We start from the raw sequence: 57,246 nt of genomic DNA, 5'->3' as shown, positions 1-57,246 counted from the left end.
TTGACGCCCTCGAAATGCTCGAACCGGACGTCCCAGAGCCAGGACAGGTCTTCACCGTCGGGCACCTGGCCGTTGACCGCGATGACCAGTCCGTCGACGTCGTGGTCGATCATCGACAGGGCCTCCTGCCAGCCTGCCGGGTTCTTGGCCAGCAGCATCCGAAGCGTGTGCGCGCCGACCTGGACGGTGCTGTAGCGACCGGCGATCTCGCGGACCGCGGCGGCCGCGGCGACAGCCTCCTCCGCGCGCGCACCGAGGGCGACCGCCGCGGCGACGGCCTGGGCGGCGTTGCCGCGGTTCGCCTTTCCCGGCAGCGTCAGCGACATCGGGATCTTCGATCCGTCCGGGCCGTAGAGATGGTCGTCGTCGAGCCACCAGTCGGGGGTGGGCCGCTCGAAGGAGGTTCCTGTGCTGCGCCAGTGGTTATAGGCGATGCCCGTCGCGTCGCCGGTGCGCTCCTCCCAGACGATCGGCTCGCCGCTGCGCGGGCAGCTCACCGAGTCGCCCGCCCAGCCGCCGCCCGCCGCGACCCACACCACGTTGGGTGCGTCGTAGGCGGCGGAGGCGACGAGCACGTCATCGCAGTTGGCGATCACCACGGCGTCGGGATGCCTGGCCAGGCCCGCCCGCAGCTTGCGCTCGATCATGTTGATCTCGCCGACCCGGTCGAGCTGGTCGCGGCTGAGGTTGAGCAGCACGATCGCCTGCGGCTGCAGGGCGTCGCTGACGTGCGGGACGTGCAGCTCGTCGACCTCGATGGCGGCCAGCGACGCGTCCACGTGGGAGCTGAGCGCGGCCACGATGCCTGCGTCCATGTTCGCGCCGTCGGCCTGGGTCGCGACGTCGCCGATGGTGGCCAGCGCCGCCGCGGTCATCCGGGTGGTCGTCGACTTGCCGTTGGTCCCGGTGATCACAACGGTGCGCTTGCCGCGGCCGAGCTGGTTCATCAGGGAGGGGTCGATCTTGAGGGCGATCAGGCCGCCGATCATCGAGCCCTTGCCCCGGCCCGCCTTCTGCGAGGCCCAGGACGCCGCGGCCGCGGCGCGCAGCGCGAGGCGGCCGCGCACGGAGAATCGGGTGGCCGGGCGGGTCGCCCCGGAATTACCCGGGCGGGTGGCCCCATCATGACGTGTAGACACGGGCAGAGTTTTCCACACCCGCGGCCACGGTCAGATTCGTGCAGGTTCCGGGGTGGGCATCGTCACTGGACCGGCCGGGGCCGGGATCGTCGACGCGGGCCCACGCACGGCGGACGGAGTGGTCGCCCGTGCCATGCCGCCGAGGCAGCCGCCGACCACGACCACCGCGCCGACCAGGGACAGGACGCTGGGCCGCTCGCCGAGCACCAGCCAGGCGGCTCCGATCCCGACGACCGGGACCAGCAGCGAGAACGGTGCGACGACGCCCGCCGGGTAGCGGCTCATCAACGCGGACCACAGCCCGGAGCCCGCGATGGTGCCGAGTAGGACGATGTACGCGAGTCCGGCGAGGGCAGGCCAGCCGTCGGCGCTGAAGGAGTCGCCGAGGGCGGACCAGCCCACGGTGGGGCCCTCGACCGCGGCGGACAGCGCCAGCATGGGAAGCGGCGCCACCACGGTCATCCACAGCGTCAGCCGCAGCGGATTGTCCGCCCTGGCGAGCCGGTTGCCGAGGTTGCCGAAGGCCCAGCCGAGCGCGGCGAGGAGGGTGAGCAGGACCGGCAGCAGCGCCGCATGCTGGGCGCGGTCCCAGCCGATCATCGTCATCCCGCAGACCGCTACCGCGATCCCGAGCAACTGGCGTCGGCTCACGTGCTCGCGCATCAGCAGCGCGCCGAGTAGGACGGTGAACGGCGCCGAGGCCTGCAGCACCAGGGAGGCCAGCCCGGTCGGCATGCCGGTGTTCATCGCCCAGAACAGGAATCCGAACTGCGCAACGCCGAATCCGAACCCGTACAGCAGGAGCCAGCGTAGTGGCACGTTCGGCCGAGGCACGAAGAGCACAACGGGGATCGCGATCACCAGGAACCGCAATGCCGCGAAGAAGAACGGCGGGAAGTGATCGAGTCCCGCGCGGATCGCGAGGAAGTTCAGTCCCCACAGCAACGCGACGGTCAGTCCGAGGGCTCGATCACGGTTGGTCATGCCGTCAATCGTGAGCGAGCGAAAGTATCAGAACAATCGAATATAAATGGACGGTTGATGTAGTTCTTCTACATCAACCGTCCATGGAGGGTTGAGCCGTCGGCTATCGCGCGAGCGCCTGTTCGTGCACGCCCTGCACCGCGCGGCCGGACGGGTCGGCCATCGCGGCGAACTCCGGGTCCCACTCGAGTGCGGCGGGGGTGGAGCAGGCGATGGACTTGCCGCCGGGCACGGTGGCCGCGCAGGCCTCGCCCGGGAAGTGCTGGGCGAAGATCCGCCGGTAGAGGTAGGCCTCCTTGGTCTCCGGCGTGTTGTGCGGGAACTCGACCGCGGCGGACGCGAGCTCGGCATCGGTGACCACGGCCTCGGCGTGGTCCTTGAGCCCGTCGATCCAGCCATAGCCGACGCCGTCGCTGAACTGCTCCTTCTGCCGCCACAGGATCTGCTCGGGCAGCGCGCCGTCGAACGCCTCGCGGATCACGGCCTTCTCGATCCGGCCCCCGCCTGCCATCTTGTGGGCGGCGTCCATGCCCATCGCGGTGTCGAGGAACTCCAGGTCGAGGAACGGCACCCGCGCCTCCACACCCCAGGCCATCATCGACTTGTTCGCGCGCAGGCAGTCGTAGCTGTGCAGGGCATCGAGTTTGGCGACGGTCTCCTCGTGGAAGGCCTGCGCGGACGGTGCCTTGTGGAAGTACAGGTAGCCGCCGAACATCTCGTCGGCGCCCTCCCCGGAGAGCACCATCTTCACGCCCATCGCCTTGATCCGACGCGCCAGCAGGAACATCGGCGTCGAGGCCCGGATCGTGGTCACGTCGTACGTCTCGATGTGCCGGATCACCTCCGGCAGCGCGTCGAGGCCCTCGGCGAAGGTGTAGACGAAGCCGTGGTGCTCGGTGCCGAGGGCGTCGGCGGCGAGCTGGGCGGCCGCCAGGTCCGGCGAGCCCTCCAGCCCGATCGCGAACGAATGCAGGTGCGGCCACCAGGCCTCGCTGCGGTCGTCGTCCTCGACGCGGTCGCGCGCGAATCGGGCCGCGCACGCCGCCACCAGCGACGAGTCCAGGCCGCCGGAGAGCAGCACGCCGTAGGGGACGTCGGTCATCATCTGCCGGTGCACGGCCTGCTCGAACGCGTGCCGCAGCTCCTGCGGGCTGACCTCGGTGCCGACCGTAGCGGAGTGCTCACGCCACGGCTTGTCGTAGTACCGGCGCAGCTCACCGGTCGCGCTGTCGTAGATGTGGCCGGGCGGGAACGCGGTCACGTCATCGCACACCCCCACCAGCGCCTTCATCTCCGAGGCGACCAGGATGCGGCCCTGGGCGTCGTGGCCCCAGTACAGCGGGATCACCCCGATCGGGTCGCGGGCGATCAGGAAACGCTGCTGCTCGGCATCGAACAGCGCGAACGCGAAGATGCCGTTGAGCCGGTTGACGAAATCGGCGTCCCCGTCGCGGTAGAGGGCGCTGATCACCTCGCAGTCCGAGCCGGTGGTGAAGTCGTAACCACTGGCCGCGCGCAGCTCACGATGGTTGTAGATCTCCCCGTTGACGGCCAGCGCGAGGTGACCGTCCCGCGAGCGCAGCGGCTGCGATCCGCTGGCGGGGTCGACGATCGCCAGCCGCTCGTGCACCAGGATCGCGCCGTCGCCGACGAACACCCCGCTCCAGTCGGGCCCGCGGTGCCGTTGCCTACGCGACAGTTCCACGGCCTGAACGCGCAGCGCGGCCAGATCGTCGCCGGACTGCAGATCGAAAATGCCGAGGATCGAACACACGGGGCCGAACTCCTTTGGATCGTGGCAGGAGAGGCCGACCGATTTGCCTGCACCCGCTGGGTTGGTCGATGACGCAACACGGCGAGGGCCCAACCGTGGCGGGCCCTCGCCATGTGAATCTGTTGAAGGTTACTCGTTGTTACCGCGCATCCCGCTCTCATCATGGATTTGTGCCAACTGTCGGGACATCCGGGGGCCTTTCGGTCGTGTCACGCGGCGGCGATGTGCTCCTCGAGCAGATCGAGCGACTCGCCGTGGTCGTCGCCCACCTTGGCCAGCAGGCCGGTGGCCAGGAGCAGCCAGGACAGCAGCTGCGCCCCCGGCTTTCCCTTGAACGCCGGGCGGAAGCGAATGGTCTCGGTGACGATGTGGCCGCCATCCGCCGGTTCCATGGTGAGCACCACATCCTGCCGGATGCCCCGCTGCTTGCCGGAGAACTCGAACACCCTGTTCGGCACGTGCCGGGTGATGGTCCAGCGGACGATGTCGAAGTCGCACTCCTCGCCGTGCCTGCTGTCCCAGCCGTGCCCGGCGGCCATCGCGAAGTCCGGCAGGAGCACCGTCTCCGTCTTGTGCTCCTCGTACAGTCCGGTCTCCACCGGGTGGGTGAAGGCGTGCCAGATGACGTCCGGGTCCCCCTCCAGCAGTCGCCAGTTCGTGAAGGATGCGTAGCCCATGACTGCCCCCGGATGTGTGGCCCGGCCGCTACCGGCGAGGGTGTGCGGCGGGCGAAGTTCGTTGCCGGACAGAGTAGCTTTCCTGCATGGACGCCGAACGCCTCCGTGTGCTGCGTGAACTGGCCGACCGGGGCACGGTGTCGGCGACGGCGGCCGCACTCTCGATGACCCCGTCGGCGGTCTCCCAGCAACTCAAGATCCTTGCCCGCGAGGCGGGGGTCGCGATCCTCGAGCCGGACGGTCGTCGCCTGCGACTCACCGATGCCGGGCACGCGCTGGTCCTGCGCGCCGAGGACGTGCTGGCCGCACTGGACCGGGCGAGCGCGGAGATGGCCTCCTATCGAGGGTCGCCGCGGGGGCGGGTCCGGGTCGCGCTCTTCCCCTCCGGCGCCGCGTTGCTGCTGCCGGGGGTCCTCGCCCGGATCTCCGACCTCGGCGTCGAGATCGAGGCGCAGGACGTGGACGAGCCGGCCTCGGCGGTGCCGCAGCTACTGGCCGATTTCGATGTGGTCCTCACCCACCGCGACGAGCGTGCTCCCTCGCTGATCTCGCCCCGGGTGCGGACAGAGGCGCTGATGCGTGAGCCCATCGACCTGCTCCTCGGCCCGGGGCATCCGCTTGCCGACAGATCCGAGGTGGGGCTCGCCGAGCTGGCGGACGAGAGCTGGATCAGCGTGCGCGGCGGGTTCCCCGTCGACGACGTGCTGCAGTCGGTGGCCGCCGCCACCGGGGTCCAGCCACGGGTGGTCCAGCGCATCAACGACTTCCGGGTGATCGAGGAGTTGGTCGCGGCGGGCCACGGGGTGGCCCTGATGCCGCGTTATGCGCTCGCGCACCAGGGGCTGGTGTGCAAGCGCCTGGCCGGTGTCCGCGCGGCCCGAATCTACGAGTTGGCAACCCGGCCCGCCGCGACGGACCGACCCGCGGTGGGGGCGGTGCTCGCCGCCTTCCGGGAGGAAGCGGCGAACGTGAAGGGGTGAGGCACAGACGACGAAACTCCGGGCGCCGCAGGGGCGCCCGGAGTTTCGTCGGCAATGCGGGAGAAGGCTAGGAGAGCGCCTTGCCCTTGAGCGCCGTGAACTCGGCCTCGGTGATGGCGCCGCTGTCCAGCAGTGCCTTCGCGTCCGCGATCTGGTCCGCAGGGGACTTACCGCCCGCCACGTTCTTGATGTAGGCGTCCTGCTCGTCCTTGAGGTGCTGAGCTGCGGCGATGGACCGCTTGGTCATGCTGTCACCGCGGGCGATGAGGTAGATGAGTGCGGTGATGAACGGCAGGAAGATCAGGAAGAAGACCCACACCGCCTTCCACCAACCCGACAGCTTGTGGTCGCGGAAGAGGTCACCGATGATCGAGAAGAGCAGCATCAGGTACGCCACGAAGGCGAAGGTGATGATGATCAGCCACAGGAAATCCCAAAACGAGTTCACGTCGTTCATCAAAAGCTCCATTCACATAAGGATCTGACTGTTCGTCAAAGGATCGCAGAGTAGGGCGCGGCGGGCATCATCCTTTGCAGGTGAGTTGCGATTCATCCGTGTGGGGTGAGGCGACTCGAGACGGAGGGGAGCAGGCTGGGCGGCATGAGCGACTCATTGAACATCGGCCCGGTGGAGCTGGTGGTGCTGACCTTTCCAGGGGCTCAAGTGGATCCCGGAACCATCGCCGCGCTCCAGGATGTGGTCGAGCGGGGCTACGTCACGCTGCTCGACCTCGTCTACATCGCGAAGGACGCAGACGGCAACATCACCCAGGTGGACGTCGACGAGGATCTCGACGAGGTCGGCCTGGCCATTCTGTCGATCGAGGCCAAGGCGCTGATCAGCGACGAGGACCTCGACGTGGTGCGCGACTCGCTCGAGCCCGGTACCTCGGCCGCGATCATCGTCTACGAGGAGACGTGGGCGCGCCAGATCGCGTCGACCGTCCGCGGCGCGGGTGGCGAGGTCGCCCTGCACGTCCAGATCCCCCGCGACGCGGTCGTGGCGGCCGTCGCTGCCGCACTGTAGGAATCCCGCACCAGCACAGGAGAGTTTCATGGTTTTCAGAGCCGGCCGCATCGGCCGCCCCGGATTGCTCGGCACCGTTGCGCGCACCGCCGTGATCGCGGGCACCGCCCAGGCGACGTCCAACGCGATGAATCGCCGATCCCAGCAGAAGGCCGCGGAGCAGCAGGCCTACGCCGAACAGCAGGCGGCGCAGCAGCAGGCCGCGTACGCGCAGCAAGCCCAGGCCCAGGCCGCGTACGCGCAGCAGGCTCAGGCGCCGCAGGCCGCGCCCGCGGGCGACGACCTCATCGCCAAGCTGCAGCAGCTCGCCCAGTTGCACGAGTCGGGGGCGCTCTCCGACGAGGAGTTCGCCGCCGCGAAGGCAAAGCTGCTTGGATAGGCGGCTCCGCCGCCCGTGAGTGCTTGTGGCCCCCAGGCGGGCCGCAAGCACTCAGATTCCGTCTACACGCATCGACGAGAGGATCACCGGTTCCCATGACGACTTTCGAGGACGCGACCGAGACGGTCGCGGCGGCCAACGAGCGGGCGGCTCACACCCTCCCGTTCGCCGACGACACCGATCTGGCCGACGCCGAGCGGGGGTTCATCGCGGCCCTTGCCCCGGGGGTGGTGACCGGTTCCGACGGAAACGTGGTGTGGGACAACGACTCCTATGCCTTCCTTGAGGGACCTTGCCCGCCGACCGTGAACCCGAGCCTGTGGCGTCAGTCCGGATTGGTGGCCAAGCAGGGCCTGTTCGAGGTGAGCGAGCGGGTCTATCAGGTCCGCGGGCTGGACCTGTCCAATATGACTCTGATCGAGGGCGAGACCGGGGTCATCGTGATCGACCCGCTGATCTCGGCGGAGACCGCGGCCGCCGGGCTCGCGCTCTACCGCGAGCACCGCGGCGATCGCCCGGTCACTGCGGTGATCTACACCCACTCGCACATCGACCACTTCGGCGGCGTCAAGGGCGTCACCACGGCGGAGGACGTGGCCGCGGGGCGCTGCCCGATCCTCGCGCCGGTCGGTTTCGTGGAACACGCGGTCGAGGAGAACGTCTACGCAGGCACCGCGATGGCCCGACGAGCCGCCTACATGTACGGCGCCGCGCTGCCCCGCGGACCCAGGGGCGGGGTCGGCGCCGGGCTGGGCCAGACGACGTCCACCGGCACGCCGACGCTCATCATGCCGACCGTGTACGTGTCCTCGACCGGGCAGGCCGAGACCGTCGACGGGGTACGCATCGAGTTCCAGATGACGCCGGGCACCGAGGCGCCATCGGAGATGAACTTCTACTTCCCGGACCTGCGGGCGTTGTGCATGGCGGAGAACGCGACCCACACCCTGCACAACCTGCTGACCCTGCGCGGCGCACTGGTCCGCGATCCGCACGTGTGGTCCAAGTACCTCACCGAGTCGATCAACCTGTACGCCTCGAAGTCCGACGTGCTGTTCGCCTCGCATCACTGGCCGACCTGGGGCACCGAGCGCCTCACGGAGTTCCTGTCCCTGCAACGGGACCTGTACGGCTACCTGCACGATCAGACGTTGCGGCGGATCAACCAGGGCCACACCGGAATCGAGATCGCCGAGGAGATCGAGCTGCCGCCCGCGCTGGCGAATGCCTGGCACACCCGCGGCTACTACGGCTCGGTCAGCCACAACGTCAAGGCGATCTACCAGCGCTACATGGGCTGGTTCGACGGGAATCCCGCGCATCTCTGGGAGCACCCGCCGGTGGAGTCCGCGAAACGGCACGTCGAGTTCATGGGCGGCTCGGCCGAGGTGCTGCGCAGGGCAAGGGAGTCGTTTGCGGCCGGTGACTTCCGCTGGGTCGCGCAGGTGGTCAATTACGTGATCTTCGCCGAACCCGGCAACGCGGAGGCGAAGGCGTTGCAGGCCGACACGTTCGAGCAGCTCGGCTACGGCGCCGAGAACGGCACCTGGCGGAACTTCTACCTCACCGGGGCGTACGAGCTGCGGAACGGGCCGGTGGGCACGCCGACCACGTCCGCCGCCCCGGACATCGCGGCCGCGCTGACGGTGGAGCAGGTCTTCGACGCGGTGTCCCTGCGGATCGACGGACCGCGGGCCTGGTCGGCGCGCATCGTGATCGACTGGCGGGTCACCGATGAGGACCTGGTGCACCGGACGCAACTCAGCAACGGGCTGCTGGTCCACTTCGACCTCGACGGCGAATCCACCGGCGCGGACGCGACCTTCACCCTCACCCGACCCGTTCTCCTCGGGGTGTTGGTCGGCGGCGCGGACATCGCGAAGGCGATCGGAGACGGAACCATCGTCGCGGAGGGAGACGTCGCGAAGCTTGCCGAGCTCGCCGGGTACCTCGACGCGCCGGACCCCGACTTCGCCATCGTCACCCCGGACTGAGGTGACGCAGCCGAGACGGTGCGCAGCGAACTGTGCGCGCGTCGTACCCCCATCGGGGTACGACGCGCGCACAGGCGCGTAGCGCCTAGTAGGCGCGGTTGACCGCGGAGACCACGCCGCGCAGCGAGGCGGTGGTGATGGAGGTCGCGATGCCGACGCCCCACACCGTCTTGGTGACACCGTCGGGCCGGGTCACCGCGCACTCCACGTAGGCCGCGGCCTGCGCGTCGTCGCCCGCGGACATGGCGTGCTCGCTGTAGTCGAGCACCCGGACGTCGAAGCCGATCGTCCCGATCGCATCGACGAACGCCGCCAACGGTCCGTTGCCGGAGCCGGTGATCTCCTGTTCCTTGCCGTTCGCCTTCACGACCGCGGTGATGGCGTCCGTGCCGCCGTCCTCCTCGGACGCGGTCACCTTCTGGCGAATCCGTTCCAGGGGGCTGATCGGGGCCAGGTACTCCTCGTTGAAGACGTCCCACATCTCCTTGGGGGAGACCTCGCCGCCCTCGCCGTCGGTGATCTTCTGGACGGCGGAGGAGAACTCCATCTGCAGGCGGCGCGGCAGCACAAGGCCGTGGTCGGCCTTCATGATGTAGGCGACGCCGCCCTTGCCGGACTGCGAGTTCACCCGGATCACGGCCTCGTAGCTGCGGCCAACGTCCTTGGGGTCGATCGGCAGGTACGGGACCGCCCAGAGGATGTCGTCGACGTCGGCGTCCTGTGCGTCCGCCGAGATCTTCATCTGGTCGAGGCCCTTGTTGATCGCGTCCTGGTGGCTGCCGGAGAACGCCGTGTACACCAGGTCGCCGCCGTACGGGTGCCGCTCGGCGACGGGCAGCTGGTTGCAGTACTCGACCGTGCGGCGGATCTCGTCGATGCTGGAGAAGTCGATCTGCGGATCCACGCCGCGGGTGAACATGTTCAGGCCGAGGGTGACCAGGCAGACGTTGCCGGTGCGCTCGCCGTTGCCGAACAGGCAGCCCTCGATGCGATCCGCCCCGGCCTGGAAGCCGAGCTCCGCCGCCGCGACACCGGTGCCGCGGTCGTTGTGCGGGTGCAGCGACAGGATCACGGAGTCACGGCGGGCGAGGTTGCGGCTCATCCACTCGATGGAGTCGGCGTACACGTTCGGCGTCGCCATCTCGACGGTGGCGGGCAGGTTCAGGATGATCGGGTTCTCGGGCGTCGGCGCGATCACCTCGGTGACGGCGTCGCACACCTCCTTCGCGTACTCCAGCTCGGTGCCGGTGTACGACTCGGGGGAGTACTCGTACCGCCAGTTGGTGTCCGGGTACTTCGCCGCCTCCTCCAGGCACTTGCGTGCGCCAGCGGTGGCGATCTTCTTGATCGCGTCGCGCTCGGCCCGGAACACCACCCGGCGCTGCAGGATCGAGGTGGAGTTGTAGAAGTGCACGATGACGCTGCGGGCGCCGTCGCAGGCGGCGAACGTGCGCTCGATCAGCTCGTCGCGGCACTGGGTGAGGACCTGGATGGTCACGTCGTCGGGGATCGCCCCGTCCTCGATGATCTCGCGGACGAAGTCGTAGTCGGTCTGGCTGGCCGACGGGAAGCCGACCTCGATCTCCTTGTATCCCATCCGCACCAGCAGGTCGAACATGCGGCGCTTGCGGGCCGGGCTCATCGGGTCGATGAGGGCCTGATTGCCGTCACGCAGGTCGACGGCGCACCACAGCGGGGCGCGGTCGATGATCTTGTCCGGCCAGGTGCGGTCCGGGAGGGAGATGGGCTCGACCTCCTCGGCGAACGACCGGTACCGGTAGGTCGGCATGGAGGAGTTCTTCTGCTGGTTCCAGACGGGCTGGTCGGCAGGTGCGGGCTTCGACGGCGGCGTGATGGTGCGCGATCCGGAAGTAAAAGCGTCGGCGGATGACATTGACGATTCTCCGAGATGAAGGGACGGTTGGTCCGTGGTGTCGACCGGCGCGTCTGAACCCCGCGACGGGTGGCCAGTCTGGATCAGACCCCGTCGCGGCGGTGAAGAAGGAGCGCCCGCTGCATGAGGAAGAGTCTACCTGCCTCGGCAATCGCGCCGGATCTCACCCGTCGGGAGTGACGTGATGCTCATCGCTGACCGGGCCCCCGGACCTGGTCCGGAAGGGCAGGTCGGTAGCCCGGGAACCCGTCGGTCGCTTTGTTTCGCGAAACAGAAGGACGGGGCGGCCCCGTTCGTTTAATGTGTCCGCGTCGGGCTGTGATTTCGACCCGCTGGGGTCGTTCGGGAAGTGGGAAAATTCATGTCGGCTTTGAACAATGCTGTCCGTGGGCTGGGTATCGCGGCCCTCAGTACCGGAATCGCGATGGTGGGGTTGGCGGCGGTGGCGCCGACCGCGAGCGCCGACACGGTCCTCGGGACCTGCACTGTCGTCTCGAGCCCGAATCCCGAGCACGCCACCGACTGCCTCGGTGCGAACCTGGCCGGGGCGAACCTGACGGGCGTGAACCTGGCCGGGGCGAACCTGTCGGGCGCGAACCTGCTCGGTGCGAACCTGTCCGGAGCGAACCTGACCGGCGCGAACCTGAGCAGCGCGAACCTCGGGAACTCGCTCCTCGCGAACGCGAACCTGGGCGGCGCGAACCTGACCAACGCCTACCTGGTCAGCGCGAACCTCGTCGATGCGAACCTCGCCGGCGCGAACATGGCTGGGGCGAACCTGTCCGGCGCCAACGTGTTCGGCGCCAAGCTCAAGGACGCGCTCTCGGTGAACCTCGCCGGTGCCAACGAGAACGGCGCGCCGATCGGCGGGGGCAGCAGCTCGATGCCGAACGGGCAGCCGCTGTTCGGCTCTAGCGTGACCGGTTCGGCCAACACCAGCGGCATCGGCACTGGCACCGAGGGTGGAGCGAAGGAAGACCCGCTGCAGCCGCTGATCGGTTCCGCGGTGACCGGCTCGACGAACATCAGCGGTATGGGTGCCGGCGTCCCGGAGTAGATCTCCCCAGATGAAGCCGCGCCCCCGTCGGGGGTGCGGCTTTTTCGTTCCCTGACTCAGTCGGGGAGGCGTCGCATCTCGATGACCGTCAGACCCATCGTGTCGAAACGCGCGAGCATCCCGCGCAGCTGGACGTCGCCGTCGATCGGGCCGTACAGCGTCGTGTAGGCGTGCGGGGTGGGCGACACGCTCAGCTCCGGAAATGCGGCCAGCACGCGCTCGGACAGATCACCGCGTACGAGGAACTCGTAGCGGACCCGGGCGGATTGGGGGTGTGCCACCGACGGGCCTCCTCCTGAGTCGACTGGGCTGATCCGTGATCAGTAGACCTTCGACTTCCCAGTGTCCGCCGATGTGGGGCGCACGCCTCACCCGCGAGTGGTGAAATGCGCGGCCGCGGTCACAGCAACCCGCGCGCCCTGGCCTCGGTGATGGCGTCCCGCCTGGTCCGCACGTCCAGCTTCCGGTAGATGCCGCGCAGGTGGGTCTTGACGGTGTTGACGGAGACGAACAGGTCCGCGGCGATCTGTTCGGCGGTGTGCCATGAGGGCAGCTCGACGAGGAGTTCCATCTCACGGGGGGTGAGCAGGTCGGTCGCACCCTGTGCGGACTGCGGGATCACCGACCGCGCGCGCTCGGCGAACTTGTCGTACACCCCGAAACGGTCGCGGTGCCGGTCCAGCAGGTCCCTCAGCGGCTCGCCGCCGTCGTAGAACGGCCGCAGGATGCTCTCGGGTTCCGCGATCGTCATGGCCTCGACCAGCGCGGACCGCGCGGCGATCGACTCGTTCCTTGCGTCCGCGATGGTGGCCGCCATGAGCCAGGCGCGGATGAGGGTGACTTCCGACAGGCATTCGAGTTCACCGCCGAGGACCGGGGCGAGCTCGCGGCGCGCCGCGTCCAGCCGTCGGTGGTGCAGCGACATCGTGGCGTGCAGCACGGCGGCCTCGCCACCGTGCCCGAGTTCCGCCGCGGTCAGCTCCGCGATCTGGGCGGCCCAGACGGGCTCCCCGACCTGGAGGAACGCCCGTTGGGCGGACGCCGCGACGAGGGCGGTGGTGCCCGGCGGCAGTGGTTGATTTCGCGCAGGTGCGCAGTGGTCGCGGATCACCCTCGCCACCGCGTGCCGGTCGTCGGTGGACTCGAATTCGAGAACGGCCCCCAAGAGCACGGAGGCCCGCCCCAGCGCCGGGTTCTCGCAGTCCGCGAGGTGCGGGACGCACTGGCTCGCCAATTGCTGCGTCGCCTCGTCCTCGACCCTCAGGTAGTGGCCGAGGGCCCCGAACAGCTGGGCGACATGGAAGTGCCGGTGCTCGGTGAGGTGGTGGGCGCGGCCGTGGTCCGCGGCCTCCGATGCTCTGGCGGCCATGTCGTCGAGTCGGCACCGATAGGCCGCCAGCGCGGTCAGCGCGGCGAGGGCCTGCAGCACGACGGCGGGCAGTTCGGCGGCGCGGGCGGTGGCCAGCGCGTCTTCGAGGTGCCCGTCCGCGGGCTCGAGCCGGCCGAGATACATCTCGGCGATGCCCTCCTGCAGCAGTGCGAAGGAGTCGAGCTCCGGGTCACCTGCCGCGCCGACCGGGTCCGATTGCAGCGCCTCGAGAGCGTCTTCGATGCCGCCGGTCTGAACGGCGACCTGCACGCGGAGCCCGTCCCCGAGAATCTCGAGATCGGTGGGCAGTTCCGCGTGGTCCTGCGCCGATGCCCGGTCGAGCGCGCTGAGGGTGGAGGAGGCCGCGGCGGTGTTGCCCCTGGCGAGCTCGGCGGCGACCCTGAGCAGTCGGGTGGACGGATCGGTACGCACGGCAGGCGGCACCCGGTCGAGGACGCTGATCACGGCGTCCCAGCTGCCCGCGAGCACCAGCCGCAGGCCGCACTCCTGCAGCAGCGCCAGCAGTGCGTCGTCATCGCCTGCGTGCAGCGCGTGTTCGAGCGCGGGTACGTGATCGCCGCTGCGGGCGAACCACCCGGCCGCGACTCGCTCGAGGTCCCCGACCGCATGGCGTCCCAGCCGGCCGACCTCGGCGCGCAGATACTCGCGCAACAGCGGGTGATACCGGTACCAGCCCGGCGAGCCGGACACCCGCTCGACGAGAAAATTGGAGTGCTCGAGGGTGTCGAGGACATCGCGGCTCCCCGGGTTCCCGGTGAGTGCCTCGGCGAGTTCGACGGTGAAGGCGTCGGGGATCGACGTCTCGACGACGAACTCTCGCTCGTCCCCGGTGAGACCGTCCAGCACCTCGTTGACGAGATAGTCGGCGACCACCCTGCTGTCCCCGCTGAAATCGGTGATCATCGCGGTCGGGTCGGGGTGGCGCGCGAGGGAGATCGCGGCGAGCCGCAGACCGGCCGCCCAGCCCTCGGTGCGGCTGCGGATCTTGGCCAGGTCGCAGTCGCCGAGGCGGACCCCGTGCTCCGCGAACAGGATGGCCGCCTCGTCCTCGGTGAAGGCCAGTTCACGATGGGAGAGGTCGTACACCCTGCCCTCGAGTCGCATTCGATGAAGGGCGAGGGGCGGTTCGAAGCGTGCGGCCAGGACGGTGCGCAGGCACGGCGGTGCCCAGCGGAGGTATTGCCCCAGCGACTCGAGGGCCGTCGGTTCGTGCAGCAGGTGCGCGTCGTCGACGATCAGCCAGACCGGCTCGCCGACGGCCTCGAGCGCCTGGGCGAGGGCGGCGGGGAAGTGGTCCTCGGCGGTGGGCGGCAGCAGGCGAACCGCCTCGGAGACCGCTGGGCTGCAGGAGTTCTCCAGGGCCGCGCGAACCGCGGAACGGACCGCGCCCAGGTCGTTGTCCTGCTCCTCGATGGTGAGCCAGGCGATCGTCGGGGGGGTCGGCTGTGCGGAGACGGCGGCGGTCCAGTCCGAGAGCAGCATCGTCTTGCCCGCACCGACGGGCGCGATGAGCATGGCGATCGTGTTCGGGGAGTCCGGCGGCGAGGACATCGCGTCGGAGAGCGAATCCAGCAGTCGCTGACGGCGAATCACCGGGTGCGCATACTTCGGGATCCGATTTCGCGCCTGCTGTGTATCCCAATTCACCACGGACATCTGGCCTCTTCCCGACGGTCGATCCCGCCGAGGCCCGTTGCGTCGGCGTTCCCCCGTCACAGCACCGCGCGGGGGCCAGTAAAGGGATCGTAACGGCAGGACAGTCTATTTGGGTGTCGGACGCGTGACCAGTTGGTGTCCGGCGGGTTCGAGGCCCGCCGGACAGTTGGCTACTGCCGTACCAGTGGGGCGACCTTGGTGCCGAGCAGTTCGATGGTCCGCATGACCTTGTCGTGGGGGAGCGGGCCGACGCTGGGGTGCAGCATGAACCGTTCGATCCCGAGGGTCTCGCGCATGTCGACGATCTTCTCCGCGACCTGTTCCGGGTTGCCCAGTATCAGCGAGCCGCCAGGGCCACGCATGCCGTCGAAGCTCTCGGGAGTCATTGGTGCCCAGCCGCGTTCCCGGCCGAGCCCGGTCATCGCGGCAGCATAGCTCGGGTAGAACTCGGCCGCGGCCTGTTCCTCGGTGTCGGCGATGTACCCGTGTGCGTGCACCGCGATCGGCTGGGATTCGTGGCCGCCCTCCGTCACGGCGCGACGGTGCAGATCGGCCAGCGGGGCGAACCGTGCGGGACTACCGCCGATGATCGCGAGCGCCATCGGCAGGCCCAACAGTCCTGCCCTGGCGACGGATTCGGGGTTGCCGCCGACGCCGACCCAGATCGGGAGCGGGCGCTCGGGCCGGGGGTGGATCGACTGCCGGTCCAGCGGTGCCCGGTGGTTGCCCGACCAGGTCACGGTCTCGGAGTCGCGGATGGCCAGCAGCAGACCGAGCTTCTCGACGAACAGCTCGTCGTAGTCGGCGAGGTCGTAGCCGAACAGCGGGAACGATTCGGTGAACGAGCCGCGGCCTGCCATCACCTCGGCGCGGCCACCCGAGAGCAGGTCGAGGGTGGCGAACTCCTCGAACACGCGCACGGGATCGTCGGAACTCAGCACGGTGACCGCGCTGGTCAGCTTGATGGACTCGGTCCTGGCCGCGGCGGCGGCCAGGACGACGGCTGGGGCGGAGGCTGCGAAGTCCGCGCGGTGGTGCTCGCCCACTCCGTATACGTCGAGGCCGACCTGCTCCGCGAGAGCGACCTCTTCCATGAGGTTGCTCAGCCGCTCTCGCGGCGACACGCCCCCGTTCCGCCCGCCGGTGCCGACCTCCGCAAACGTCGTCAAGCCGAGTTCCATCGAGCCACCCTCCATCATGTAGTCAAAAGATCAACTACATGGGTAACCCGAAGCCGGCCCAGGAAATTCCGTCAGGCCTGCGAGTCCCGCACGGCCTGCCGTGCCTCGGGCGTCACCTGGTCGACCTCGGCCGCGAAGTCGTCGTGCTTCTCGAGATAGCCGGCGACGAAGGGGCAGATGGGGACGATGCGCTTGCCGTCGCGCACGGTCTCGGCGAGCGCATCGTGGATCAGCAGGCTCGCCAGGCCGCGCCCGCCGTACTGTTCCCCGATCTCGGTGTGGAAGAAGATCCGTTGGGTGTCCCGGTCCAGGTACTCGGTGAACCCGGCCAGCTCCGTGCCGAGGCGGACCTCGTAGCGGTGCAGCGCGGGGGAGTCCAGGACCGCGGGGGCCTGCTCGCCTGCGACATGTTCGTCTGTCATGGGCCCACTATGCCGCAGGGATACCCTGGATGCGGTCCGACGGTGGTTCGGGCGGAGTCCGTCGACGGTGCCGTAGCGCCCAGGATCGAGGAACGATGAGCAATCTCGACCCCGCTCCCGACGAGCTGGTCTGCGCAGGCGACGAGGGTCGCGACGGTGGCCCGCGGCTCCTGGATTTCCGCGATGTCCCCCTCGGCGGCCCGCGCGCGATGCCGGTGCGGCGCTCGCTCCCGCAACGCGCGCAGTCGTTCATCGGTGCCTGGTGCTTCCTCGATCACTACGGGCCCGACGATGTCTCGAAGAGCGGCGGCATGAAGGTCGCCGGTCACCCGCACACCGGACTGCAGACGGTGTCCTGGTTGTTCGCCGGCGAGATCGAGCACCGCGACACCACGGGAGTCCACGCGCTGGTCCGGCCTGGCGAGATCAACCTGATGACTGCAGGCTCGGGGATCGCCCATTCCGAGTTCTCGACACCGCAGACGTCCGTGCTGCACGGCGTCCAGCTGTGGGTGGCGCTGCCGGACGAACATCGGTTCACCGCACCCGCTTTCGAGCACTACGCGCCGCCTGTGGTCGATCACGACGGGGTGCGGGTGCTGGTGTTCCTCGGCGCGCTCCTCGGGCAGCGGTCCCCGGTGAAGACGTTCAGCGCGTTGCTCGGCGCCGAGCTGACCTTGCCGCCGGGCCGGTCCCTGCAGCTCGACCTCGAGCCCGGTTTCGAGCACGGCGTGCTGGTGGACACCGGTGGCGCGACGGTCGGCGGGGTGAGCGCGAAGCCGGGTCAACTGGTGTATCTGTCGCCGGGTGCCACCCGGATGGAGGTGCGGGCCTCCGACGACGAGCAGACGCGCATCCTGCTGCTCGGTGGTGAGCCGCTTGGCGAGGAGATCGTCATGTGGTGGAACTTCATCGGCCGCAGCCACGACGAGGTCGTGCAGTTCCGCGAGGACTGGCAGCGCGAACGGTCGGATCAGGCAGCGGCGACGGCTGGGCGGTACGGCCCGTTCCCCACGCAGTGGCGCGAGACCATCCCCGCACCGATCCTGCCGAACACCCGCCTCAAGCCGCGGAGCTAGCGCACTACTCGCGCTCGAACTGCGCCCGCCTGTGGTCGCCGAACGGCTCGTCGCGCTCGCGCACGGCCTCGCGGAACCCGGCCGTGGCGGAACGCAATTGGAAGGCGTAGCCCTCCCTGGTGTGTCGTGACACGCCGTCGAAGACGGTGCTCACCATCGTCGAGTTCGCGACACCCTGTGCGAGCAGGGTGCTGTTGAGTGCCAGCTTGACCATCATCAGCTGGTTGATCGGCATCGCGGCGATCCGGCCGACGAGGTCCTCGGTGCGCTCGTCGAGCTCGTCGGGCGGCGCCGATTCCACCGCCAGCCCCCAGTCGGCCGCCTGGCGGCCGCTGATGCAATCTCCCGTGAGCAGTAGGCGTTTGGCCCGCTGGTCGCCGAGGCGGTGCGCCCACATGCCTGCGGCCGGGACGCCCCACACCCGGGTCGGCGGATACCCGATCTTGGTGTCGTCCGCGGCGATGATCTGGTCGCAGTAGAGCGCGATGTCGGTGCCGCCCGCCACGCAGAATCCGTGGATCTTCGCGACGGTCGGCTTGTTCGCGTGCAGCAGGCTCGCGAAACCACGGTTGAAGCGGCTCATCATGGCGTAGTCGGCCATCGGGTCCCACTGTCCGAAGGGGTTGTGATTGCGGGCCTGCACGACCGGGTCGAGCATCGTGCCGACGGTGCGGTCCGGACCGTCGGCGGGGCCGCCACCCCGTTCGGCGAAGACGCCGAGGTCGTAGCCGCCGCAGAAGCCCTTGCCCCGCCCGGAGACCAGCATGACGTGCACGCGCGGGTCGAGGTCGGCGCGTTCCACGGCCGCGGCGAGTTCGAGAGGGGTGTCGGCGGTGATCGCGTTGCCGTGCTCCGGCCGGTCGAAGGTGATCCGTGCGACCCGGCCGGTCACCTCGTAGGTGAGGGTCTCGTACTCCACCTGCTGTGCGGCCGTGTCCATCTCACGACCGGCGAACAGCGAGTCGTCGCCCTCGTCCCAGCCCTCCCGCCACGCCGCCGGGCGGGTCCCGGCGTGGTCGGTCACGACCCGGCCTTCGGCGTGGCGCGGGCGATGATCGCCGCCGTGTCGACACCGTCGGGCAGGGTGCCGAACACGCTGCCCCAGTCGCCCGCGAGCCGGCTGGCGCAGAATGCATCGGCGACGGCGGGGTGGCCGAACCGGACCAGCAGCGAGCCCTGCAGCGCCAGCGCCATGTCGCCGACGACCCGGCGGGCTCGGTGCTGGAGAGTGCCGAAGTCGCCGAAGGCGCCCTTCAGTCGGCCGACGGCGGCGTCGAGCCGGGCGTCGGCCCCTGCGCTCGTGTCGAGCTCGTCGAAGAACGCCTGCAACGTCTCGGGCTGTTTCGCCATGGCCCGGAGGGTGTCGAGCGCGGCAACGTTGCCGGATCCCTCCCACACCGAGAGCAACGGTGCCTCACGGTAGAGCCGCGGCATCCGCGAGTCCTCCACGTATCCGTTGCCGCCCAGGCATTCCAGTGCCTCCGCGGCATGGATCGGACCGCGCTTGCAGACGAAGTACTTGCTGACCGCGAGAGCGATGCGCCGCAAGGTGGCGGCCTGCTCGTCGCCTGCGGTCGCCCGGTCGGTGAGCGCGGCCAGCCACATGGCGACCGTGGTGGAGGCCTCGGATTCGACGGCCAGGTCCGCGAGCACATTGCGCATCAGCGGCTGGTCGACCAGATGGGCACCGAAGGCGCTGCGATGGGTGGCGTGGTGCGCGGCCTGCGCCGTGCCCACGCGCATCCCGGTGGCCGTGCCGATCGTGCAGTCGAGCCGGGTCATGTTGACCATCTCGATGATGGTGGGCACGCCGCGGCCCTCCTCTCCCACCAGCCAGGCGACGGCCTCGTCGTACTCCACCTCGCTGCTCGCGTTCGAGTGGTTGCCGAGCTTGTCCTTCAGCCGCTGCAGGTGCATCCGGTTGCGGGTGCCGTCGGGCAGGATCCGCGGCAGCAAGAAGCACGACAACCCGCCCGGTGCCTGCGCGAGAACCAGGAACAGATCCGACATCGGCGCGGAGGTGAACCACTTGTGTCCGGTCAGCAGGTAGCTGCCGTCCGACTGTGGGACCGCCCGAGTGGTGCCGGCGCGGACGTCGGAGCCGCCCTGCTTCTCGGTCATGGACATGCCGGCGATCAGGCCGGTCTTGGTCAGCGGCGGCGCGGGCGCCGGGTCGTAGGCGCGCGCGGTGAGCAGCGGTTCGTACTGCGCCGCGAGCTCGGGATTGTGGCGCAGGGCGGGCACGACCGCGTAGGTCATCGAGATCGGGCAGCCGTGTCCGGCGTCGACCTGGCCCCAGACTGCCATCTTCGCGGCCCGGATCAGGTGTGCGTTGGGATTCGGGTCCGCCCATGGCGCACCGTGCAGCCCCATCTCGACGGCGGTGGTCATCAGCTGGTGGTAGGCGGGGTCGTACTCGACCTCGTCGATCCGGTGCCCGTAGCGGTCGTGCGTGTGCAGGATCGGCGGGTGGGCCTCGGCCAGGTCGCCCCAGCGCTGGGCGGTCGCGCCGCCCGCGAGCCGGCCGACCTCGTGCAGTTCGTCCAGTGCGTCGTGGGCGCCGGCGCGCTGGAGCGCCTCCAGGATCGGCTGCTGGTCGGCGGCGTCGTAGTCGACGAGCGGTGGCACCTGGTTGAGGACCTCGTGTGTGGCGCTCATGTGGGGCTCCCAAGGGATCGGAGGGTGAAGGCATGGAGGAGGGGGAGGATCGTCGGGTCGACGGCTCCCCGCGCGAGGGGGAGGACGAGCGCCTCTCCGATCGCGCCGACGATGCAGGCGGCGGTCACGGTGGCGTCCTGGCCGGGGATCTCGCCTGCCTCGATCGCGCCTGCGATCGCCACGGCGAGCGCATCGCGGAACGACTCACGGAAGAGCAGTCGTTCGGTGTCGACCTGGGGGTCGACGGGTTCGACGAGCAGGGCGTAGGCCAGGGTGGGCGCGCGCAGTGCTCGCTGCGCGAAGGTTCCGACGGCGGCCGAGACGGCCGCGACGCATCGTCCGTCCTCGGCGCGGGCGGCCTCGCCCGCGGTGACGGCCGCGTTGACCTCACGGCTGCAGACGATGCGGAACACCTCCGCGAACAGTTCACCCTTGCTCGTGAAGTGTCGGTAGACGGTTCCGGTGCCGACCCCCGCGTCGGCCGCGACCGCGGAGATGGAGCAACCGCCATAGCCGTGCACGGCGACCAATCCGGTCGCGGAATCGATCATCCTGGTCCGCAAGGCGTCCAGTCGTTCCTGGACGGCGGGGGTGCGCCGATAGGCCATACCCAAGGAGTGAACTCCGGTTCCGTTCTTAGGTCAAGGGGTTGACAGTGCGGCCGGACCTGCTGTTACGTTCGGCCCCACGATCACGCGGCTGACCCGGTCCCGAGGTGTCGGGGGTGCCCGCACCACGAAAGGCGGCCCATGACCAACGATGCGGTTCTCGTTCGACGGGACGGCCCGGTCACGACCATCAGCATCAACCGGCCTTCCGTGCGCAACGCCGTGGACCGGCCCACCGCGGAGGCGCTCGCCGCCGCCTTCCGCGAGTTCGACGACGACCAGGGCGCGGCTGTCGCCGTCCTGCACGGTGAGGGCGGAACCTTCTGTGCCGGAGCCGATCTGAAAGCGATCAGCTCCGGGGCGGGTAACCGGGTCGCGCTCGACGGTGACGGCCCGATGGGCATCTCGCGGATGCGGCTCTCCAAGCCGGTGATCGCCGCGATCGCCGGTCACGCGGTGGCGGGCGGGCTGGAGCTCGCCCTGTGGGCGGACCTGAGGGTGGCGGAGGAGGGCGCCGTCCTCGGGGTCTTCTGCAGACGCTGGGGGGTTCCGCTGATCGATGGCGGTACCGTCCGGCTGCCGCGGCTGATCGGCACGAGCCGCGCCATGGATCTGATCCTGACGGGCAGGCCGGTCGACGCGGACGAGGCGTACCGCATCGGGCTGGTGAACAGGAAGGTCCCGGCCGGCGAGGCGGTCGCTGCCGCCCAGCGCCTCGCGGCCGACCTGGCGGCGTTCCCGCAGACCTGCATACGCCAGGATCGGCTCTCCGTCCTCGAGCAGGAGGGGCTGACGGAGGACCAGGCGATGCTCGCCGAGCTGCGGCACGGCGTGATCTCGCTGGCGGACGGCACCCTCGAGGGCGCGACGCGCTTCGCTGAGGGCGCCGGGCGACACGGCACCTTCGGCTGACGGCGGGTGTGCGGGGGTCGGCGTCGAGGCGCGGCACCCTGCCCCGGGAATAAGATACGAAACGGTAGCGTATCTATATCCAAATGGAGGTCACCGTGTCATCGTCTGCCAAGTCCGGCCGTCCGCGCGACGCGGACCGCGACCGGGCGCTGCTGGTCGCGACCCAGGACCTGCTCGCGGAGGTCGGATTCGATCGGCTGTCGATCGACGCCGTGGCGGCGCGGTGCGGGGCAGGCAAGACGACCGTCTACCGGCGGTGGGCCGGCAAGCCGGAGCTCGTCGCCGATGCGGTCGCGTTGCTCCACGAGAGCGCCCCGGCGCCCGACACCGGAGACCTCCGGACCGATCTGGTGCTCATGGCCAGGGCCTGGCACGACCCGGACTCGCGGCGTGACGCGGTGGTCGGCGGCCTGCTCACCGGAATGGTGCACGACAGTGGACTGCGTGCGGCGGTCAACCAGGCCATCTCGGTGCCGTACAAGGAGCTGTTCGCCCAGGTCGTCTCGAGGGCGGTCGAACGGGGGGAGGTGCCAGGAGACCGGGACATCGATCTGATCGGCACGATCTTCCCCGCGATCACCTTCCACCGGCTGTCGGTGATGGCGGAGCCGATCGATCTGGCCTTCATCGAGCGAGTCGTCGACGGCGTCGTGGTGCCGGCACTGACCTCGGGTGGCTCGCCGGCGGCAGGCGACGCAACCTCCCGCTGAGGGGGACGGATGCGGATGACGGCGCGGAGGAGGGGCTTTCATGGACGACGTGATCACGTACGGTGACGGTCGCGGCGACCCGGCACCCGTCCGCGACGATCCCGGCGAGACCTATCCCTGGATCAGGGGGCGGAGCGGGAGCCGTCGACTACGGGGCGATGGTGTCACCGCGCAGTTCGTCCGATTCGTCCTCGTCGGCGGATCGAGCAATATCGTGTACGCGCTGGTGTTCCTCCTGCTCCATGCCCGGGGCACGTTCGCGGCCAACGTCGCGGGGGTGGTGGTCAGCACGGCCATGGCCAACGAACTCCACCGCAGGCTGACCTTCCACGCGTCCGCGCGGGTCAGCTGGTTCCCGGCGCAATGGGAGGGCGGAGGGCTCGCGCTCGTCGGGCTGGCGCTGAGCACACTCTCGCTTGCCCTGCTCGATTTCTGGCTGCCGTCGGCAGGCGGCTTGGTGCAGGCCGTCGCGGTCGTCGCGGTCAGTGCGTTCGTCGGGGTCCTGCGCTTCCTGGCCCTGCGTGGTTGGGTCTTCTCGTAGCGGAGACGCGGGACCGCGTCCGCGGGATCAGCGCGGAACGTCCCGGGTCGCGTCGTATGCCTCCGGCAGCGCGTCCCCGGCGTTGAGCGTCAGCAACAGCTGGTGCAGGTCGTCGCGCCGCGAGGGGGCGAGATCGGCGAGGGTCTGCTCGTTGAGCGAGGCCAGCAATCTGTCGGACTCGGCGGCGGTGCGCCTGCCCTCGTCGGTGATCGCGATGAGGAAACGCCTGCGGTCCTGCGGATCTCGTGTCCGGCCCGCCAGGCCCAGCCCCTCGAGGTGATCGATGGACGAGACCATCGTCGTTGGGTCGATCCGTAGCTGGTTCCCGAGCTCGAGTTGCGAGCGTGCGCCCGACTCCGCGAGCGCCTGCAGGATCAGGTAGTGCCGGGTTCGCAGTCCCAGCTCGGCCAGCCGATCCTCGCTGAGGCGGAACATCGCCTGTCCCAGCTTCATCAGCAGGCAACCCGTGTGGCGTGCCGCGGCGTCGGAGACCAAGGGCTCGGCCACGTCAGCACCTCCGATTCCAGGGCGGTTGGGAGTGTCGATCATATGAGGCCCGCGTCCCCGCCCCGTGGTCGGCATCCAGTATGGTCCGCGTCAGAAACCATTCGTGGTGCTGATTATTTCTACCTCGAGGGAGTTGGCATGGCCACCGAGTTCGTTCAGTCCATCGATCTGACAGGCAAGACCGTGTTCGTCGCGGGAGGGACCAGCGGGATCAACCTCGGCATCGCCGAGGATTTCGCCAGGGCAGGCGCCCGGGTCGCAGTCATGAGCCGCAGGCAGGAGAAGGTCGACGCCGCCGTCGAGCGGCTGACCGAGCTCGGGGCCGAGGCCATGGGCGGCAGTGCCGACGTTCGCGACTACGCCGCGACGGAGGCGGTGCTCAGGGATGCGCACGACCGGTTCGGCGACTTCGACGTGATGGTTTCGGGCGCGGCCGGCAACTTTCCCGCGGCGGCGCTCGGGCTCTCGGCCAACGGATTCAAGTCGGTCGTCGACATCGACCTGCTCGGGACCTTCAACGTCCTGCGCGCCTCGTACCCGTTCCTGCGCAAGCCCGGTGCCTCGGTCATCAACATCTCCGCGCCGCAGTCGGTACTCCCGACGGTGACTCAGGCGCACGTGTGCGCGGCCAAGGCAGGCGTCGACATGCTCACCAAGGTGCTCGCCCTGGAGTGGGGTCCGGCCGGGGTCCGGGTCAACGGCGTGATCCCGGGTCCGATCGACGGGACCGAGGGCATGGCGCGCCTGGCCCCCACCGAAGAGGACCGGGCCCTCGTCACCAACAGCGTTCCCCTGCGCCGGTACGGCACCCCGCGCGACGTCGCCAACGTGTGCCGGTTCCTGGCCTCCCCGCTCGCCGACTACGTGTCGGGCGTTGTCCTGGCCACCGACGGCGGATGGGCGCTCGGCGGTGCGTCCGCCACGATGGGCGTCATCGGTCAGCCCCTGCTCGACGCCGTCGGCTCCGAGGCCTGACCGCATTCGCACCGACGGCGACGGCGGTGCCTCCGGAGATCCGGAGACACCGCCGTCGGCCGGGATCAGTCGCGGGACATCGCGGCCCTCAGGTGGCTTTCGACGTCGATGTACGCATCGTCGGCGATGTCGAAGACCACCTTCTTGATCTCACCGCCCCGAAACTCGAAGCGCGGCTCCGGATAGGCGCTCGACACCGGATCGGCACTGTCGTACCCGATGCACAGGCCCTCGCCGCACAGCGAGAAGTGGCCGAGGACCGTCCGGATCTTCTGCTCGCCGACCTGCTTGTCGTCGATGTAGAGCTTCAGTGGTCCGAGGCCCTCACGGTTCGGACCCATGCCCTCCTTGACGAACTCGACCCCGATGATGTGCTTGCCCGACGTCGGGACCGGGGCCGAGATGCGGTCCTCGGGCGGGATGCCGAGGAAGTTGTACGCGTACGTGACCTCACCGCCTGAGATGAACAGCGAGTGCCCGCCGAAGCGCGAGCCGTGCGCAAAGATCACGCCCTGCGAGTCCGGCGTCAGGTCCACCTCGGCGAGGATCTTGTACGAGACGCCGTGCACATTCGCCGCCGACCGTTCCGGCACCTCGGAGGTACCGGGGTAGTAGACGTACTGTCCGCTCGGCGGGACCGGCTGGTGGAACTCCATGCCGACGAAGGTCTCGAAGTCCTTCGGGTTGCCGATGATCTGCAGGTCGTTCAGCGGCAGTACCTTGTTCGCCTTCGCCTCCTCCATCCACAGCGCCTTGAGCTCCTCGAGCTTGTCCGGATGCTCCGCTGCCAGATTGTGCGCCTCGGCGCGGTCCACGTCGGCGTGGTACAGCTCCCACTGGTCCTTGTCGAAGTTGCTCATCCCCGAGACCGGACCGTGCACGGAGACGGCCTTCCAGCCCTGATGCCACAGGCCGCGCTGGCCGAACATCTCGTAGTACTGGGTCTGCTTCGCCGTCGGTCCGTCCGCGGGGGCGTCGAAGGAGTACTTCATCGAGACGCCCGACATCGGGGTCTGCTCTACGCCGTTGTAGGTGTCCGGGAATGCGACGCCGCAGGCCTCGAGGATCGTGGGCACGATGTCGGTGGAGTGGTGGTACTGGTGGCGCACCTCGCCGCGCGCCTTCATGCCCGCCGGCCAGTGGATCACCAGCGGGTCGCACACGCCACCCTGGTAGGTGTACCGCTTGAACATCTTGTACGGCGTCGAGAACGCCGCCGCCCAGCCGGTCGGGTAGTGGTTGTAGGTGTCGGGGCTGCCGAGCTTGTCGACCATGCGGAGGTTCTCGGCCTCGTCGTCGGGGTAGCCGCCGAAGATCTTGCCCTCGTTCACCGAGCCGTTCGGGCTGCCCTCGCCGGAGGCGCCGTTGTCGGCGCAGTAGATGATCAGCGTGTTGTCGAGCTGGCCCGACTCCTCGAGGTAGTCGACGATCCGGCCGACCTGGGCGTCGGTGTACTCGGAGAAGCCGGCGAACACCTCGGCCATGCGGCTGAACATGGCCTTCTCCTCGTCGTTCAGCTCGCCCCACGGGCGCACCTCGTCGGTGGGGGAGAACGTGCCCTCGGGCATCGGGTTCAAGGGCGTCAGATCGGTGTCTGCGGGGAGGATGCCCTTCTCGACCATGCGGGCGAGCACCCATTCGCGGTAGGCCTCGTAGCCGTCGTCGAACATGCCCTTGTACTTGGCGATGTACTCCTCGGGCGCGTGGTGCGGGGCGTGATTGGCGCCGGGGCAGAACCACAGGTACCAGGGCTTCTCGGGCTCGGTCTGCTTGACGTCGCGGATCATCCGCAACGCCTGGTCCGCGAGGTCCTTCGAGAGGTGGTAGCCCTCTTCGGGAGTGTAGGGCTGGTCGATGTAGCGGTTGTCCTCGGCGAGCGAGGGGTACCAGTTGTTGGTCTCGCCGCCGATGAAACCGTAGAAGCGGTCGTAACCCTGCGCGAGCGGCCAGTTCTTCTTCGAGGCCCCCGCGGTCCACTCGTCGATCGGCACGTTGTGGTTCTTGCCGACCCAGAACGTCGACCACCCCGCGTCGCGCAGGACGTTGGCCATGGTGGCGTTCGACGGCGGGATGTGCGAGTTGTAGCCGGGAAATCCGGTGGAGGACTCGGAGATCGACGCGAAGCCGTTGAGGTGGTGGTTGCGTCCGGTGAGGAACGTCGAGCGGGTCGGCGAGCACAGCGCGGTCGTGTGCCACTGCGAGTAGGTCAGACCGTTGTTCGCGAGGCGGTCCATGGTCGGCATGTTGATGCGCCCGCCGTACGGAGACCAGGCGGCCATGCCGGTGTCGTCGTACAGGACCACAAGCACATTCGGCGCGCCCTTCGGCGCCTTTTCTGGGAGGAATGCATCCCAATCGGACACCGAGTCTCGGACGTCGAGGTTGATACTGCCCTTGAATTCCTTGGTCACTGATCGCTCCATTTCCGTCGGAATGTCCGTGTCACCGATGGTCGCCCCGACTGCTCAGGCCCGCCTCACCCGCGTGAGGTGAAGCGGCAACGGATCGATTGCCAGAGCATGAGGAGACTGTGGCGAAAGGGGCCTGCTGGAGTGAGCACCACCGACAACACGCGCAGACACCGGCTTCTGTTCGGCTCCCTGGAGGGCTACCAGAAGAAATGGATCCGGCCCGACGTCATCGCCGGCCTCACGGTCTGGGCCGTGCTGGTGCCGGAGGCACTTGCCTACGCGACGATCGCGGGGGTGCCGCCCGTGGTCGGCCTGTACGCGGCCGTCCCCTCGCTCATTCTCTATGCCGCGGTGGGCAGTTCGCGGCACCTGGTGGTCGGTCCGATGTCCGCGACCGCGGCACTGTCGGCGGCGATCATCGCGCCGCTGGCGGGTGCGGACGGCGGGAAGTACGTGGCGCTGTCCGCGGTGCTGGCCATCGCAACCGGCATCGTGGGGTTGCTGGCGGGGCTGATCAGGCTCGGCTTCATCGCGTCCTTCATCTCCGAGCCGGTGCTCAAGGGCTTCATCGTCGGCCTCGCGCTGACCATCATCATCGGCCAGGTGCCGAAGCTGTTCGGCGTCGAGAAGTCCGAGGGCAACTTCTTCGAGCAGGCCTGGGGCGTCCTCCGCCACCTCGGTGACACCGACTGGCGGACCCTCGCCGTCGGCCTGCTCAGCCTCGCGGTGGTGCTGGGGCTCAAACGTTGGCTGCCGCTGGTCCCGGGATCACTGCTCGCCGTGTTGCTCGGCATCGCGGCGGTCGCGGCGTTCGGCCTGGACGACAAGGGCGTCGAGATCGTCGGGCACATCGATTCCGGACTGCCCTCGATCGGTCTGCCCGGCGGCGTCGGGTTCGATGACTACGTGGACCTGCTGGGCCCGGCCGTCGGCGTGCTGCTCATCGGCTTTGCGGAGGGCCTGGGCGCGGCGAAGACTTACGCGGCGAAGGCGGGCTACGAGGTGGACGCCAACCGCGAGCTACTCGGCCTGGGCGCCGCCAACCTGGGGTCGGGTCTCGCGTCGGGGATGGTGGTGAACGGCAGCCTCTCGAAGACGGCGGTGAACGGGGGAGCGGGGGCGAAGACCCAGGTCAGTGGTCTGGTGGTCGCGGCGCTCACGGTGGTCACGCTGCTCTTCCTCACGGGGCTGTTCGAGAACCTGCCGGAGGCCACGCTGGCGGCCGTCGTCATCGCCGCGGTCATCGAGCTGGTCGACGTCTCCGCCATGAGGCACCTCTACGGCGTGTGGACCGAGCGGCTCGGCAGCATCTACGGCCCCGCGGCCCGAGCCGATTTCGCGGGCGCGCTCGCCGCGATGATGGGCGTGCTGCTCTTCGACACCCTGCCCGGGCTGGTGATCGGCATCGGGGTCTCCATGCTGTTGCTGCTCTACCGGGCCTCGCGTCCGCATGTCGCGGCGCTGGCGAAGGAGGGCTCGCTGTGGGTCGATGCCGAGCGGCACCCCGACCTGGCCACCCGGCCCGATGTGGTGGTGGTCCGCGTGGAGGCGGGCCTGTTCTTCGCGAACGCCGATCACGTGAAGGACAGCATCGAGGCGTTGTGCACCGACGAGACGAGGGTCGTGGTGCTCGACGCGGAGACGTCACCCGTCGTCGACGTCAGCGCGGCGGAGATGTTGATGCAGTTGCGGGACACGCTCGGTCGCAAGGGGATCGAGCTGCGGATCGCCCGCGACATCGGGCAGTTCCGGGACACGCTCAAGCGGGCCTCGGACGGCGGGAAGCGCGTCGGCGTGTATCCGACCGTGGGAGAGGCGCTCGCGGGGTTGGAGGACAAGCGATGACCGGACTCGTGCTGTGGCGGGACACCGCGTCCCGCACGGCGATCGTCGACTTCGTTGCCCGCGTCGAGGCTCAAGGTGTCCCGGCCTCCGAGCGGGTCGCGGTGTTCGACAACGACGGCACCCTTTGGACCGAGAAACCGGTGCAGATCCAGCTGCAGTTCGTCTTCGCGTTGTGGGCGAAGCTGGCGGCGGCCGATCCACAGCTCGCATCGCGGCAGCCGTACAAGGCGGTGGTGGACAGGGACTTCGGCTGGTTGTCCGCCGCTGTCGACAAGCACTATGCGGGCGACGACACCGACATGAAGACCCTGATGGCAGCCGTGGTCCGGGCCTCCGCGGGCCAGGAGGTCGAGGCGTACACCGAGCAGGCCAGGGCATTCCTGGACGCCGGGACGCACCCCGTGCTCGGGCTGCCCTTCGCGCGGTGCGTGTTCGCGCCGATGGTCGAGTTGCTCCGGTACCTGGAGTCGCACGGGTTCACCACCTACATCGCCTCGGGCGGCGACCGTGACTTCATGCGCGGGGCGGGCGAGGATCTGTACGCGATCCCACGCGAGCGGATCATCGGCAGCAGTCTCGGGCTGGGATACGCGGACGGCGAGGTGAGGTACGCGCCCGAGATGGGGTTCTTCGACGACGGTGCCGAGAAGCCGGTGCGCATCTGGAGCCGGATCGGACGCAGGCCGCTGCTGGTCGGCGGGAACTCGAACGGCGACGTGCCGATGTTCGAGTTCGCGCGAGATGACGCGCTTCGGCTGCTCGTGCACCACGACGACGCCGAGCGTGAGTTCGCGTACGACGCGGGCGCGGAGGAAGCGCTGAGGACGGCAGAGGACAAGGGGTGGACGACGGTGAGTGTGCGCGACGACTGGGTTGCCGTGTTTCCGGACGGAACCTCGTAGGGCGTCGGGATGAGCACTCTCGCACCGACATTGGTCGGATATCAGAAGTCCTGGCTGCGTGCCGACGTGGTCGCGGGCCTCAGCGCTGGCGCGGTGGTGATCCCGCAGGCGATGGCGTACGCGACGATCGCGGACATGCCGGTGCAGATCGGCCTGTACACCTGCATGGTGCCGATGGTCGTGTACGCGATGCTCGGCGGTGCGCGGGCGGTCAGCGTCAGCACCACGTCGACGATCGCGCTGTTGACGGCGTCGACGATGATCGGTGCCGGGATCGCGGCAGGCTCGGACGACGCGCAGACCTCGCTCATGACACTGACCCTGCTGGTCGGCGTGATCCTGCTGTTGGCGCGTGTGCTCAAGCTCGGGTCGGTCGTCGAGAACATCAACGAGGCGACGCTGACCGGCATCAAGGTGGGCGTCGGGTTGACGGTCGCCGCGAGTCAGCTGCCGAAGCTGCTCGGCGTGCCATCCGATCCGGACGCGACGGGCTTCTTCCGGGTGGTGTGGTCGGCGGTGCGACAGATCGGTGACGCCAACGGTGCCACGGTGCTCCTGGCCGCCGGTTCCATCGGTGCGCTGTACGCGATGGCGCGGCTGATCCCCCGGATCCCAGGGCCGTTGGTGGTCGTCGCGGCCGGGATTGCCCTGGTCGCGTTCACCGGTCTGGAGGGCCGCGGCGTCGAGCTGATCGCGGAAGTGCCGCAGGGCATTCCGCTTCCCGGTATTCCCGGGCTCGACGACGTCGGTGCGCTGATCCCCGGCGCGCTCGCCATCGCCGCGATGGCGTTCCTCGAGACGGTGTCGGTGGCGCGCGGGGTGCGCAGGCCGGGCGAGCCCCAGATCGACAGCGACCAGGAGATGCTGGCGAACGGAGTCGCCTCGGTGGCGGGTGCGTTCTTCCACACCCTGCCGCCCGCCGGTGGGTTCTCGCAGACGGCGGTGGCCCTGCGGGCCGGGGCGCGCACCCAGGCCAGCGGTCTGGTGACCGCGGCGCTGGCGGTCCTGGTGGCCCTGTTCCTCGCCCCGGTGCTCAGCGACCTGCCGCAGGCCACGCTCGGGGCGATGGTGGTCGTCGCGACGCTCGGGCTGGTGGACATCGGTGCCTTCGCCCGGTTCTGGCGTATCAACAAGATGGAGTTCTGGATCGCCGTGGCCACGGCGCTGATCGGGCTGACCGCGGGCCTGCTGCCCGCGGTCGCGGTCGGCGTGCTGTTCACCCTGTACCTGGTGCTGAGGGAGATCGACCGACCCCACGTCGTGCAGCTGAGTCGCGGCGCGGACAGCCGCTGGATCGGCGGCGACGAGGACGCGCCGACAGACTCGGCCGAGCCGCTGGTGCTCCGGATCAATTCGGCGTTGTACACGGCGAACGTGCTGGCAAATCTGACGGCGATCCGGGAACGCATCGACGCCGCAGGCTCGGAGACCGTGGTGCTGGACTGCTCGCGGGCGTGGAAGATCACCACCACCGTGATGCACCATGTCCGGGATCTCGATCAGGAGCTGTCCGCCCGTGGGATCACGATCTACTTCACGGACGTCCCGCAGCGCGACCTGGAGACGGCCCGCAAGACCGAGCTGGGGCGTCAGTTCGCGGAGTCCGGGCGGATCTTCCCCACCGTCGACGAGGCGGTCGAGGCGCTCCGCGCCGGTGCGTGATCTGTACCCCGGTTGGGGTGCAACTCACGCACAGTGCGGGGGACGGAACGGCGGGTCCGCCTCCGTCCTGCGTGAGACGATCGCCGTATGCGACTGGGTCTGCATGCGCTGGGAATCGGCACCGGTGCCCACCGCGGGGTGATCGACGCGGTCGCCGCCGCCGCGGAGGGCAACGGATTCGCCACCCTGTGGTCGGGCGAGCACGTGGTGATGGTGGACCGTTCGGCGTCGCGCTATCCGTACGCCGAAGACGGCAAGATCGCGGTGCCCGCCGCCGCGGACTGGCTGGATCCGATGATCGGGCTCAGCTTCGCCGCCGCGGCCACGCACACCATCGGCATCGCGACGGGCGTGCTCCTGCTGCCCGAACACAATCCGGTCCTCGTCGCCAAGCAGGCGGCCACGCTCGATCGGCTCAGCGGTGGCCGGCTGACGCTCGGCATCGGCATCGGCTGGTCCAGGGAAGAGTTCGCCGCGCTCGGTGTGCCGTTCGAGCGTCGCGGCGAGCGCACCGCGGAGTATGTCGCCGCCATGCGGAGGTTGTGGTCGGAGGACGTCGCGTCGTTCGACGGCGAGTTCGTGGCCTTCGACGAGGTCCGCGTCAACCCGAAGCCGGTTCGCAACCGCCGCATCCCCGTGGTGCTCGGGGGCAACGGCGACGCCGCCCTGCATCGCGTGGCGGCATGGGGAGACGGCTGGTACGGGTTCAATCTGGCCGGCATCGACGATGTTGCCGAGCGGATCGGTGTCCTGCGCGAACTGTGTCGTGAGGTGGGCCGAGAGGCGAGCGAGCTGCGGCTGTCGGTCGCGCTGCGGGACGCCGAGCCCGGTGACGTTGCCGCCCTGGAGGAGCTGGGTGTCGGCGAACTCGTGCTCGTCGAGGCACCGCCCGAGGATCCGGGCGACGCGGCCGACCGGGTAGCGACACTCGCTAGGCGCTATGCGCCCGTGCGTGGTTGACGAGTCCAGGGACTCGCCAACCGCGCACGGGCGCAGCCTCACACGGGACGGGTGAGGCGGACGGCCCGGGCCCCGTGGTGATCTGAGGGGAGGGTCGGCGAAGGGGAGTCGTATGGGTACCGAGCTGAAGGATCTGGCCGCCAAGGCCTACGTGTACGGATTTCCACTCGTGTTCAACCTGGACCAGGTGCGCCGCTACGTGACGACGGGCGTCGGGGCCAACCCCGCCGCGCCGTTCAACACGTTCAGCCACGCCGACGCTCTCGCCGGGCCGAAGGACACCTTCGTCTCCATCAACAACGACACCGTGTACTCGATGGCACAGCTCGACCTGGCCAACGGTCCGCTGCTGCTTGAGGTCCCGGACACCGACGGCGCCTACTACGTACTGCAGTTCGTGGACGCGTGGACGAACAACTTCGCGTACGTGGGCAAGCGTGCCACCGGGACGGCCGCGGGACGCTACCTGCTGACCCCTCCGGCCTGGTCGGGGACGCTCCCGGACGGGGCCATCAGGATCTCGTTCCCGACCGTGGTCGCGTCGATCGTGGGTCGGTGGGCCTGCGCAGGCGAGGCCGACCTGCCCCGTGTTCGTGAGCTGCAGCAGCGGCTGACGCTGACGCCGGTCGGCGAGCAGGGGCAGCCGCCGGGATTGCCCACCCCGGATCCGAACGTGCCGGAGCCGCTGGCGTTCTGGGAGAAGTTGCGGGTCTCCCTGCAGGCGTATCCGCCCGCGGCGCAGGATCTGCCGCTGCAGCAGAGCTTCGAGCCGCTCGGTCTGCTGGAGTGGGGCCCGTCGCCGTATGCGGACGCGAACCCGGACCTGGCCGCGGCGCTCACTGCCGGGGCGTCGGCCGGACACGACGGACTGGTGGCCGCGCTGAAGTCGGGCGCCGGGGACACCATCGTCAACGGATGGCATCAGCCGTTCCACGCCTTCGACTACAACGACGACTACTTCGAGGTCGGCACCGTCAACTCGTCGGAGTGGCGAATCAAAGACCGCGCCAGGGCGATCGGGCTGCGCGCGGCCGCCGCGATGGGCGGGCTGTGGGGCAACCACGGCTACGAGGCGGCCTACTCGCCGGTCTATCTCGACGGCGACGGCGACGAGTTGACGGGCGCACGCAGCTACACGCTGACCTTCGCCCAGGCGCCGCCGGTGGATGCGTTCTGGTCGATCACCATGTACGACCTGCCGGAGTACTACCTGGTGGACAACGAGATCGACCGCTATTCGATCGGTGACCGCACGCCAGGACTGGTGTACGCGGAGGACGGCTCGCTGACGATCACCCTCAGCGCCGCCGAGCCGACGGACCCGACCGCGCGGGCGAACTGGCTGCCGACCCCGGCGGCAGGCTTCCGGCCGCTGCTGCGGATGTACAGCCCGCGGCAGGAGGTGTTCGACGGGACCTACGAGATACCGCCGATCGTCGGGGTCGGCTGAGGGTCAGGCCGGCCCAGCCACTCCCGAGCGGCCACCACCAGTGCCTCGATGCCGACGGTCAGGGTCGGCTCGATGACCGGTGCGAACTGTGCGGAATGGTTCGACGGGATGTCCCGCTCGATCGTTCCCGCGGCGGCGGCGGCCAGGTAGGCCTCGGGATCGATGCCGCCGAAAAGCCAGTAGCAGCAGGGTGCCCCGGACGCGGTCGCGAAGATCCCCACGTCCTCGCTGCCCGTCACCAGGCCGGGGTCCACGACGCGATCCTCGCCGAACCTCGCGCGGAACACAGCCGCCGTACGCTCGACCGCCGCCGGGTCGTTGACCACGACCGGAAAGCTGTCGATCGGGGTGATCTCCGGCGTGCGGGTCGTGCCCGCCGCGGCGGCCTCCGCGTCGACGATGCGGGTGACCGCGTCGAGGACCCTGGTGCGCACCCCCCTGTCGTAGGTGCGGATGTTGACCTCGAGCACGGCCTCATCGGGGATGATGTTGTCCTTGGTGCCCGCGCGGAGGGACCCGACGGTCAGTACCACCGTGTCGGTCGCGGCGACGGTCCGCGACACCACTGTCTGCAGCCGCAGCACCGTCGACGCGGCCATCACCACCGGGTCGATCGTGGTCTCGGGCCGAGAACCGTGACCGCCCTTGCCGAACATCCTGATCCGCAGTGCATCGGTTGCGGCGAAAGCGGGCCCGGGGCGGACGGCCAGCATGCCGGCCGGAAACGGGGCCACGTGCTGACCGAGAACCACGTCCGGGGTACCGAAGCGGTCGAGCAGCCCATCGTCGACCATGGCCTGCGCACCGCCGCCGAGCTCCTCGGCGGGCTGGAACACCGCGAGAATCGTTCCGCGCCAGTCGGCCCGGTCTCCGGCCAGTTCCTCGAGCGCCCCCAGCAGGCAGGTGACGTGCATGTCGTGGCCGCAGGCGTGTGCCACCGGCACGTCGGCGCCTGCTGGATCGGTGCCGCGCGCCGCGCTGGCGTACGACAGCCCGGTCTCCTCCGCGACAGGGAGCGCGTCCATGTCGGCGCGCAGCAGCACGGTCGGGCCGTCGCCGTTGCGCAGCCTCCCGACGACTCCGGTGCCGCCCACTCCCGTGGCGGTCTCGAAGCCCAGCGCGCGCAGCCGATCCGCGACGATGCCTGCGGTCCTGGTCTCGTGGAACGACAGCTCGGGGTGGGCGTGCAGGTCCTTGTACAGCTCGGTCAGGGCCGCGGTGTCGACCATGGCTGTCCTTTCGTTCGGCGACCCCAAGTCAAACCCATCGGGCCCGGCCGATGTCTCATGCGTCGCGGGTGATTCGCCGCAGGCGTGCCTCCCATCCGTCCGGGTCCGCGAGCCTCCCGCCGGGCGACACCGCCCAGCACCTGGCGAGCAGGTCGTAACCGAGTCGGGTGATCTCGACGTGCCGCGCCCATCGGAGCCGCATCCAGGCACGTTCGTTGTGGACGGCATCCGCCGCACTCATCCCCGCGCCGATCAGTTCGAACTGGACGTCCCGTCGCAGTGCCATCACGGACGGTTCCGTCGGCGCGGCCCCGCGCAGCGCGGAAACCAGAGCGAGAGTCATCTCGAGCGTGCGGGTCTCGGTCCACCGAAGGTCGCGCCGGTGCGCGCGGCGGTCCACCGACCAGAGCACCGCCAGCGCCACCACGACGCCGATCAGCGTCTCGACGAAACGGTCGCGGATCATCGGGCCGATGGCCGCGTCCGGGTGCGAGGCGCCGCCGATGAGCATGGCCAGCGGGGTGATGAAGATGACCGCGAGCCCGTAGTTGCGGGCGATGAACAACTCGATCAGGAACTGCAGGGCCATCAACAACAGGATGAGCGCTGCGCTGCTCGGTTCGAGGGCGTACAGCCCGGCGAACAGCACCAGACCCGCTGCGGTGCCTGCGAAACGATGCAGTCCCCGCACCGTGCCGCGGATCCGGTCCGGTCCCTGGTGCAGGATCAGGACCGCGGCGATCACTGCCCAGTCCGGCCGGTCGAACCCGGCGGCGACGCTCAGCCCGCCCGCGACGAGGCACGCGACCACCACGCGAAGCGTCGTGCCTGCGGCGTGCGAGTCGAACGTCAGCGACCGGCGCACCCGGTACCGGAAGTTGGGTCGGGCCAAAGGGATCTGGCGTGTGGGCGTGTCCAGTTCGCGGTCGGGGCCGTCCGTCGGATCGGTGTCGGCGATGCCGGCCAACCGCAGGTGCGCGGTGTACAGCGTGCGGACCGGGCCCGAGTCGGGCTCCCGCTCGGGCAGTCCGGCGTCGTACACCGTGGTCCATGCGGCGCTCACCGCGGTGGCGGCGCCGTGACGTGCGGCGGCGGAGGGGCCCCCGGCGCGGCGGAGAGCGACGTAGGAATCGATCGCGCGTGCGGCAGTGGCCACTGCGTCGCGCTCGGGTCCGTGGCGATCGACCAGCGCTCCCGACATGGACACCGCCATCGCACTGATGACACCGATTGCGGTGCAGCCCAGTATCACTGCGGTCGACAGCTCGGATCCGGCCATGATCGTCGCGACGGAGCAGACGAGGACGAAGAAGAACGAGCCGGGCGGTCCGAGTCGGGCAGCGCTGACCACATAGGTCCCGACGAGTGCCACCGCTGCCAGCGCGACCACCTCGATCAGGGCCGGTGCACTGGAACCGAAAGGCCAAGCCCGGTAGACCGTCCCACCGATCAGCACGCCGAGTGCGGCCGACGCGAGCAGAGCAACGCCCGCGAAGAACACGACGCGCCAGCGGACGCGGTAGGCCCGGCCCTCGCCGTAGATGACCGCGAAGGCACCGAGGCTGAAGATCAGCGCCTGCTCCTGGTGGCCGAACGCGACGGCGAGCAGCGCGGGCACCCCGAAGGCCAGCGCCGCCCGCAACCCACCCGGCCATCGCCTGCCTGCGGGCGGGAGTCCGAACGCGAGCGACCGGGTCCGCGGCGCCGGAGGAAGTGGGGCGTGGGATGAGGGGTCGGGGGTCGCGTCGGGCACCGTCCAATTCAACTCCACCTCGATTTGGGGGTCGCCACGTACATCCCGAGTGAATCGGCGGCGCCGCGCCAGGCGGGTGACGAGAAATGGCCGCGGAACCGGTCCGCAGGACCGAGCGATTCGCGCACGAGGTTTCGACAATTCGCGCCTGGGCGCGGGCATCGATTCCGGCCGCCTCCATGCGCGGGCCGGTCCTACCTGCGAGTTCGACACCCTTCGGCGACTTCGCCGATCGAGGTCCATTTCGGCGGCCCGAAAACCAATGGTTTTAGGGGTCATTTACTTTCCGGCCCTGTGTGAGGATGCACCGATGACATTGGATGTCACTCATTCGCCGGGCCGAATGCCGGTCTATGCGCGCTGACACCGAACGGCTGCCCATCGTCGCAGCGAACTCGACCGGCCTCGCCAGGCCAACCGTCCCCGGATGCATCGCGCCGTCGGGCCGGATCCCGGGCAGCACGTTCGCGGTCGGACGGTACCGGCTGCTCTCCTGCTGCGGCACGGTGCCGTCGGCGGAGTTCTGGCGCGGACTCGACCTGGTCACCGGCCGTGAGGTCGGGCTGACCCTCTTCACCGGTGATGGCGTCCGCGGCGACGCGGGCCCGCAGGTGGACACCGACGAGGTCTTCGCCCGCACCGTGTGGATGTGCGGCATCCGCACCTCAGCCGTCGCGCGCATCGTCGACATGGTCGACGCGGAATCGGCTGGCGCGGTGGTCACCGAGTGGATGCCGAGTTGCTCGCTGTCCGAGGTCGTGGAGGGCCGGCTGTCGGCCGTCGACGCCGCCGCCGCGGTGCGGCCCCTGGCGCACGCGGTGTGCCGGGCGCACGAGGTGGACGGCGTGCTCGCCCTCGATGATCCGGATCGGCTCCGCGTGAGCATGGAAGGGCATGTGTTCCTGGCTTTTCCGGGGCCGCTCCCGGATGCCGACCGTTCGTGCGACGTGCGTGGACTGGGCGTTGCTCTCGCCACGCTCGCGACAGGGGACCGGTCAGGGGCCGGTGCCGCGGCGCTGCGCTCGCGGGCGACCTCGCCCGTTGCGGAGATCATCCTCCGGACCGTCGGCACGGGCGCGGATGTCAGCGCCGAGTGGGTGGCACACCTTCTCGACGAGGTCGCGTCCGCTCCGGCCTGGTGAATCGCTCGTACGAGACCGTACGGTCCGCTCGGGCTGTAGTCTTCACCGCACAGAAGGTTCCTTTGTCGGGGGTGGGCAGGGGTGCGTAATGAAGGGGAAGTCTCTACCGCAGGCCGCGTCGCTGACGCAGCAGTTCACCGACGGCCTGCGGCTCAGTGGGCCGGAAGGACTCGAGGCCCTGTCGGCGGCGGCCGACATGGTGGCGATCAACCCTGACCGTTTCCGCGCTGTCATGCACTCGGCGGATTTCGGCTCGATCCGGGTGAACAGGCTTCGGACCTCGGCAGTTTCGGGGATCCGGGCGCCGGACCGGCTGGCAGACGACCACAGCGTGTACCTGTCGATGGTCTGCGTGCGGACGGGCGAGATGCGGATCCGGCAGAACCGCGTCGCCAGCTGCGTCGGGGCGGGCCAGATCGCCTTTGTGGACTTCGCCGCCCCCTTCGAGGTCGAGCTCTCCCATCACGGGGACTACGTCTTCGTCTACCTGCCGCACGACCTGCTGGTCGCTCGGTCCGTGGACAGCAGGACCCTCGTCGGTGCCGCGGTCCCCGCGTCGCCGCTCGGCGACACCATCGCCGCGGCGATCGAGAAGTTCGCGGCTACCGACGTGTGCGCCCCTGGGTCCGCGGAGGCGGCGCTGATCGAGCGCGCCATCCTCGACCTGTGCCTGGCGGTGATTCACCAGTCGACCGGCGATACCCAGGTTCGCGACGAGATCGGCATCCGAAACCGTGCGAGGGCAAGGGAATTCGTCGAGAGCAACTTCACCGACCCGCGGTTGACAATCGCCCAGGTCGCCTCGAGCATCAACGTCAGCCCCCGCTACCTGCAAAAACTGTTCGAGGCCGAGGAGTACTCGGTCTACGAGCTCATCCGGCGACGCCGGGTCCGGTGGGGCGTCGCCCTGCTGACCGATCCGGGCGCGGCGCACCTCACCATCAGTCAGGTGGCACTCCGCAGTGGCTTCGTGGGTCTGAGTCAGTTCAGTCGCGCGGTGAGGGACATCATGGGAACCTCGCCGAGGGGAATTCGGCAGCAAGCGGAACTGTCTGTGCCGCTTCAGGTCTCCAGTGGTTCGGCGTAGCACTCCCGCACCGCGACGTCCATCGGGAAGCGCACTCTCGTTTCGCCGAACAGCAGCCGGGTCGCGGCCTGCGTCGCGGCAAGCACGTGCGCGGTGGCGGACTCCGGATCGCGGCAGTGCACGACCACCTCGTCGTGCTGGAAGAACACCAGTTCGGCGGTGTCGTCGTCGGCGATCCGCCGCCTGAGTTCGGCCAGCAGGCAGAGCGCCCACTCCGCCGCCGTCGCCTGCACCACGAAGTTGCGGGTGAACCGGCCGCGCGCGTGCGCGTCGCCGCCGGACCACCAGCCCGCGTCCGGTGGCGGGCAGGCCCTGCCCAGCCAGGAGTGCACGACCTCGCCGCGTTCCCCCGCCCGCGCGGCATCCTCGACGAACTGCACCGCGACCGGAAAACGCTTGCGCAGCAGGGTCAACAGCGCTCGTGACTCTCCCGCGGTGGCCCCGTACAGGACTCCGAGGATCGCCACCTTCGCCTTCCCGCGATCGCCGTCGAACACCTCCGCGGCGACCGGGGCATACAGGTCGTCCGCACCCGCCGCGGCCACCATCAGCGGATCGGCCGACATGGCCGCCAGAATGCGGGGCTCGAGCTGCCCGGCGTCGGCGATGACGAAGGTGTGCCCTTGGTCTGCGATCACACTGGTGCGCAGTGCTTTCGGGATCTGCAGTGCCCCTCCGCCGCGGCTGGCCCAGCGTCCGGACACCACCCCGCCCGGCACGTAGACCGGCCGGAACCGGTCGTCTCGCACCCACGTGTCGAGCCAGGTCCAGCCGTTGGCGGCGTGCAGCTTGGCCAGGTCGCGATAGTGCAGCAAGGGCTCGATCGCCGGATGGTCGACGTCGCGCAGCAGGTAGGCGCGGGTGGAGGTGAGCTCGACGCCGTCGCGGGCGAATGCTTCGACCAGTTCGATGTGGGACGCGGGGTTGACCCGCCGCCCGAACGCGGCGCTGATCACCTCGGTGATCTCCCGAATCCTCTGCGGCACAGCATCGCCGGTGGTGCGCGGGCCGAGTGTGCGTTCGAGCAGCCGGTGGTGCTCGTGGGCGGAGAACGGCAGCCCGTGGTGGCTCATTTCGGCGGCGGCGAGAGCGCCAGCGGATTCGGCGGCGACCAGCAGCCGCAGCCGTGGATCGTCGCCGATCAGCGCGAGCTGCGCGTCGTGGTCGGCGACCACCGCCGCGGGGTCGAGGGGCGGTGTGGCGTCGAACAGGCCGGGGCGCTCGTCGGTAGGGGGCTGCGGGGAGACGGCCGGTCCGCCGGCCCGCACGCTCAGCAGCGCGCCGGTGAGCGCAAGGTCGTGGCAGCGCTGCACGCGTAGCCCGTCACGCAGCACGCCGGGATAGACGGCAGCGGTGTCCGCCCATACCCACCGTGGGTGCTCGCCCGGTTCGAGGGCGCGCACCGCGGCGGACGGGTCGGGAAAGGGGAGTGGGTCGCCCAGTGCTCGCCCGTGGTCGTCCGTGCGGATTGCCAGGGCGTGCTCGGGTCCCGGCACCAACACGATTCGCACGGCACCCAGTCTGCCGTGCGGGTGCGACAACGCCCGCGATCGGTCAGTGCTCGCCGTGCCGGATCTCGTCGCGGTGCTCGGCGAAGCGCACCGTCTCGAAGAGGATGAGGGCCAGCAGGACCGCGGTGAGCAACCCGAGCGAGGCCAGCGCGGGCAGGTGCCAGGCCAGCGGGATCAACGCCACGAGCACGACCGCGGTGGTGATTCGCCCGAGGTTGACCGGCCCCATCGTTCCGGTCACGTACGCCTTGAACCCGGCCAGCCCGAACAGGAAGAGCGCACCCCCGCCGAAGAGCGCCACCAGCGGGATGCCGTAGAGGGGGTCCGTGAGGGTGTGATGGCTCCCGTCGCCGACGTAGTTCAGCACCTTCTTCAGCCCGAGCGAGATCAACACGATGCCCATCACCATCGGCAGGTGCAGGAAGGTGTACCCGCCCCGCGCGAGCCTGATCTGCGTCTCGCCGGTGGCCGCGGAGAGGGCGCGCTCGGCGGCAAGGGTGGTGGTGTCGAAGTACGCCCACCACAGCAGCCCGCTGACGGCCAGCCCGAGCAGCGAGCCGGCGACGATCGGCCAGGAGATCGGCAGCGCGGTCACCCCGATGCCGATGGACACGATGGACTCGCCAAGCGCGACGATGATGATCAGCCCGTACCGCTCGGCGAAGTGGCTCGCAGAGTTCAGCCGCCAACCCGCGCCGCCGAACAGGGTGCCCAGGTAGTCGGCGACGAGGGCGGCCAGCCACATCAGGGTCTGCGCGGTGCCGGAGAGCTGGGACGCGATCAGCAGCAGGGTGGTGCCCGCGACCATGGACGGCACGAAACGCAGCAGCTGGCCGCGCAGCTGGGGGTCATCTGCGCTGGCCAGCCAGAACGTGGCCAGGTGCATCAGCCGGACGAAGAAGTAGCCGACGGCGAATACCACCGGGCCGGGGAGCCCGCCCGGCAGGTCGTCGAAGGCCTCGGGGATGGTCAGCGCGACGATGAACATCGAGCCCATCGCGAAGAACATCGCGACCCGCGCGAAACCCTCGTCGGCGCGGACCACGTTGGCCAGCCACGTGTAACCGATCCAGGACCACCAGAGCACGGCCATCACCAGCACGCCGCGCACCAGATTCCTGGCCGAGGTGTCCTCGGCCATCAGCGCCGTGACGCCGGTCAACGCGAAGACGAAGACGAGGTCGAAGAACAGCTCGAGCGGGGAGACGGAGGACCGTTCCTGCATTGCCTGCATATGGGTTCGCCTGGGGAATTCCACTCGGCTACTGTGCCACCACGAAAGGCCCTGCGCAGGGGGTCCGGGAGCACTAGTGTCCCGTCGGGCGGCCGGGCGCCGCCCGGTCCCCCTGGCTGACTGCGAGCGGGCCCGGTGTCGTCGGTAAGCTTGCCAACTGGACTTCGTACCCAGTTCCCAGATCCGGAGGTTGATTAGCGTGGCGCTCGTCGTGCAGAAGTACGGCGGATCCTCGGTGGCATCCGCCGAGCGCATCCGACGCGTCGCCGAACGGATCGTGGAGACCAAACGCGCAGGCAACGACGTGGTGGTCGTGGTCTCCGCGATGGGCGACACCACCGACGAGCTGCTCGACCTGGCACAGCAGGTCTGCCCGTCGGGTCCGCCGGCGCGCGAGATGGACATGCTCCTGACCTCCGGCGAGCGCATCTCGAACTCGCTCGTGGCCATGGCGATCCACTCCCTCGGCGAGGAGGCTCGCTCCTTCACCGGTTCGCAGGCCGGCGTCATCACCACCGGCGCGCACGGCAACGCGAAGATCATCGACGTCACCCCGGGCCGCGTCCGCGACGCGCTCGACCGCGGCTCGATCGTCCTGGTCGCCGGGTTCCAGGGCGTCAGCCAGGACAGCAAGGACGTCACCACCCTCGGCCGTGGCGGTTCCGACACCACCGCCGTCGCCCTCGCCGCCGCGCTGAAGGCCGACGTCTGCGAGATCTACACCGACGTCGACGGCATCTTCACCGCCGACCCGCGCATCGTCCCCGACGCGCAGCGGCTCGACACCGTCTCCTTCGAGGAGATGCTGGAGATGGCCGCGTGCGGCGCGAAGGTGCTCATGTTGCGCTGCGTCGAGTACGCGCGCCGCTACAACGTGCCCGTGCACGTTCGTTCCTCGTACACCACAAAGCCCGGCACCATGGTGTCCGGATCGATGGAGGACATTCCCGTGGAAGAAGCCATCCTCACTGGCGTCGCGCACGACCGCAGCGAGGCCAAGGTCACCGTCGTCGGGCTGCCCGACGTGCCGGGCTACGCGGCGAAGGTCTTCCGGGCCGTCGCCGAGACCGAGATCAACATCGACATGGTGCTGCAGAACATCTCGAAGGTGGAGACCGGCAAGACCGACATCACCTTCACGCTGCCGAAGACGGACGTGCCCGCCGCGGTGGAGAAGCTGACGGAACTGCAGGGCGAGATCGGGTTCACCCAGATCCTCTCCGACGAGCGGATCGGCAAGGTGTCGCTGGTCGGCGCTGGCATGAAGAGCCACCCGGGCGTCACCGCCACCTTCTGCGAGGCACTCGCCGAGGCCGGCATCAACATCGACCTGATCTCGACCTCCGAGATCCGCATCTCGGTGCTGGTCGCGGACGACGATCTCGACGACGCCGTGCGGGCGATCCACAAGGCATTCGATCTGGGCGGCGACGAAGAGGCCGTCGTCCACGCGGGAACGGGGCGCTAGAGATGACAACTGTTGCTGTGGTCGGCGCGACCGGTCAGGTCGGCGCCGTCATGCGCGCGCTCCTCGCGGAGCGCAACTTCCCCGCCGACAAGGTGCGGTTCTTCGCTTCGGCGCGCTCGGCAGGCACGAAGCTGCCGTTCCGTGGCGAGGAGATCGTGGTCGAGGACACCGCGGCCACCCCCGACGAGGACCTCAAGGGCATCGACATCGCGCTGTTCTCGGCGGGTGCGACGCTGTCCCGGGTCCAGGCCCCGCGGTTCGCGGCGGCGGGCGCAACCGTGATCGACAACTCCTCCGCGTGGCGCAAGGACCCCGAGGTCCCGCTCGTGGTGAGCGAGGTCAACCCGGAGGAGGCGAAGAACCCGCCGAAGGGCATCATCGCCAACCCGAACTGCACCACGATGGCGGCGATGCCGGTGCTCAAGGTGCTGCACGACGAGGCAGGCCTGCAGCGGCTGATCATCAGCAGCTACCAGGCGGTGTCGGGCAGCGGCCTTGCCGGCGTCGAGGAGCTGGCCACGCAGGCGCGCGCGGTGATCGACGACGTCGAGAAGCTGGTGCACGACGGCGGTGCCGTGCAGTTCCCGGAGCCGAACAAGTACGTCGCCCCGATCGCGTTCGACGTGATCCCCCTGGCCGGCTCGCTGGTCGAGGACGGCAGCGGCGAGACCGACGAGGACCAGAAGCTCCGCAACGAGAGCCGCAAGATCCTCGGCCTGCCCGACCTGCTGGTCAGCGGTACCTGCGTGCGCGTCCCGGTGTTCACCGGCCACTCGCTGTCGATCAACGCCGAGTTCGGGAACCCGCTGTCCGTCGAGCGCGCCAAGGAACTGCTGGCCCAGGCGCCCGGAGTGCAGCTCGTCGACGTGCCCACCCCGCTGCAGGCGGCGGGCGGCGACCCGTCGCTGGTCGGCCGCATCCGTCAGGATCCGGGTGTGCCCGGGGGTCGTGGTCTCGCGCTGTTCGTCTCCGGCGACAACCTGCGCAAGGGTGCCGCCCTCAACACCATTCAGATCGCGGAGCTGCTCGTCGGCTGACCGTCCGCCGAGTGTGCACCTCCCGTCGCATCGCCCGAGTGCGGGCGGCGGGAACTGCACACTCGCGGGCGGCCGCGCTGGTGACGGTCAGACCGCCTCGGCGATGCTGGTGTCGTTCGCCGCTTCGAGGACAGGCGCGGGACCGCGGAGCAGTCGCCCGATCCAGCCCTCGTCCAGGGCCAGGGCCTTGACGGTCGTCGCCGCCGCGACGACGACGCCCGACAGGACGAACATCCAGGTGATGGTGGTGAACACCAGCCCGAGCGAGCCGAACTTCTCCTGCGCGGACTCGCCGGCCATCGGTAGGTAGATCTGCCCCCCGATGCGGAGCAGGGCCAGCCCGAGCGCGGTCAGCGCGGCGGTGGCCCACAGCACCCGGCCCGCGAGCCTGCCCTCGGTGAGCAGGTAGGGCACGACGGACCAGAGCCCGAACCAGATGGCGAGCTCGGTGCCGAACGCCAGCGGCGGCCCGACCCAGTCCACCCCGGCCAGTTCCCGGGCCACGCTGAGCAGCGCAACCGACGAGGCGACCGCGAACAGCACCGCCACCCACCGCCAGCTGCCGCGGATGGAGAGGGTCGGGATGTTCCAGATCTTCCCGTAGAGTCGGCCCAGCGCTCGGGCGAAGGACGTCCCACTGAGGATGACCATCAGCATTCCGATGAAACCGAAGGTGGCGAACGTCGGGGTGCTCGCTTCGAGGGCGCCGGGAGCGATGGCGTACAGGTCCAGTCCGGACGGATCGAATCCGAGCTGTTCCGAGATGGTGTCGCCCACGCCGTCCAGGTTCCCGATGGTGCCGACCGCGATGATGACTGGCAGCACCGAGGTGAACTCCTGCGCGGCCAGCGTCATCGAGCGGTCGGCGAGCTCGATGTCCACGATTCCCTTGACGATCCGCGCCACCGTGCGCCCGGCCGAGGTCCGTTTCAGCCAGCCCCTTGCGGTCTGCTTCCGGACCTCCAGTGCTTCCCTGGCGAGGCTCACCGAGAGTTTCGAGGACTTCACGGTGGTCAAGTCAACGCGACCGCCGGAGCGGACTCCTCATCCGGGGTAGGTGAAAAAGGGTTCGCCCGCCGCCCGTCCTGTGGTGGGACGGGCGGCGGGCGTGGGTGGGGTGCGTCAGGCGGGGGTGCTCTGCGCCTGCGTCCGGTTCGCGGGCCAGCCGGCGGTGAGGCCCCAGATGACACCGATGTTGACGGCGATGATCAGGATCGACAGCCAGGGCTGGGTGCCGATCAGCGTGAGGTGCCCGATCGCGTTCAGCAGCGCGAGGGTCACGCCGAACACGCGCGCCCAGGTGGCCCCGGCCAGCAGCGCGCCGCCGCCGACGACGAGGAGCACGCCCCAGACGATGAGCACCCATCCCCACCGGTCGTAGTCGAGGATCAGCATCTTCTCCTCCCCGACGAACAGCCGGGTGGGCGCGGTGAGGGAGGCGATGCCCTCGACCGCGTTGAAGGTGCCGATCATGATCAGCATGAGGCCGGCGAATACGCCCCAGCCTCCGGGGCTCTTGTCGTCCATGGGTTCCTTCGGTGAGGTGTCGGTCGGGTGACGGATCAGAAGATGAGCGCGACGAGGATCGGTGCCGCGGTCAGGGTGATCGCGACGAGCGAGATGATCGCGACGGTCTTGACGGCCGTTTCCTGTCGGTTGTGGTCATTGGACATGCCGCTGACGGTAGGGCCGGGAACCGGCGGTCCGCGTCATCCGCGCAGGGTGAGATGGGCCGCGGAATCGTGTACGGTGCCCTGCCGACCGATATCGTTCCGTCGAGTCGGGTTGATTTCCTCAACGAAAGGACCATCAAGTGCTCAAGGGATTCAAGGAGTTCCTCCTGCGGGGCAACGTGCTGGACCTCGCCGTTGCAGTCGTGGTCGGCGCGGCCTTCACCGCGATCGTGACCGCGTTCACCGAGAACATCGTGAACCCGTTGGTCGCGTCGTTGGGCGGTTCCAACGAGATGGGCTTCGGCTTCCAGATCACCGACAGCCCCGAGACCTTTGTGAACCTCGGCGCGGTCCTGAGCGCCGTGATCAACTTCGTGCTCATCGCGGCGGTCGTCTACTTCGTGCTGATCGTCCCGTTCAACTCGGTCAAGGAACGCTTCATGACGGAGGAGGAGAAGGAGGCGACGGACATCGAACTGCTGACGGAGATCCGGAACCTGCTCGCCGACGCCAACGCCGACGCCGCCTCGACCCGGGTCGAGTCCTAGCCGTTCGTCGCTCGCGGCGTCCCTGACCCTGGGGTCGGGGACGCCGCGATTGTCTGTCTCCTCATCCGGTGCGGGTGAGATTGCTGATCGGCGCTGTCGAATCGGCGCCCGAGGCCGCATGCTTTTTCCATGACCGACGAAGCGAAGCCGCTCGATGCCGACGAGCGGGCGGAACTGATCCGCCTGCGCGCCCAGGTCGCCGAGACCGAGCGCGCCCGGGCAGCCGGGGCCGAGGTCGCCAAGCGACGCGGGGCCGGCGGCGCGCTGCGCTGGACCGCGTCCGGCCTCCTGATCGTCCTGGTCGCGGTGCTGCTGCTGACCTCGGTGCTGGCGCGCTTCACGCGGAGCGAGATCCTCGACACCGACCGATACGTGGCGACCGTGGCGCCGCTCGGCTCCGACCCGGCCGTGCAGGACGAGATCACCAACCAGGTGACGCGCCAGATCTTCACCAGGCTCGACGTGGAGAAGGCGACGCAGGAGGCGCTGACGGCGCTGACCGAGAACGCGCCGCGGGTGCCGCAACAGGTCGTCGGCCTGGCCCCGGTGATCGCAGGCCAGGCCGAGGGTTTCATCCGGGACACCGTGCACTCGCTGGTGAGCAGCGACCAGTTCGAGAGCGCGTGGATCGACGCGAACCGGATCGCCCACGAGCAGCTCGTCGCGGTCGCGACCGGCGAGACCGGTGTGGTCGAGATCGACGAGAAGGGCACGGTGAGCGTGCCGCTCAAGGCGATCCTCGAGACCGTCAAGGAGAACCTCACCGAGCGCGGGTTCGCCTTCGCCGACAAGATCCCCGAGGTCGACGCGAGCTTTGTGATCTTCCAGTCCGCCGACCTCGTGAAGGCGCAGAAGGCCGTCAACGCGCTCGACAAGGCCGCCACCTGGCTGCCGTGGCTCGCGGTGCTGGCGGCGATCGGGGCGGTGTTCGCCGCGCCGCACGGCAGGCGGCTGCGGGCCCTGTCTCTGGTGGGGCTTGGGGCCGCGATCGCGATGGCGCTACTGGCCGTGTCGGCCCACATCGCCCGCGCGGTGTACATCGACGACATCCCCTCGGATGTGCTGTCCCCTGCGGCGGCCGCGGCGGTGGTGGACGCGGTGGCCGCCCCGCTCAAGACGATGGTGCGTGCCTGGTTCCTGACCGGGATCGTCGTCGCGCTGATCGGCTACCTGACCGGAGGGTCGACCTCCGCGCTCGCGGTGCGCCGCGGGTTCACGCGGGCTGTCGACAAGATCAGGAAGACGGGGGAGGGCAGGGCACCGAGCCAGCTCGAGGTCTGGACCGCGCGACTGCGGGTGCCGCTGCGGGTGGCGATCGTCGCGATCGCCGTCGCGGTGCTGGTCTTCTGGACCTATCCGTCCGGGGCGGTGGTGTTCACGATCGCGTTGCTGGCCCTGCTCGCGCTGATCGCCGTCGAGGTGCTCGCCCGGCCGGGAGTGGCCGCGGCCGTGGCGTCGTCGCCTGAGGTCGAGGGGGCCTCGCCCGAGACAGAGAATCAAACTTAGCGACAGTCTGGACTGTTTTTAATTCACCCACTAGCGTGCTCGGTGTGACCCAGGACACCGAGCAGGGCCCGCGCACGCAGGCGCAACGAACGGCGGCGACGCGGGCGAAGCTGCTCGACGCGGCGATCACGCTGCTCGTCGAGGTCGGCTATGCCCGGACCAGCACCCAGGAGATCGCGCGCAGGGCGGGGGTCTCCCGCGGGGCGCAGCTGCATCACTTCCCGACCAAGGAATCGCTGGTGGTCGCGGCCGTCGAACATCTGGTGGAGAAGCGTCTGGCCGAGATCTTGGGCGCCAGGCCCGATCCCGACCAGGGGATCGAAACCCTCGTCGACGCGTTCACCGGTCCGCTGTTCTACGCCGCCCTCGAGCTGTGGGTGGCGGCACGAACCGATCCGGGCCTGCACGAGGCGATGATCCCGCTCGAGCGCAAGGTCGGCGACGCCCTGCGGCTGGGCAGTGCCGAGATCATGGGCGAGCGGATGAGCGTGGACTCCATCGACCTGAGCATCGAGTTGGCCCGCGGACTCGCCGTCTCGGCGCTGTTCCGCACCCCCGAATCCGACAGCGAACTCCGGAACCGGCTGCTCCCGGCATGGAAGGGCCTGGTGGCGAAATGACGGCCACACCGAGATCGCCGGCGCTGCCGGACCATGTCGCCGTGCTGGTGGTTGGCGCCGGGTTCGCGGGACTCGCCGTCACCGAGCGCGTGCTGCGTGATGATCCGGCCGCCGACATCCTGGTCATCGAGCGGGCCGCCGACCTCGGCGGAACGTGGCGCGACAACACCTACCCAGGGTGCGCATGCGACGTCCCCACGGCCCTGTACTCGTTCTCGTTCGCGCCGAGTCCGGACTGGAGTCACACCTTCGCCAGGCAGCCGGAGATTCAGCGCTACCTGCGGAAGGCCGCCGCCGACACCGGCATTCGTGATCGGATACTGACCGGGTGCGAACTGCTCGAGGCGTCGTGGGACGACGACGAGGCGCGGTGGCGGGTGCGCACCACTCTTGGTGAGCTCACCGCGCAGACCCTCGTCGCCGCTACGGGTGCGTTGTCCACGCCGAGGCTGCCGGGCGTGCCGGGAATCGAGACATTTCGGGGGAGGGTTTTCCACTCTGCCACCTGGGATCACGACTACGACCTGACCGGGAAACGGGTAGCGGTGATCGGCACCGGTGCCTCCGCCGTGCAGTTCGTGCCGGAGATCGCCGATCGAGTCGAGCGGCTGACCGTGTACCAGCGCACACCCGCGTGGGTGCTGCCGCGCGGCGACCGCACGCTCTCCCACCTGGAGAAGCGGCTCTACCGTCGTATTCCGCTCACGCAGAAGATGGTTCGGGCGACTGTCTACACCTTCCGCGAGGGGTACGTTCTCGCGATGGCCAAGGCGCCGCGGCTGTTGCCCGCGTTCCAGTTGGTGGCCAAGGCGCACCTGCGGCGGCAGGTTCCCGACCGGGCGCTTCGACGCAAGTTGACGCCGACGTTCACGATCACCTGCAAGCGGGTCCTGCTGTCCAACGACTGGTTGCGTACCCTCGCCCGCGACGATGTGGACCTGGTCGATTCGGGACTCGTCGAGGTCACCGAGGGTGGCGTCGTCGACGGAGCCGGCACGCAGACCGAGGTCGACGCGATCGTCTTCGCCACCGGATTCTCTCCCACCGAACCGCCCGTGGCGCAGCATCTTCGGGGCCGTGACGGGCAGACACTGGCTCAGCACTGGGCGGGAAGCCCGCGGGCATACCTGGGCACGACCATCGCCGGTTTCCCCAATCTGTTCCTCATGTACGGGCCCAACACGAACCTGGGGCACAGCTCCATCGTCTACATGCTCGAGTCGCAGGCGGCCTACATCAACGGTGCGCTGGCGCACCTCGCCGCGGACGGTGGCGAGGCCGTCGAGGTTCTCCCCGCCGCGCAGGCGCGATACAACGAGCGGATCGCCGACCAGCTGGCGAGCACGGTCTGGAATACCGGTGGATGCTCGAGTTGGTACCTCGACAAGGAGGGGCGCAACTCGGTCATGTGGCCCACCTTCACGTTCCGATATCGCTCCCGGACAAAGAGATTTGACGCCGAGAACTACCAGACCCGGCGCGCGGTGCGGGCGAGTGTCGGATGAGAAATCGAGGTGGATCGTGCCAACGCCCGCCGTCGTGCAGAGGTCCCGACAATTGGTGGAATCGGAATTCGTCCCTTTCGCCATTTCTTGCCTTGTTCGGGGAAAGATGTTCCAGTGGGACGGGGTGACCGAGTCACAGCCCCAACGCCGCGCAGCCCACGTCGCGGTGGGTCGCCCCTGCCCGGATTGGAAATTCTGACCGAGGTCCACAGCCGAGTGCGTGCTGATGCCGCAAGGCGCGGAGAGTAAGGAAGGGATCCACTAGATGAGCAATGGCATTGATCCGCAGCACACCAAGGGCGCCGACGAGAAGCTGACCACCGCGGTCGGTGCACCGGTACCCGACAACCAGAACGTCGCCACTGCAGGTCCGCGCGGGCCGCAGCTGCTGCAGGACGTCTGGTTCCTCGAGAAGCTCGCCCACTTCGACCGCGAGGTCATCCCGGAGCGGCGCATGCACGCCAAGGGCTCCGGTGCCTACGGCACGTTCACGGTCACCAACGACATCACCCAGTACACCTCCGCGAAGATTTTCTCCGAGGTCGGCAAGAAGACGGAGCTGTTCGCGCGGTTCTCGACGGTGGCGGGCGAGCGCGGCGCGGCCGATGCCGAGCGCGACATCCGCGGCTTCGCCGTCAAGTTCTACACCGAGGAGGGCAACTGGGACCTCGTCGGCAACAACACCCCGGTGTTCTTCTTCCGCGATCCGCTGAAGTTCCCGGACCTCAACCACGCGGTCAAGCGCGACCCCCGCACGAACCTGCGCAGCGCCAACAACAACTGGGACTTCTGGACGAACCTGCCGGAGTCGCTGCACCAGGTGACGATCGTGATGAGCGACCGCGGCATCCCGGCCTCGTACCGGCACATGCACGGATTCGGATCGCACACGTTCAGCTTCATCAACGCCGAGGGCGAGCGCTTCTGGGTGAAGTTCCACCATCGCGTCCAGCAGGGCATCAAGAACCTCACCGACGCGGAGGCCGCCGAGCTCGTTGGCAGCGACCGCGAGAGCCACCAGCGGGATCTGTTCGATGCCATCGAGGCGGGCGACTTCCCGAAGTGGAAGCTGTGCGTGCAGATCATGCCGGAGGCGGACGCGGAGAAGGTGCCGTACCACCCGTTCGACCTCACCAAGGTGTGGCCGAAGGGCGACTACCCGCTGATCGAGGTCGGCGAATGGGAGCTCAACCGCAACCCCGACAACTACTTCGCCGAGGTCGAGCAGGCCGCGTTCAACCCCGCGCACGTGGTGCCCGGCATCAGCTTCTCGCCGGACCGGATGCTGCAGGGCCGGTTGTTCTCCTACGGCGACGCGCAGCGTTACCGGCTGGGAGTGAACAACTTCCAGATCCCGGTCAACGCGCCTAGGAGCCCGGTGCACAACTTCCACCGGGACGGCGCGATGCGGGTCGACGGCAACCAGGGCGGATCGCTGCACTACGAGCCCAACAGCTACGGCAAGTGGCAGGAGCAGCCGCAGTACCGTAACCCGGCGCAGGCGGTCGGCGCGGTCGCGGATCACTTCGACTACCGCGAGGACGACGACAACTACTTCTCGCAGCCGCGGGTGTTGTTCAACAACATGAGCGACGAGCAGAAGCAGGTGCTGTTCGACAACACCGCGCGCGCCATCAACGGCGCCTCGGATCAGGTCGTGCAGCGGCACATCGACAACTGCACCGCCTGTGACCCGGCCTACGGCGAGGGTGTCGCGAAGGCGATCAAAGCCCTGAGCTGACACCGAGCGCGACAAGTCCGCCCGGACCGGGAGCCCCCGGTCCGGGCGGACGCGTCTCCGGGGACATTCGGCGAGGTCACCTGCCCGATCCGTGGCCGGGGAACAAATTCGACACCGCACCCGTTGAACCCCTCGTCGACGTCCGGACATGCCCCGGGCCTCACCCCTTTAGTCGCTTCGAGCGACCACTCGCCGAGAGGCGCCTGTGGGACGTCGACCCGGAGGGCCGCCCGATTTGCCGGGCGGCCCTTCTCCGTCGTCGCCCGCCCGATCTTTTCTTGACGTGTTCCAGGACCGGCGCATACTGGGTGCATGGGGCACGGAGGCAGTCACCTCGACCCCCGGGCGCAGTTGCGCGCGGCGGGGCTCCGGGTGACCGCGCCGAGAGTTGCCGTGTTGAATGCAGTTGCTGCGCAACCGCATTCGGATGTCGAGCGGGTGGCGGCCGACGCGCGCCGAGAAATCGGTTCCGTGTCCACTCAGGCCGTGTACGACGTCCTGAAGGCCTGTGTGGCTGCCGGGATTCTCCGCCGAATCGAACCGGCCGGTTCGCCCGCCCGGTTCGAGACCCGAACCGGAGACAATCACCACCATCTCGTCTGCCGCGGCTGTGGCGCGGTGTTCGACGCCGACTGCGTGGTCGGTCGAGCCCCGTGCCTGCAACCCTCTGACACGCACGGCTTCGCGATCGACGAGGCCGAGGTCGTGTTCTGGGGGAGCTGCCCGCAGTGTCAGGCGGCAGCGAGCGAGAAATCGTCTCAGGCTCACGAGCCCGAGGGGCGGCCATGAGCACGTCCCGTCGAATGCCATTCCCGGAGTGGGTTTCTCGAAGGAACTTTCCCCATCATTTCCCGGCGGAGGCGAGGAGTCGAGGGCCTGCGGTGGAATGGTTGCCGTTTCGTTCCGTGGACGTGCCCTTCGCCACATCCGGGAACTGACGCGCGGGCCGGTCGTTGAGAGTAGTGAGGGCGGGTGGCAGCATCCACCCTCGCTACGAAACCGGATGCATACGAAACCGCAGGAGTGAACCAATGACCACCAGCCCCATTGTCAGCACCCTCGACGCCGGCCAGCAGCAGATCGCGGGGGAGGCCCTACAGGGCACCGTCGTCGATCTGATCGACCTGGGACTCATCGCCAAGCAGGCGCACTGGAACGTCATCGGTCGAAGTTTCCTGTCAGTACACCCGTCGCTGGACGAATTGGTTGCCGCCGCACGTGATTTCACCGACCAGGCGGCCGAGCGTGCCACCGCGGTCGGGGTCAGTCCGGACGGCCGCTCGGCCACCGTCGCCGCGGACGCGGGGACCACGGGCTTCGGGGCGGGCTGGACCAAGGACACCGATGTGGTCGACGCGATCGTGGCGAACCTGGCCGCGGTCATCGAACGCCTCCGCGCCCGCATCGAACTCACGGAGAAGGCCGACCCGGTCACCCAGGACCTGCTCATCGCCATCACCGCGCGGCTCGAGCAGCTGCACTGGATGTGGCAGGCGCAGGGGGCGTAGCCCCGTGCGCGCTTGACGAGTCCTGACCCTCGTCAAGCGCGCACAGGCGCCGCAGGCGCCTACGCCATGAACCGCGCGAGGAACTCGATCAGCAGTCGCTCCGCCACCGGCTCGGGCAGCGCCTCGATCAGCGCCAGCACCTCGGCGAGCGGGCCGTCCAGTCCGCCGCCGGGCTCGAGCCCCACGAGCGCGAGGACGGCGGCGCAGTTGTCGCTGGTGAGGTCCTCGGGCCGGATCTGACCGGCGGCCGCGACCACGTCGGCGGGCGCCTGCGCGCCCGGCACGCCGCGCACCGAATCGGCCGCCTCGGCCAGCGCGTCACACAGCTCCACGCTGACCCGCTCGGTGACCGGCGTGAGGGTCAGGTGGGTGGTGCGCGGCAGCAGGGTGCCGTCCGACTGGGTCCGCCCCGGCTGCGGCTGCAGGGTCCAGCCGAGGTCCTTCGCGGCGTCCGCCCAGCGGTGCGGGTCCACGCTGCGCTCGGCGGCCACATCGGGGTCGGCGGCCACGGCGAGCAGCGGGCCGATCGGGTCGCCGACGACCCGGAGCCCCTCGATGCCGTCGATCGCCTTGTGCACCTGCTCGGCCGCCCGCGCGATCTGCCCGGTCAGTTCGGCGAATCCGGCGCGCCCCAGCGTCTGCGACACCGCCCAGCCCGCGGCGATCGGCATCACCGTCCTGGAGCCGAGGATGGTGGGGTTGACGACGGCGTAGCCGGGCCAGGCGCTGGTCGCGAACCACTGGCGCCGGTGCCGGTCGCGGTCCCGGTAGAGCAGCACCGACACCCCCTTCGGGGCATAGCCGTACTTGTGCAGGTCTACCGAGACGCTCGCGACGCCCGGCACCCGCAGGTCCCAGGCGGGGCGGTCCTCGGCGCCCGGCCACCACGGCAGCACCCAGGCCCCGATGCAGCCGTCGACGTGCACGGCGACACCTCGGGCCGCACAGACTTCCGCGATCTCCGCGATCGGGTCAAGGGCGCCGTGCGGGTAGGACGGTGTCGACGCGACAACCAGCGCCACGGTCTCGTCCAGCGCGGCGGCCACATCCTCGGCGCGCAGCCTGCAGGTGTCGGGGTCCACCGGCAGCACCCGCAGCCGCAGGTCCAGGTAGTGCGCCGCCTTGATGAACGCGGCGTGCGCGGTGGATCCGATCACCAGGGTGGGCCGCGCCTCGCTGCCGGTGCTCGCGCGCCAGGTGTCGCGGGCGGACTTGACCGCGAGGATGCAGCTCTCGGTGCCGCCGCTGGTGACGCTGCCGACGACGTCGGGCACTCCCGCAGCCAGCACGTCTCGGGCCATCGCGACGAGGTCGCGCTCGAGCGCCGCGACGGAGGGGAAGGTGGTCGGGTCGAGTCCGTTGAGCGGCTGGGCCTTTCGGGCCGCCTCGGCCGCCACCTCGTGCAGTTCCGCGATCCCGGGGTCGTAGACATAGGACAGCAGGTGCCCACCCTCGGTCGGGGAGTCCGCCTTCCTCAGTTCATCGAGCCGGGTGAGCACCTCGGCGGTGCTGCGTTCGAAGATCACTTGCCGCTCCTGTTCTGTTCCTCGGCCGCCAGTCGGTATCCGCGCAAGGCCACCAGGCTCGCGGCCACCAGCACCGCGGGCACGGCGGCGAGAGCGATCACGATCCCGGTGATCGCCCCGTCGGACTGCGCGACGGGGTGGTCGGTGGTCGAGGAGACGAACCCCGTCACGGCGAGGATGGCCAGCACGACCGCGGGGCCGAGCGCGAAGCCAAGGGTCTCCGCGGCGGTCCACACCCCGCTGAAGGCGCCTGCGCGCACGGATCCGGTGGCGGTGTTCTCGTGGTCGCTGATCACGTCCGGCAACATCGACATCGGCAGCATCTGCATCCCGGCATAACCGATCCCCGCCACCGCCACCACCGCGTATACCCACGGTCCCGGGGCGGCGATCAGACCGAGCATCGCGACCGAGGCGCCCAGGAACAGGCCTGACGCCAGGAAGTACGCGCGTTGCTTACCCCACGCCCGCACCAGCCGGATCCACATCGGCATCACCGCAAGCGCCGGTGCGACCAGGGCCGCGAACAGGATCGACACCGCGCCCTCGGAGTCCAGCACGTAGGTGGCCGCGTACTGGGCCGAGCCGAGCATGCAGCCGATGGCCAGCGCCTGGAGCGCGAAGGTGCCGAGGAGGGATCGGAACGGGCCGCTCGAGCGCACGGCGGCGAGGCTGTCGGCGAGCCCGTGGCCCGACGATGTCTCGACCGGGGTGTGATCGACGCCGACGCTGCGCGGTGCGATGCGCCAGGCGCCGAGCATGCCGAGCCCGAGGGTCAGGCCGGCGATCACGCCCATCAGCAGGTATCCCGTCCTGCCGCCGCCGCCGAGTTCGCGCAGCGCCGGGCCGCCGGCACCGAACAGCAGGATCGCGACGGCGAGCACCGCGACGCGCCACGACATCAACCGGGACCGCTCGTGATAGTCCTCGGTCAGCTCGGCGGGCAGCGCGATGTACGGAACCTGGAACAGGCCGAAGGCGATCGCGGAGAGGACGAATGCCGCGGTCACCCAGAGACAGCCGACGAGGGTGGAGGCGCCTGCGGGCACCGCGAAGGTGAGCGCGAAGAACACCGGCAGGGCCAGCGCGCCGAGGAGCAGGAACCGGCGTCGGGTCCCGGTGCGGGCCGCGTCGGCATCGCTGCGAGAACCGATGTACGGGTTGATCAGCACGTCGAGCGCCTTGGGTGCGAACACCACCAGCGAGGCCACAGCGGCGGCCACACCGAGCGTGTCGGTGAGGTAGTAGGCGAGTACCAGCCCGGGCAGTGTGGCGAAGCCTCCGGTGCCGACCGAGCCGAGCGAGTACCCGGTGACGGTCGATCTGCTCAGCCGTGGGGGAGCCATGGTCATCCGGCCAACATAGGTCATTGCCGCGGCCCGCGAGAGGGTTGTGCTCAGGGAGAATTCGCCTGCCCGGTGGTCGACTGCCGGACGCAGGTGATTCACGTGAAACCTCGACCAGGACTGACGACGAACGCCCCCACCTGGCGGGTGGGGGCGTTCGTCAGTGTGCCGCTAGGAACCGAAGATGCTGCCGAGCGAACCGAGGGATCCGGTGCCGCCCGGGTTGCCGCCGCCGGAGACCTTCACGGTCGACGCGCCCGACGTCGACTCCTTGAATCCGGTTGCGCCGCTGTAGACGGCCTTGATCTGGCGGTCACCGGTCTGGGTGAACTTGTACGACAGCGTGGCCTGTCCGTTGACCACGTCGACCGCCTCACCGATCGCGGTGTTGCCGTCCATGAAGGTCACGGTGCCCGAGGTCACCGCCTCGCCGGACTCGGTCTTCACCGCTGCCGACAGGTCCACCGGCGTGCCCTTGGTGGCCGTGCCGGGGGCGGTCAGCGTGGTCACCGTCGCGACCTCGACGGGCGCCGGGTCGGTGACCGTGACGGTCTGGGCCTGTCCGGTGGAGCCGTTGAAGTTCCCGTCGCCGCTATAGACCGCGGAGATGGAGTGCGCTCCGGTGGTGGTGAACGTGTGGGCCAGCTTCGCGCCACCGTCTACCAGCCCGATCGGGCCGCCGATGTTGGTGCCACCGTCCTTGAACTGCACGGTGCCGCCTGCGGCGTTGTTGCCCTCGTTGTCCTTCACCAGGGCCCAGAGGTCAACAGAGTCACCGGTTTTCGCTTCTCCGGGGACATTGAGCGTGGTCACGGTGTCGACGATGACGGGGTCGGTGGAGACCTGGACGGTCGAGGCCGTGCTGGTGCTGGTGTTGAACCCGTCGGCGCCGCTGTAGACGGCCGTGACCGGGTGCGCCCCGTCGGTGGTGAAGGTGTGGTTCAGGGTCGCGGTGGCGCCGTTGAGGGTGATCGGGCCGCCGATGTTGGTGTCGCCGTCCTTGAACTGGACGGCGCCGCCGCTGGGTGCGGGGGCGAT

50 protein-coding genes (1 of these 50 only partly in view) are annotated in these 57,246 nt (G+C 69.3%); 26 read left to right on the top strand and 24 right to left on the bottom strand.

Features of this window, described 5'->3' with window-relative positions:
- The 4 genes from RM1_RS10130 to RM1_RS10115 form a co-directional block, all read right to left on the bottom strand.
- Positions 1–1,067, bottom strand: partial view of a MurT ligase domain-containing protein gene (locus RM1_RS10130; RefSeq protein ID WP_072751173.1) — the 5' portion only. 193 nt of this gene lie to the left of the window's left edge; the window shows 1,067 of its 1,260 coding nt (coding positions 1–1,067); it begins with the start codon at positions 1,065–1,067; its stop codon lies beyond the left edge, outside the window.
- 102 nt (positions 1,068–1,169) lie between these two features.
- Positions 1,170–2,123 (bottom strand): EamA family transporter, encoded by a 954-nt coding sequence (locus RM1_RS10125; protein WP_072751172.1) that lies wholly within the window; start codon positions 2,121–2,123, stop codon positions 1,170–1,172.
- 103 nt (positions 2,124–2,226) lie between these two features.
- Positions 2,227–3,897, bottom strand: coding sequence for an asparagine synthase B (gene asnB, locus RM1_RS10120; RefSeq protein WP_072751171.1), 1,671 nt, complete (start codon positions 3,895–3,897; stop codon positions 2,227–2,229).
- 209 nt (positions 3,898–4,106) lie between these two features.
- Positions 4,107–4,574: a hypothetical protein gene (locus tag RM1_RS10115; RefSeq protein ID WP_072751170.1), complete on the bottom strand. Its 468-nt coding sequence runs from the start codon at positions 4,572–4,574 to the stop codon at positions 4,107–4,109.
- An 86-nt stretch (positions 4,575–4,660) separates the two neighbouring features.
- On the opposite strand from RM1_RS10115, the gene RM1_RS10110 reads away from it, so the two are divergent.
- The gene (locus RM1_RS10110) at positions 4,661–5,554 is read left to right on the top strand and encodes a LysR family transcriptional regulator (RefSeq protein ID WP_072751169.1); all 894 of its coding nucleotides are present in this window, start codon (positions 4,661–4,663) and stop codon (positions 5,552–5,554) included.
- A gap of 67 nt (positions 5,555–5,621) precedes the next feature.
- On the opposite strand, the gene RM1_RS10105 is transcribed toward RM1_RS10110, so the two are convergent.
- A complete protein-coding gene (locus tag RM1_RS10105) occupies positions 5,622–6,002 on the bottom strand; it encodes an SHOCT domain-containing protein (protein ID WP_174562937.1) in 381 nt (126 codons plus the stop codon).
- Between the two features lie 153 nt (positions 6,003–6,155).
- Between RM1_RS10105 and RM1_RS10100 the strand changes: the two genes are divergently transcribed.
- From RM1_RS10100 to RM1_RS10090, 3 genes are all read left to right on the top strand, one after another.
- A complete protein-coding gene (locus RM1_RS10100; RefSeq protein ID WP_072751167.1) occupies positions 6,156–6,581 on the top strand; it encodes a DUF6325 family protein in 426 nt (141 codons plus the stop codon).
- A 28-nt stretch (positions 6,582–6,609) separates the two neighbouring features.
- Complete coding sequence (locus tag RM1_RS10095; RefSeq protein ID WP_072751166.1) at positions 6,610–6,960, top strand: SHOCT domain-containing protein; 351 nt, start codon at positions 6,610–6,612, stop codon at positions 6,958–6,960.
- Between the two features lie 95 nt (positions 6,961–7,055).
- The gene (locus RM1_RS10090) at positions 7,056–8,954 is read left to right on the top strand and encodes an alkyl/aryl-sulfatase (RefSeq protein WP_072751165.1); all 1,899 of its coding nucleotides are present in this window, start codon (positions 7,056–7,058) and stop codon (positions 8,952–8,954) included.
- 85 nt (positions 8,955–9,039) lie between these two features.
- Here RM1_RS10090 and leuA read toward each other — a convergent pair whose 3' ends face one another.
- Positions 9,040–10,848, bottom strand: coding sequence for a 2-isopropylmalate synthase (leuA, locus tag RM1_RS10085; RefSeq protein WP_072751164.1), 1,809 nt, complete (start codon positions 10,846–10,848; stop codon positions 9,040–9,042).
- A gap of 361 nt (positions 10,849–11,209) precedes the next feature.
- On the opposite strand from leuA, the gene RM1_RS10080 reads away from it, so the two are divergent.
- On the top strand, positions 11,210–11,905 hold the full coding sequence (locus RM1_RS10080) for a pentapeptide repeat-containing protein (RefSeq protein ID WP_072751163.1): 696 nt from the start codon (positions 11,210–11,212) through the stop codon (positions 11,903–11,905).
- A gap of 56 nt (positions 11,906–11,961) precedes the next feature.
- Here RM1_RS10080 and RM1_RS10075 read toward each other — a convergent pair whose 3' ends face one another.
- The 4 genes from RM1_RS10075 to RM1_RS10060 all read right to left on the bottom strand — a co-directional run bounded on the left by RM1_RS10075 (position 11,962) and on the right by RM1_RS10060 (position 16,554).
- Positions 11,962–12,186, bottom strand: a complete 225-nt coding sequence (locus RM1_RS10075) for a DUF8691 family protein (protein ID WP_027503288.1) — start codon at positions 12,184–12,186, stop codon at positions 11,962–11,964.
- Positions 12,187–12,305: 119 nt separating this feature from the next.
- Complete coding sequence (locus tag RM1_RS10070; RefSeq protein WP_072751162.1) at positions 12,306–14,951, bottom strand: winged helix-turn-helix domain-containing protein; 2,646 nt, start codon at positions 14,949–14,951, stop codon at positions 12,306–12,308.
- 170 nt (positions 14,952–15,121) lie between these two features.
- On the bottom strand, positions 15,122–16,132 hold the full coding sequence (locus RM1_RS10065) for an LLM class flavin-dependent oxidoreductase (RefSeq protein ID WP_072751241.1): 1,011 nt from the start codon (positions 16,130–16,132) through the stop codon (positions 15,122–15,124).
- A 71-nt stretch (positions 16,133–16,203) separates the two neighbouring features.
- Complete coding sequence (locus RM1_RS10060; RefSeq protein ID WP_072751161.1) at positions 16,204–16,554, bottom strand: GNAT family N-acetyltransferase; 351 nt, start codon at positions 16,552–16,554, stop codon at positions 16,204–16,206.
- Positions 16,555–16,649: 95 nt separating this feature from the next.
- Between RM1_RS10060 and RM1_RS10055 the strand changes: the two genes are divergently transcribed.
- The gene (locus tag RM1_RS10055) at positions 16,650–17,633 is read left to right on the top strand and encodes a pirin family protein (protein WP_072751160.1); all 984 of its coding nucleotides are present in this window, start codon (positions 16,650–16,652) and stop codon (positions 17,631–17,633) included.
- Between the two features lie 4 nt (positions 17,634–17,637).
- Here the strand turns inward: RM1_RS10055 and RM1_RS10050 are convergent, their stop codons facing one another.
- Genes RM1_RS10050 through RM1_RS10040 form a run of 3 tightly spaced genes read right to left on the bottom strand, consistent with a single transcriptional unit; the run spans position 17,638 to position 20,899 of the window.
- Complete coding sequence (locus RM1_RS10050; protein ID WP_072751159.1) at positions 17,638–18,657, bottom strand: crotonase/enoyl-CoA hydratase family protein; 1,020 nt, start codon at positions 18,655–18,657, stop codon at positions 17,638–17,640.
- Positions 18,654–20,291, bottom strand: coding sequence for an acyl-CoA dehydrogenase family protein (locus RM1_RS10045; RefSeq protein ID WP_072751158.1), 1,638 nt, complete (start codon positions 20,289–20,291; stop codon positions 18,654–18,656). Before RM1_RS10045 ends, RM1_RS10050 begins: the two co-directional genes overlap by 4 nt.
- Positions 20,288–20,899, bottom strand: coding sequence for a TetR/AcrR family transcriptional regulator (locus tag RM1_RS10040; RefSeq protein WP_072751157.1), 612 nt, complete (start codon positions 20,897–20,899; stop codon positions 20,288–20,290). Before RM1_RS10040 ends, RM1_RS10045 begins: the two co-directional genes overlap by 4 nt.
- 141 nt (positions 20,900–21,040) lie before the next feature.
- Here RM1_RS10040 and RM1_RS10035 point away from each other — a divergent pair, with 141 nt between their 5' ends.
- The 3 genes from RM1_RS10035 (at position 21,041) to RM1_RS10025 (ending at position 23,062) form a co-directional block, all read left to right on the top strand.
- Positions 21,041–21,811: a crotonase/enoyl-CoA hydratase family protein gene (locus tag RM1_RS10035; RefSeq protein ID WP_072751156.1), complete on the top strand. Its 771-nt coding sequence runs from the start codon at positions 21,041–21,043 to the stop codon at positions 21,809–21,811.
- Positions 21,812–21,906: 95 nt separating this feature from the next.
- Positions 21,907–22,521: a TetR/AcrR family transcriptional regulator gene (locus tag RM1_RS10030; RefSeq protein ID WP_169922305.1), complete on the top strand. Its 615-nt coding sequence runs from the start codon at positions 21,907–21,909 to the stop codon at positions 22,519–22,521.
- 40 nt (positions 22,522–22,561) lie between these two features.
- Positions 22,562–23,062 (top strand): GtrA family protein, encoded by a 501-nt coding sequence (locus RM1_RS10025; RefSeq protein ID WP_083576635.1) that lies wholly within the window; start codon positions 22,562–22,564, stop codon positions 23,060–23,062.
- Between the two features lie 27 nt (positions 23,063–23,089).
- Here RM1_RS10025 and RM1_RS10020 read toward each other — a convergent pair whose 3' ends face one another.
- A complete protein-coding gene (locus RM1_RS10020; protein WP_169922304.1) occupies positions 23,090–23,569 on the bottom strand; it encodes a MarR family winged helix-turn-helix transcriptional regulator in 480 nt (159 codons plus the stop codon).
- A 138-nt stretch (positions 23,570–23,707) separates the two neighbouring features.
- On the opposite strand from RM1_RS10020, the gene RM1_RS10015 reads away from it, so the two are divergent.
- The gene (locus tag RM1_RS10015; RefSeq protein WP_072751153.1) at positions 23,708–24,544 is read left to right on the top strand and encodes an SDR family oxidoreductase; all 837 of its coding nucleotides are present in this window, start codon (positions 23,708–23,710) and stop codon (positions 24,542–24,544) included.
- A 65-nt stretch (positions 24,545–24,609) separates the two neighbouring features.
- Here RM1_RS10015 and RM1_RS10010 read toward each other — a convergent pair whose 3' ends face one another.
- Positions 24,610–26,967: an arylsulfatase gene (locus tag RM1_RS10010; RefSeq protein WP_169922303.1), complete on the bottom strand. Its 2,358-nt coding sequence runs from the start codon at positions 26,965–26,967 to the stop codon at positions 24,610–24,612.
- Between the two features lie 165 nt (positions 26,968–27,132).
- Here RM1_RS10010 and RM1_RS10005 point away from each other — a divergent pair, with 165 nt between their 5' ends.
- From RM1_RS10005 to RM1_RS09985, 5 genes are all read left to right on the top strand, one after another.
- Positions 27,133–28,800 carry a SulP family inorganic anion transporter gene (locus RM1_RS10005; protein WP_072751239.1) on the top strand — a complete coding sequence of 556 codons (1,668 nt, stop codon included), beginning with the start codon at positions 27,133–27,135 and terminating at the stop codon, positions 28,798–28,800.
- Positions 28,797–29,702, top strand: a complete 906-nt coding sequence (locus RM1_RS10000; RefSeq protein WP_072751151.1) for an HAD family hydrolase — start codon at positions 28,797–28,799, stop codon at positions 29,700–29,702. The genes RM1_RS10005 and RM1_RS10000 overlap by 4 nt, the downstream gene beginning before the upstream one ends.
- A gap of 9 nt (positions 29,703–29,711) precedes the next feature.
- Positions 29,712–31,364, top strand: a complete 1,653-nt coding sequence (locus RM1_RS09995; protein WP_072751150.1) for a SulP family inorganic anion transporter — start codon at positions 29,712–29,714, stop codon at positions 31,362–31,364.
- An 87-nt stretch (positions 31,365–31,451) separates the two neighbouring features.
- A complete protein-coding gene (locus RM1_RS09990) occupies positions 31,452–32,324 on the top strand; it encodes an LLM class F420-dependent oxidoreductase (protein ID WP_072751149.1) in 873 nt (290 codons plus the stop codon).
- Between the two features lie 112 nt (positions 32,325–32,436).
- Positions 32,437–33,774, top strand: a complete 1,338-nt coding sequence (locus RM1_RS09985; protein ID WP_072751148.1) for a DUF1254 domain-containing protein — start codon at positions 32,437–32,439, stop codon at positions 33,772–33,774.
- Here RM1_RS09985 and RM1_RS09980 read toward each other — a convergent pair.
- Together RM1_RS09980 and RM1_RS09975 are read right to left on the bottom strand one after the other, a co-directional pair.
- Positions 33,741–35,003 carry an amidohydrolase gene (locus tag RM1_RS09980; protein WP_072751147.1) on the bottom strand — a complete coding sequence of 421 codons (1,263 nt, stop codon included), beginning with the start codon at positions 35,001–35,003 and terminating at the stop codon, positions 33,741–33,743. The genes RM1_RS09985 and RM1_RS09980 overlap by 34 nt on opposite strands.
- A 55-nt stretch (positions 35,004–35,058) precedes the next feature.
- On the bottom strand, positions 35,059–36,756 hold the full coding sequence (locus RM1_RS09975; protein ID WP_072751238.1) for an FUSC family protein: 1,698 nt from the start codon (positions 36,754–36,756) through the stop codon (positions 35,059–35,061).
- Between the two features lie 353 nt (positions 36,757–37,109).
- On the opposite strand from RM1_RS09975, the gene RM1_RS26390 reads away from it, so the two are divergent.
- Both RM1_RS26390 and RM1_RS09965 read left to right on the top strand, forming a co-directional pair.
- Positions 37,110–37,898 (top strand): protein kinase family protein, encoded by a 789-nt coding sequence (locus RM1_RS26390; protein WP_072751146.1) that lies wholly within the window; start codon positions 37,110–37,112, stop codon positions 37,896–37,898.
- A gap of 88 nt (positions 37,899–37,986) precedes the next feature.
- A complete protein-coding gene (locus RM1_RS09965; RefSeq protein ID WP_072751145.1) occupies positions 37,987–38,985 on the top strand; it encodes an AraC-like ligand-binding domain-containing protein in 999 nt (332 codons plus the stop codon).
- Here the strand turns inward: RM1_RS09965 and RM1_RS09960 are convergent.
- A complete protein-coding gene (locus RM1_RS09960) occupies positions 38,961–40,496 on the bottom strand; it encodes a bifunctional 3'-5' exonuclease/DNA polymerase (RefSeq protein WP_072751237.1) in 1,536 nt (511 codons plus the stop codon). The two genes, RM1_RS09965 and RM1_RS09960, sit on opposite strands and share 25 nt — an antisense overlap.
- A gap of 43 nt (positions 40,497–40,539) precedes the next feature.
- Positions 40,540–41,721 carry a low temperature requirement protein A gene (locus RM1_RS09955; RefSeq protein ID WP_083576630.1) on the bottom strand — a complete coding sequence of 394 codons (1,182 nt, stop codon included), beginning with the start codon at positions 41,719–41,721 and terminating at the stop codon, positions 40,540–40,542.
- Positions 41,722–41,929: 208 nt separating this feature from the next.
- Between RM1_RS09955 and RM1_RS09950 the strand changes: the two genes are divergently transcribed.
- Both RM1_RS09950 and RM1_RS09945 read left to right on the top strand, forming a co-directional pair.
- Positions 41,930–43,198: an aspartate kinase gene (locus RM1_RS09950; protein WP_027500313.1), complete on the top strand. Its 1,269-nt coding sequence runs from the start codon at positions 41,930–41,932 to the stop codon at positions 43,196–43,198.
- Between the two features lie 2 nt (positions 43,199–43,200).
- On the top strand, positions 43,201–44,235 hold the full coding sequence (locus RM1_RS09945; RefSeq protein WP_027500314.1) for an aspartate-semialdehyde dehydrogenase: 1,035 nt from the start codon (positions 43,201–43,203) through the stop codon (positions 44,233–44,235).
- An 87-nt stretch (positions 44,236–44,322) separates the two neighbouring features.
- Here the strand turns inward: RM1_RS09945 and RM1_RS09940 are convergent, their stop codons facing one another.
- Both RM1_RS09940 and RM1_RS09935 read right to left on the bottom strand, forming a co-directional pair.
- Positions 44,323–45,243 carry a hypothetical protein gene (locus tag RM1_RS09940; RefSeq protein ID WP_072751236.1) on the bottom strand — a complete coding sequence of 307 codons (921 nt, stop codon included), beginning with the start codon at positions 45,241–45,243 and terminating at the stop codon, positions 44,323–44,325.
- Positions 45,244–45,357: 114 nt separating this feature from the next.
- Positions 45,358–45,762 (bottom strand): DUF7144 family membrane protein, encoded by a 405-nt coding sequence (locus RM1_RS09935; RefSeq protein ID WP_072751143.1) that lies wholly within the window; start codon positions 45,760–45,762, stop codon positions 45,358–45,360.
- A gap of 286 nt (positions 45,763–46,048) precedes the next feature.
- Here RM1_RS09935 and mscL point away from each other — a divergent pair, with 286 nt between their 5' ends.
- The 7 genes from mscL (at position 46,049) to RM1_RS09900 (ending at position 53,336) form a co-directional block, all read left to right on the top strand.
- Positions 46,049–46,456 (top strand): large-conductance mechanosensitive channel protein MscL, encoded by a 408-nt coding sequence (mscL, locus tag RM1_RS09930; RefSeq protein ID WP_072751142.1) that lies wholly within the window; start codon positions 46,049–46,051, stop codon positions 46,454–46,456.
- Between the two features lie 129 nt (positions 46,457–46,585).
- Positions 46,586–47,962 carry a hypothetical protein gene (locus RM1_RS09925; protein WP_072751141.1) on the top strand — a complete coding sequence of 459 codons (1,377 nt, stop codon included), beginning with the start codon at positions 46,586–46,588 and terminating at the stop codon, positions 47,960–47,962.
- Positions 47,963–48,006: 44 nt separating this feature from the next.
- On the top strand, positions 48,007–48,582 hold the full coding sequence (locus RM1_RS09920) for a TetR/AcrR family transcriptional regulator (RefSeq protein WP_072751235.1): 576 nt from the start codon (positions 48,007–48,009) through the stop codon (positions 48,580–48,582).
- Positions 48,579–50,087, top strand: a complete 1,509-nt coding sequence (locus tag RM1_RS09915) for a flavin-containing monooxygenase (RefSeq protein WP_072751140.1) — start codon at positions 48,579–48,581, stop codon at positions 50,085–50,087. The genes RM1_RS09920 and RM1_RS09915 overlap by 4 nt, the downstream gene beginning before the upstream one ends.
- 265 nt (positions 50,088–50,352) lie before the next feature.
- Positions 50,353–51,828 carry a catalase gene (locus RM1_RS09910; protein WP_072751139.1) on the top strand — a complete coding sequence of 492 codons (1,476 nt, stop codon included), beginning with the start codon at positions 50,353–50,355 and terminating at the stop codon, positions 51,826–51,828.
- Between the two features lie 312 nt (positions 51,829–52,140).
- Positions 52,141–52,617, top strand: coding sequence for a Fur family transcriptional regulator (locus tag RM1_RS09905; protein WP_072751138.1), 477 nt, complete (start codon positions 52,141–52,143; stop codon positions 52,615–52,617).
- A 242-nt stretch (positions 52,618–52,859) separates the two neighbouring features.
- On the top strand, positions 52,860–53,336 hold the full coding sequence (locus tag RM1_RS09900; protein ID WP_072751137.1) for a Dps family protein: 477 nt from the start codon (positions 52,860–52,862) through the stop codon (positions 53,334–53,336).
- 59 nt (positions 53,337–53,395) lie between these two features.
- On the opposite strand, the gene RM1_RS09895 is transcribed toward RM1_RS09900, so the two are convergent.
- From RM1_RS09895 to RM1_RS09885, 3 genes are all read right to left on the bottom strand, one after another.
- Complete coding sequence (locus RM1_RS09895) at positions 53,396–54,862, bottom strand: pyridoxal phosphate-dependent decarboxylase family protein (protein ID WP_072751136.1); 1,467 nt, start codon at positions 54,860–54,862, stop codon at positions 53,396–53,398.
- A complete protein-coding gene (locus RM1_RS09890; protein ID WP_072751135.1) occupies positions 54,859–56,214 on the bottom strand; it encodes an MFS transporter in 1,356 nt (451 codons plus the stop codon). The genes RM1_RS09895 and RM1_RS09890 overlap by 4 nt, the downstream gene beginning before the upstream one ends.
- 165 nt (positions 56,215–56,379) lie before the next feature.
- The coding region (locus RM1_RS09885) for an Ig-like domain-containing protein (protein WP_143187327.1) at positions 56,380–57,246 on the bottom strand (867 nt) is incomplete at its 5' end.

Source organism: Rhodococcus maanshanensis NBRC 100610 (genome assembly GCF_001894865.1).
GTDB lineage: Bacteria > Actinomycetota > Actinomycetes > Mycobacteriales > Mycobacteriaceae > Rhodococcus_G > Rhodococcus_G maanshanensis.
The sequence above is the reverse complement of the archived record's forward strand: the minus strand, read 5'-3'. Positions and strand labels throughout refer to the sequence as shown.

What these genes read in the sequence shown, in the direction of transcription:
- RM1_RS10125 (WP_072751172.1), bottom strand. Translation starts at nt 2,123, where the DNA reads ATGACCAACCGTGATCGAGCCCTCGGACTGACCGTCGCGTTGCTGTGG.
- RM1_RS09915 (WP_072751140.1), top strand. Translation starts at nt 48,579, where the DNA reads ATGACGGCCACACCGAGATCGCCGGCGCTGCCGGACCATGTCGCCGTG.
- RM1_RS09980 (WP_072751147.1), bottom strand. Translation starts at nt 35,003, where the DNA reads ATGGTCGACACCGCGGCCCTGACCGAGCTGTACAAGGACCTGCACGCC.
- RM1_RS10070 (WP_072751162.1), bottom strand. Translation starts at nt 14,951, where the DNA reads ATGTCCGTGGTGAATTGGGATACACAGCAGGCGCGAAATCGGATCCCG.
- RM1_RS09995 (WP_072751150.1), top strand. Translation starts at nt 29,712, where the DNA reads ATGAGCACTCTCGCACCGACATTGGTCGGATATCAGAAGTCCTGGCTG.
- RM1_RS09900 (WP_072751137.1), top strand. Translation starts at nt 52,860, where the DNA reads ATGACCACCAGCCCCATTGTCAGCACCCTCGACGCCGGCCAGCAGCAG.
- leuA (WP_072751164.1), bottom strand. Translation starts at nt 10,848, where the DNA reads ATGTCATCCGCCGACGCTTTTACTTCCGGATCGCGCACCATCACGCCG.
- RM1_RS10015 (WP_072751153.1), top strand. Translation starts at nt 23,708, where the DNA reads ATGGCCACCGAGTTCGTTCAGTCCATCGATCTGACAGGCAAGACCGTG.
- RM1_RS10060 (WP_072751161.1), bottom strand. Translation starts at nt 16,554, where the DNA reads ATGACAGACGAACATGTCGCAGGCGAGCAGGCCCCCGCGGTCCTGGAC.
- RM1_RS10010 (WP_169922303.1), bottom strand. Translation starts at nt 26,967, where the DNA reads ATGGAGCGATCAGTGACCAAGGAATTCAAGGGCAGTATCAACCTCGAC.
- RM1_RS10080 (WP_072751163.1), top strand. Translation starts at nt 11,210, where the DNA reads ATGTCGGCTTTGAACAATGCTGTCCGTGGGCTGGGTATCGCGGCCCTC.
- RM1_RS10000 (WP_072751151.1), top strand. Translation starts at nt 28,797, where the DNA reads ATGACCGGACTCGTGCTGTGGCGGGACACCGCGTCCCGCACGGCGATC.
- RM1_RS10055 (WP_072751160.1), top strand. Translation starts at nt 16,650, where the DNA reads ATGAGCAATCTCGACCCCGCTCCCGACGAGCTGGTCTGCGCAGGCGAC.
- RM1_RS09890 (WP_072751135.1), bottom strand. Translation starts at nt 56,214, where the DNA reads ATGACCATGGCTCCCCCACGGCTGAGCAGATCGACCGTCACCGGGTAC.
- RM1_RS10110 (WP_072751169.1), top strand. Translation starts at nt 4,661, where the DNA reads ATGGACGCCGAACGCCTCCGTGTGCTGCGTGAACTGGCCGACCGGGGC.
- RM1_RS09905 (WP_072751138.1), top strand. Translation starts at nt 52,141, where the DNA reads ATGGGGCACGGAGGCAGTCACCTCGACCCCCGGGCGCAGTTGCGCGCG.
- RM1_RS10025 (WP_083576635.1), top strand. Translation starts at nt 22,562, where the DNA reads ATGGACGACGTGATCACGTACGGTGACGGTCGCGGCGACCCGGCACCC.
- RM1_RS09990 (WP_072751149.1), top strand. Translation starts at nt 31,452, where the DNA reads ATGCGACTGGGTCTGCATGCGCTGGGAATCGGCACCGGTGCCCACCGC.
- RM1_RS09965 (WP_072751145.1), top strand. Translation starts at nt 37,987, where the DNA reads ATGAAGGGGAAGTCTCTACCGCAGGCCGCGTCGCTGACGCAGCAGTTC.
- RM1_RS09985 (WP_072751148.1), top strand. Translation starts at nt 32,437, where the DNA reads ATGGGTACCGAGCTGAAGGATCTGGCCGCCAAGGCCTACGTGTACGGA.
- RM1_RS09955 (WP_083576630.1), bottom strand. Translation starts at nt 41,721, where the DNA reads ATGCAGGAACGGTCCTCCGTCTCCCCGCTCGAGCTGTTCTTCGACCTC.
- RM1_RS10035 (WP_072751156.1), top strand. Translation starts at nt 21,041, where the DNA reads ATGACCAACGATGCGGTTCTCGTTCGACGGGACGGCCCGGTCACGACC.
- RM1_RS10065 (WP_072751241.1), bottom strand. Translation starts at nt 16,132, where the DNA reads ATGGAACTCGGCTTGACGACGTTTGCGGAGGTCGGCACCGGCGGGCGG.
- RM1_RS09910 (WP_072751139.1), top strand. Translation starts at nt 50,353, where the DNA reads ATGAGCAATGGCATTGATCCGCAGCACACCAAGGGCGCCGACGAGAAG.
- RM1_RS10100 (WP_072751167.1), top strand. Translation starts at nt 6,156, where the DNA reads ATGAGCGACTCATTGAACATCGGCCCGGTGGAGCTGGTGGTGCTGACC.
- RM1_RS10040 (WP_072751157.1), bottom strand. Translation starts at nt 20,899, where the DNA reads ATGGCCTATCGGCGCACCCCCGCCGTCCAGGAACGACTGGACGCCTTG.
- RM1_RS09945 (WP_027500314.1), top strand. Translation starts at nt 43,201, where the DNA reads ATGACAACTGTTGCTGTGGTCGGCGCGACCGGTCAGGTCGGCGCCGTC.
- RM1_RS26390 (WP_072751146.1), top strand. Translation starts at nt 37,110, where the DNA reads ATGCGCGCTGACACCGAACGGCTGCCCATCGTCGCAGCGAACTCGACC.
- RM1_RS09935 (WP_072751143.1), bottom strand. Translation starts at nt 45,762, where the DNA reads ATGGACGACAAGAGCCCCGGAGGCTGGGGCGTATTCGCCGGCCTCATG.
- RM1_RS10115 (WP_072751170.1), bottom strand. Translation starts at nt 4,574, where the DNA reads ATGGGCTACGCATCCTTCACGAACTGGCGACTGCTGGAGGGGGACCCG.
- RM1_RS10045 (WP_072751158.1), bottom strand. Translation starts at nt 20,291, where the DNA reads ATGAGCGCCACACACGAGGTCCTCAACCAGGTGCCACCGCTCGTCGAC.
- RM1_RS09925 (WP_072751141.1), top strand. Translation starts at nt 46,586, where the DNA reads ATGACCGACGAAGCGAAGCCGCTCGATGCCGACGAGCGGGCGGAACTG.
- RM1_RS10090 (WP_072751165.1), top strand. Translation starts at nt 7,056, where the DNA reads ATGACGACTTTCGAGGACGCGACCGAGACGGTCGCGGCGGCCAACGAG.
- RM1_RS10095 (WP_072751166.1), top strand. Translation starts at nt 6,610, where the DNA reads ATGGTTTTCAGAGCCGGCCGCATCGGCCGCCCCGGATTGCTCGGCACC.